Origin of the sequence: Actinoallomurus acaciae (assembly GCF_042429965.1) — a bacterium.
Lineage (GTDB): Bacteria > Actinomycetota > Actinomycetes > Streptosporangiales > Streptosporangiaceae > Actinoallomurus > Actinoallomurus acaciae.
In genome coordinates, this window is the sequence record NZ_JBHLZP010000050.1 from 1 (window position 1) to 41086 (window position 41086).

The 41086-nt window shown below is 70.8% G+C and carries 43 protein-coding genes and 2 pseudogenes; 26 read left to right on the top strand and 19 right to left on the bottom strand.

Annotated elements, in window-relative coordinates:
* Positions 1 to 676 (bottom strand): annotated as a pseudogene (locus ACFFNX_RS09670) (hypothetical protein); the annotation flags it as partial.
* A 369-nt stretch (positions 677 to 1045) separates the two neighbouring features.
* On the opposite strand from ACFFNX_RS09670, the gene uppS reads away from it, so the two are divergent.
* From uppS to ACFFNX_RS09685, 3 genes are all read left to right on the top strand, one after another.
* Positions 1046 to 1816, top strand: a complete 771-nt coding sequence (gene uppS / locus ACFFNX_RS09675) for a polyprenyl diphosphate synthase (RefSeq protein ID WP_378198234.1) — start codon at positions 1046 to 1048, stop codon at positions 1814 to 1816.
* A 34-nt stretch (positions 1817 to 1850) separates the two neighbouring features.
* Entirely contained in the window at positions 1851 to 2243 is a 393-nt protein-coding gene (locus ACFFNX_RS09680) for a hypothetical protein (RefSeq protein WP_378198235.1), read from the top strand.
* 325 nt (positions 2244 to 2568) lie between these two features.
* Positions 2569 to 3294, top strand: coding sequence for a dienelactone hydrolase family protein (locus ACFFNX_RS09685; protein ID WP_378198237.1), 726 nt, complete (start codon positions 2569 to 2571; stop codon positions 3292 to 3294).
* Between the two features lie 558 nt (positions 3295 to 3852).
* Here ACFFNX_RS09685 and ACFFNX_RS09690 read toward each other — a convergent pair.
* From ACFFNX_RS09690 to ACFFNX_RS09720, 7 genes are all read right to left on the bottom strand, one after another.
* Positions 3853 to 4056, bottom strand: a complete 204-nt coding sequence (locus tag ACFFNX_RS09690) for a DUF6596 domain-containing protein (protein WP_512699847.1) — start codon at positions 4054 to 4056, stop codon at positions 3853 to 3855.
* Between the two features lie 93 nt (positions 4057 to 4149).
* Positions 4150 to 4383 (bottom strand): sigma factor-like helix-turn-helix DNA-binding protein, encoded by a 234-nt coding sequence (locus tag ACFFNX_RS09695; RefSeq protein WP_378198239.1) that lies wholly within the window; start codon positions 4381 to 4383, stop codon positions 4150 to 4152.
* 71 nt (positions 4384 to 4454) lie between these two features.
* The gene (locus ACFFNX_RS09700) at positions 4455 to 5600 is read right to left on the bottom strand and encodes an RNA polymerase sigma factor (protein WP_378198241.1); all 1146 of its coding nucleotides are present in this window, start codon (positions 5598 to 5600) and stop codon (positions 4455 to 4457) included.
* A complete protein-coding gene (locus ACFFNX_RS09705) occupies positions 5597 to 6007 on the bottom strand; it encodes a YciI family protein (protein WP_378198318.1) in 411 nt (136 codons plus the stop codon). Before ACFFNX_RS09705 ends, ACFFNX_RS09700 begins: the two co-directional genes overlap by 4 nt.
* A gap of 105 nt (positions 6008 to 6112) precedes the next feature.
* Complete coding sequence (locus ACFFNX_RS09710; protein ID WP_378198243.1) at positions 6113 to 6844, bottom strand: dienelactone hydrolase family protein; 732 nt, start codon at positions 6842 to 6844, stop codon at positions 6113 to 6115.
* A 206-nt stretch (positions 6845 to 7050) separates the two neighbouring features.
* Positions 7051 to 7665, bottom strand: a complete 615-nt coding sequence (locus tag ACFFNX_RS09715; RefSeq protein ID WP_378198245.1) for a TetR/AcrR family transcriptional regulator — start codon at positions 7663 to 7665, stop codon at positions 7051 to 7053.
* Positions 7665 to 8513 (bottom strand): oxidoreductase, encoded by an 849-nt coding sequence (locus ACFFNX_RS09720; RefSeq protein WP_378198247.1) that lies wholly within the window; start codon positions 8511 to 8513, stop codon positions 7665 to 7667. The genes ACFFNX_RS09715 and ACFFNX_RS09720 overlap by 1 nt, the downstream gene beginning before the upstream one ends.
* A gap of 417 nt (positions 8514 to 8930) precedes the next feature.
* On the opposite strand from ACFFNX_RS09720, the gene ACFFNX_RS09725 reads away from it, so the two are divergent.
* The 4 genes from ACFFNX_RS09725 (at position 8931) to ACFFNX_RS09740 (ending at position 15487) form a co-directional block, all read left to right on the top strand.
* Positions 8931 to 13256 carry a WXG100-like domain-containing protein gene (locus ACFFNX_RS09725; RefSeq protein ID WP_378198249.1) on the top strand — a complete coding sequence of 1442 codons (4326 nt, stop codon included), beginning with the start codon at positions 8931 to 8933 and terminating at the stop codon, positions 13254 to 13256.
* Complete coding sequence (locus ACFFNX_RS09730; RefSeq protein WP_378198251.1) at positions 13253 to 13942, top strand: hypothetical protein; 690 nt, start codon at positions 13253 to 13255, stop codon at positions 13940 to 13942. The genes ACFFNX_RS09725 and ACFFNX_RS09730 overlap by 4 nt, the downstream gene beginning before the upstream one ends.
* A gap of 196 nt (positions 13943 to 14138) precedes the next feature.
* Positions 14139 to 14615 carry a MarR family winged helix-turn-helix transcriptional regulator gene (locus ACFFNX_RS09735; RefSeq protein WP_378198253.1) on the top strand — a complete coding sequence of 159 codons (477 nt, stop codon included), beginning with the start codon at positions 14139 to 14141 and terminating at the stop codon, positions 14613 to 14615.
* 116 nt (positions 14616 to 14731) lie between these two features.
* Positions 14732 to 15487 (top strand): SDR family NAD(P)-dependent oxidoreductase, encoded by a 756-nt coding sequence (locus ACFFNX_RS09740; RefSeq protein WP_378198255.1) that lies wholly within the window; start codon positions 14732 to 14734, stop codon positions 15485 to 15487.
* A gap of 36 nt (positions 15488 to 15523) precedes the next feature.
* Here the strand turns inward: ACFFNX_RS09740 and ACFFNX_RS09745 are convergent, their stop codons facing one another.
* Entirely contained in the window at positions 15524 to 16852 is a 1329-nt protein-coding gene (locus ACFFNX_RS09745; RefSeq protein WP_378198257.1) for an aminotransferase-like domain-containing protein, read from the bottom strand.
* Positions 16853 to 16959: 107 nt separating this feature from the next.
* Here ACFFNX_RS09745 and ACFFNX_RS09750 point away from each other — a divergent pair, with 107 nt between their 5' ends.
* The 3 genes from ACFFNX_RS09750 to ACFFNX_RS09760 all read left to right on the top strand — a co-directional run bounded on the left by ACFFNX_RS09750 (position 16960) and on the right by ACFFNX_RS09760 (position 19121).
* Positions 16960 to 17775 (top strand): alpha/beta fold hydrolase, encoded by an 816-nt coding sequence (locus tag ACFFNX_RS09750; RefSeq protein ID WP_378198260.1) that lies wholly within the window; start codon positions 16960 to 16962, stop codon positions 17773 to 17775.
* Between the two features lie 5 nt (positions 17776 to 17780).
* Positions 17781 to 18536 carry an SDR family oxidoreductase gene (locus ACFFNX_RS09755; RefSeq protein ID WP_378198262.1) on the top strand — a complete coding sequence of 252 codons (756 nt, stop codon included), beginning with the start codon at positions 17781 to 17783 and terminating at the stop codon, positions 18534 to 18536.
* A gap of 123 nt (positions 18537 to 18659) precedes the next feature.
* Entirely contained in the window at positions 18660 to 19121 is a 462-nt protein-coding gene (locus tag ACFFNX_RS09760) for a hypothetical protein (protein ID WP_378198264.1), read from the top strand.
* A gap of 7 nt (positions 19122 to 19128) precedes the next feature.
* On the opposite strand, the gene ACFFNX_RS09765 is transcribed toward ACFFNX_RS09760, so the two are convergent.
* Positions 19129 to 19554: a MarR family winged helix-turn-helix transcriptional regulator gene (locus ACFFNX_RS09765; protein ID WP_378198266.1), complete on the bottom strand. Its 426-nt coding sequence runs from the start codon at positions 19552 to 19554 to the stop codon at positions 19129 to 19131.
* Between the two features lie 106 nt (positions 19555 to 19660).
* On the opposite strand from ACFFNX_RS09765, the gene ACFFNX_RS09770 reads away from it, so the two are divergent.
* A complete protein-coding gene (locus ACFFNX_RS09770) occupies positions 19661 to 20536 on the top strand; it encodes an MBL fold metallo-hydrolase (protein WP_378198268.1) in 876 nt (291 codons plus the stop codon).
* A 12-nt stretch (positions 20537 to 20548) separates the two neighbouring features.
* Here the strand turns inward: ACFFNX_RS09770 and ACFFNX_RS09775 are convergent, their stop codons facing one another.
* Both ACFFNX_RS09775 and ACFFNX_RS09780 read right to left on the bottom strand, forming a co-directional pair.
* The gene (locus tag ACFFNX_RS09775; RefSeq protein ID WP_378198270.1) at positions 20549 to 21259 is read right to left on the bottom strand and encodes a DUF899 domain-containing protein; all 711 of its coding nucleotides are present in this window, start codon (positions 21257 to 21259) and stop codon (positions 20549 to 20551) included.
* A complete protein-coding gene (locus ACFFNX_RS09780) occupies positions 21256 to 22299 on the bottom strand; it encodes a sigma-70 family RNA polymerase sigma factor (protein WP_378198272.1) in 1044 nt (347 codons plus the stop codon). Before ACFFNX_RS09780 ends, ACFFNX_RS09775 begins: the two co-directional genes overlap by 4 nt.
* 256 nt (positions 22300 to 22555) lie before the next feature.
* Between ACFFNX_RS09780 and ACFFNX_RS09785 the strand changes: the two genes are divergently transcribed.
* From ACFFNX_RS09785 to cynS, 3 genes are read left to right on the top strand one after another with little or no spacing between them, the layout of a single operon-like run.
* A complete protein-coding gene (locus ACFFNX_RS09785; RefSeq protein ID WP_378198274.1) occupies positions 22556 to 23125 on the top strand; it encodes a TetR/AcrR family transcriptional regulator in 570 nt (189 codons plus the stop codon).
* A gap of 47 nt (positions 23126 to 23172) precedes the next feature.
* Positions 23173 to 24369 (top strand): GDSL-type esterase/lipase family protein, encoded by a 1197-nt coding sequence (locus ACFFNX_RS09790; RefSeq protein ID WP_378198276.1) that lies wholly within the window; start codon positions 23173 to 23175, stop codon positions 24367 to 24369.
* 60 nt (positions 24370 to 24429) lie between these two features.
* Positions 24430 to 24873, top strand: a complete 444-nt coding sequence (cynS, locus tag ACFFNX_RS09795; RefSeq protein WP_378198278.1) for a cyanase — start codon at positions 24430 to 24432, stop codon at positions 24871 to 24873.
* A gap of 100 nt (positions 24874 to 24973) precedes the next feature.
* Here cynS and ACFFNX_RS09800 read toward each other — a convergent pair whose 3' ends face one another.
* Positions 24974 to 25366: a VOC family protein gene (locus ACFFNX_RS09800; protein ID WP_378198280.1), complete on the bottom strand. Its 393-nt coding sequence runs from the start codon at positions 25364 to 25366 to the stop codon at positions 24974 to 24976.
* Between the two features lie 129 nt (positions 25367 to 25495).
* Here ACFFNX_RS09800 and ACFFNX_RS09805 point away from each other — a divergent pair, with 129 nt between their 5' ends.
* The 4 genes from ACFFNX_RS09805 to ACFFNX_RS09820 all read left to right on the top strand — a co-directional run bounded on the left by ACFFNX_RS09805 (position 25496) and on the right by ACFFNX_RS09820 (position 28802).
* A complete protein-coding gene (locus tag ACFFNX_RS09805; RefSeq protein WP_378198282.1) occupies positions 25496 to 26368 on the top strand; it encodes a sigma-70 family RNA polymerase sigma factor in 873 nt (290 codons plus the stop codon).
* The gene (locus ACFFNX_RS09810; RefSeq protein WP_378198284.1) at positions 26365 to 26859 is read left to right on the top strand and encodes a VOC family protein; all 495 of its coding nucleotides are present in this window, start codon (positions 26365 to 26367) and stop codon (positions 26857 to 26859) included. The genes ACFFNX_RS09805 and ACFFNX_RS09810 overlap by 4 nt, the downstream gene beginning before the upstream one ends.
* A 241-nt stretch (positions 26860 to 27100) precedes the next feature.
* Complete coding sequence (locus tag ACFFNX_RS09815; protein ID WP_378198286.1) at positions 27101 to 28093, top strand: tyrosine-type recombinase/integrase; 993 nt, start codon at positions 27101 to 27103, stop codon at positions 28091 to 28093.
* Between the two features lie 109 nt (positions 28094 to 28202).
* Entirely contained in the window at positions 28203 to 28802 is a 600-nt protein-coding gene (locus tag ACFFNX_RS09820) for a DUF3995 domain-containing protein (RefSeq protein WP_378198288.1), read from the top strand.
* Here ACFFNX_RS09820 and ACFFNX_RS09825 read toward each other — a convergent pair.
* Positions 28799 to 29260, bottom strand: coding sequence for a VOC family protein (locus tag ACFFNX_RS09825; RefSeq protein WP_378198290.1), 462 nt, complete (start codon positions 29258 to 29260; stop codon positions 28799 to 28801). The genes ACFFNX_RS09820 and ACFFNX_RS09825 overlap by 4 nt on opposite strands.
* Positions 29261 to 29352: 92 nt before the next feature.
* On the opposite strand from ACFFNX_RS09825, the gene ACFFNX_RS09830 reads away from it, so the two are divergent.
* Complete coding sequence (locus tag ACFFNX_RS09830) at positions 29353 to 30348, top strand: helix-turn-helix transcriptional regulator (protein ID WP_378198292.1); 996 nt, start codon at positions 29353 to 29355, stop codon at positions 30346 to 30348.
* Between the two features lie 78 nt (positions 30349 to 30426).
* Positions 30427 to 30588 (top strand): hypothetical protein, encoded by a 162-nt coding sequence (locus ACFFNX_RS09835; RefSeq protein WP_378198295.1) that lies wholly within the window; start codon positions 30427 to 30429, stop codon positions 30586 to 30588.
* Between the two features lie 158 nt (positions 30589 to 30746).
* On the opposite strand, the gene ACFFNX_RS09840 is transcribed toward ACFFNX_RS09835, so the two are convergent.
* Both ACFFNX_RS09840 and ACFFNX_RS09845 read right to left on the bottom strand, forming a co-directional pair.
* Complete coding sequence (locus ACFFNX_RS09840; protein WP_378198297.1) at positions 30747 to 31331, bottom strand: helix-turn-helix domain-containing protein; 585 nt, start codon at positions 31329 to 31331, stop codon at positions 30747 to 30749.
* 88 nt (positions 31332 to 31419) lie between these two features.
* Entirely contained in the window at positions 31420 to 31893 is a 474-nt protein-coding gene (locus tag ACFFNX_RS09845; protein WP_378198299.1) for a MarR family winged helix-turn-helix transcriptional regulator, read from the bottom strand.
* Between the two features lie 91 nt (positions 31894 to 31984).
* Here ACFFNX_RS09845 and ACFFNX_RS09850 point away from each other — a divergent pair, with 91 nt between their 5' ends.
* Entirely contained in the window at positions 31985 to 32956 is a 972-nt protein-coding gene (locus ACFFNX_RS09850) for a quinone oxidoreductase family protein (RefSeq protein ID WP_378198301.1), read from the top strand.
* Positions 32957 to 33112: 156 nt separating this feature from the next.
* A complete protein-coding gene (locus tag ACFFNX_RS09855) occupies positions 33113 to 33292 on the top strand; it encodes a hypothetical protein (RefSeq protein WP_378198303.1) in 180 nt (59 codons plus the stop codon).
* Between the two features lie 519 nt (positions 33293 to 33811).
* Here the strand turns inward: ACFFNX_RS09855 and ACFFNX_RS09860 are convergent.
* Positions 33812 to 36124, bottom strand: coding sequence for a phospholipase D-like domain-containing protein (locus ACFFNX_RS09860; protein WP_378198305.1), 2313 nt, complete (start codon positions 36122 to 36124; stop codon positions 33812 to 33814).
* Between the two features lie 240 nt (positions 36125 to 36364).
* On the opposite strand from ACFFNX_RS09860, the gene ACFFNX_RS09865 reads away from it, so the two are divergent.
* The 4 genes from ACFFNX_RS09865 to ACFFNX_RS09880 all read left to right on the top strand — a co-directional run bounded on the left by ACFFNX_RS09865 (position 36365) and on the right by ACFFNX_RS09880 (position 40063).
* Positions 36365 to 37654 (top strand): outer membrane protein assembly factor BamB family protein, encoded by a 1290-nt coding sequence (locus ACFFNX_RS09865; protein WP_378198308.1) that lies wholly within the window; start codon positions 36365 to 36367, stop codon positions 37652 to 37654.
* A gap of 491 nt (positions 37655 to 38145) precedes the next feature.
* On the top strand, positions 38146 to 38307 hold the full coding sequence (locus ACFFNX_RS09870) for a hypothetical protein (RefSeq protein WP_378198310.1): 162 nt from the start codon (positions 38146 to 38148) through the stop codon (positions 38305 to 38307).
* Positions 38308 to 38325: 18 nt separating this feature from the next.
* Entirely contained in the window at positions 38326 to 39399 is a 1074-nt protein-coding gene (locus ACFFNX_RS09875) for a DNA polymerase III subunit beta family protein (RefSeq protein WP_378198312.1), read from the top strand.
* Between the two features lie 13 nt (positions 39400 to 39412).
* On the top strand, positions 39413 to 40063 hold the full coding sequence (locus ACFFNX_RS09880) for a hypothetical protein (RefSeq protein ID WP_378198314.1): 651 nt from the start codon (positions 39413 to 39415) through the stop codon (positions 40061 to 40063).
* A 17-nt stretch (positions 40064 to 40080) separates the two neighbouring features.
* Here ACFFNX_RS09880 and ACFFNX_RS09885 read toward each other — a convergent pair whose 3' ends face one another.
* Positions 40081 to 40350, bottom strand: a complete 270-nt coding sequence (locus tag ACFFNX_RS09885; RefSeq protein WP_378198316.1) for a hypothetical protein — start codon at positions 40348 to 40350, stop codon at positions 40081 to 40083.
* 301 nt (positions 40351 to 40651) lie between these two features.
* Positions 40652 to 41086: pseudogene (locus tag ACFFNX_RS09890) on the bottom strand (MFS transporter); the annotation flags it as partial.

The window sequence follows — 41086 nt, forward strand, 5'->3', positions numbered from 1 at the left end:
ACTGCTCGGCCTGGCGCGCGAGCGTGGCGGCGCGTTCGGCATGCTCGCTGGCCTGCTGATGCGCGGCCACCGTCTCGGCGGCCCGCTGCCTGGTCTCGGCCACCTCGGCGCGCGCCTGAGCGGCCTCCGTCTCGGCGTCGGCGCGGGCCTTGCGGTCCCGTTCGCTGCGAGCCGTCGCGTCGGAAGCCCGTTCCTCGGCCTGCTCTGTCTGACGGCGTGCCGCCTCGGCCTCCTGCCGGGCCGCCTCGGCGTCGGCCTTCACCTCGGCGACCTGGACGCTGGTGACGTCGGTGATCGCCGCGAAGCCCTCGATCGCCCTGGCCAGGATCGCCTGGACCTCACCCATCACGGGAACGGCCTCGTCCGCGACGGCCGTCACCAGCCGCAGCGGATCACCGAGCGCCTCGGCGACCCGCGCGTCACGCATGGCCTGCGCCCGTTCCTTGCAGTCCTTGGGCGCCGGGCAGTAGAGGCGCCGACGGCCGCCCTTGTACCGGCCGTCGGCGCGACGGACCGGTTCGGGCAGCGGAGCCCGGCAGACCTGACACCGCCCGTGCGGAGCTTCGGTCCCTTCTTCCTCACCGGAGGCACCGGCGGTGAGCGCGGGGGAGGGGTCGCCGTCGCCCGCGCGACGGGCGACTGCGGGTTCCTCGGTGTTCGTTGCGGCATCAGCCATGATCGAAAACTAGCAGATTATGTTTCGTGTTACTCGAAACTCGTAAGATAAAACGCGAAACTCAATGTGGCTCCAGAGTAGGGAGTAGATGAGAATGACTCTTATCATTCACTTGCGCGGCGACGGGTCGTCCAAGGCTCAGCGACCCCGTGTCCTGGCTCAACCGATCCGATGTGAGCCCTGTGCGCACTCTGTCAAGATCATCTGGCGGGAGCCGTCGTGGCGCTGCCTCGTGTGGATGGGAGGCTGTTGTCCCGGACGCTGAGGGCGGAGTCCCCACGAGGCGGGACGAGTCTCTTGGGAGGACCCAGCCGCAGATTCGTCGCAGGAACGAAGCCGCCCGGCCAAGGGCGTCAACGGAAGGTGCACATGACCAATCCCCTTCACCAGCTCTACGCTCGCCGTCTACGCCGACAGGTCACGGCAGGGCCGCTGCCGCAGCACGTTGGGCTGATCATGGACGGCAACCGCCGCTGGGCCCGGCAGATGGGCATGGCCAATCCGAGCCTGGGCCACAAGTACGGCGCCGAACACGCCGAGAACGTCTTGACCTGGTGCGAGTCCGTCGGGATCAAACACGTCACCGTGTTCCTCTGCTCCACGGAGAATCTGCAACGCCGCGGTGATGCGGAGGTCACCTTCCTGATGCAGGTGATCGAGCAGATGGCGACGGACCGGCTTACGCGGCAGGACGCTCGCTGGCAGGTCCACGTCGCCGGGATGCTGGACGTGCTACCGGACACCACGGCCCGTGCCCTCAAGGAGGCGGTCGAGGCGACACGCACCTGCACGACCGGAGCACACGTCACGCTCGCAGTCGGATACGGAGGCCGGCAGGAGGTCATCGACGCGTTGCGCGAGCACCTTCACGAGCGTGCCGAGGCCGGTGATTCCCTGACCGAGGTGGCGTCGGTTCTGACGATGGACGACATCGCGCGGCATCTCTACACGGCAGGGCAGCCCGACCCGGATCTGGTGATCCGCACCAGCGGCGAACAGCGAATGTCGAACTTCCTGCTCTGGCAGAGCGCGTATTCGGAGCTGTACTTCTGCGAGGCCTACTGGCCCGCCTTCCGCGAGATCGACTTCCTTCGCGCCTTGCGCAGTTTCGCTGCCAGGCAACGGCGCTTCGGCGGCTGAACTGCGGGGATGCCAACCCGCGTCGCTGTGATCGATGAGTTCCCCGGCCTGGAAGTGGCCAAGCTCTGACCTGCTGGTCGGGCTGCCCCATGCCGCCACCGCATCCTGTGCAGCATGTACGAGCGCGGAGTGTTCCAGACGCTGCGGGACAAGCTCGGTTGTACGGGTCATCGGCGCGGAGAAGCGGCGCAACTCCGACGACGACCTGCCCAGGGACTTCGAGGCCAGCTGCGTCGAGAACTACGGCAAGTTCCGCAGGCCCTTGGATCCGAAGCGGTTCACCGCTGAGCTGGCCGAGGAGATGGATGCCGAACTGTCTGCGCTGAATGATGCCCTTGGGCAAGGGCTCGGCCTGGTTGAAGATCTCCGACCGCAAGAGCGGCGCGATTCAAAGGCGGCGATCCGGGCCCGGTGGGGGTCCCGCTGATGGACATGCTGACCGAGACGTACCTGCGTACCGCCTGTCTGAACGTCTTCACCCCAGCCGGCACCCAGAACCACCTGGCCCCCAGGAACTGTTCGGGCGGCTGCCACTGCTGATCTACGCCCATGCCACCGGAACCGGCATCCGCGCGGTCGCCGCCGGCGACCATCCCCACACCGAGGACGACCTGCGATACACCCGCCGCCGCTACCTGTCCATCGCCAGCCCCTGTCATCAATCACCATCGGATCTGGTTGGATCGACGCCGCTGTCTGCCGGCGGTGAACACCGGGTCGGCCGGGCTCGGTGATCACTATGGTCCAGTCTCATGGCGACGGTTACAACGCGTACGGTCGAATACCCGGCTGACGGCCTGACGATGATCGGGCACCTCGCGCTCCCCGCCGGTGTCGAGCGCCGGCCCGCAGTCCTGATCGGGCCCGAAGGTCTGGGGCTCAGTGACGTCGAGCGCCGCCGGGCCGATGCCCTGGCTGAGCTGGGATACGTGGCGCTGGCCTTCGACATCCACGGCGGGCGCTATTTGGGCGACCCGCAAGAGATGCTGGCCCGTTGCATGCCGCTGCTCGCCGACCCCGACCGGATGCGCGGCATCGGCCACGCGGCGCTCGACGTGTTGCGAGCCGAGCCGCGGGCCGACCCCGGCCGGATCGCCGCTATCGGTTACGGCACCGGGGGCGCAATCGCGCTGGAGCTCGGGCGCGACGGCGTCGACCTGCGTGCGATCGGGACAGTCAACGCAGTGACCACGGGCCGACCGGGCGAGGCGGCGCGCATTCGCTGCCCGGTGTGGGCTGGGGTCGGGTCCGAAGACCCGATCATGCCGCCCGCGCAACGGGACGCGTTCACCGCCGAGATGCAGGCTGCGGACGTCGACTGGCGCCTCGTGGTCTACGGCGGAGCCCTGCACGCCTTCCACCATCCACCGGTCGACCATGCCGTGGTTTCCGGCGTCGGCCACCATCCACGGCACGCGCAGCGGGCTTGGCGCGACATCGTCGACCTGCTCGCCGAGTGCCTGCCCATATCAGGGTGATCTGGTCTGCTCCTGTCGCTCACTCCTGCCCTCCGTCGTCGTCCTCGTCCAGCTCGGGCGCGTCCGGGTCGCACACTGGCGGTGAAGCTGTAGCGGCCGAGCCCGTTGAGGTTGTGGTGCTTGAGCGGGGAGCGCCTGGCGACGTCCTCGCTGCGGATCGCGTGGCCCTCGGCGCGGAGCTGGTCGACGCCGGCGTCGAGGTACCCGCCACCTCCTGGGGGCTCGGCGGCGTCTGATGCCTTCCCGCTGAAGACGTTGACGGTTGCGTGACTCCCGAAGTCGAACGGTATGCAGTCAGAGGGCCAGCGCTGCTTCCAGCGCACCCGGCCGGTGCCACCACGTCCAACCATCAGCCGTGCTGCTCCTCAACGCCAGACATTCGGTCGCTTTCTCGGTGCCCGAGCGTTTCACGGCCGTGCACGAGAGTCCTACGCGGCGGGGCTGGATCGGGCACTACCGGACGCGAGCCTCGGTCGCGTGGTTAGCCCGACCACCGGTGAAAGGTCGAGGCGGGCGAGTGCTCCGTACAGTTCCGCGAGCCGCGCCCGGCTCTCGGGGTCACCATCGGGCGTCTGGAGGTGCAACGCGGCGATCGCCGCCTGGAGCTGGTACCGGCCGGGGCGCCGGAACCGCACCGCACGCTGGAGCGTACGGAGCCCTTCGTGGATTCGGTCCCCACGCGGACCGGTCCTGGTGCTGCAACGCGACGTAGCGACCGTGCCCGTCGACGCGGGCGGCGCGACGGGCGTCGTGGAGCAGCATCAGCGCGCACACGAGGCGGCCGAAGGGCCTCGTCGCACAGCTCCGCCCGTACGAGGTGATCGCCCTCACCGGCGGAACAACCCTCGTTGAAGATCAGGTACACGACGCCGAGCAGGCGGTCGGGAGTTCCTGATCGGCGGGCACGCGGTACGGGATGTGGGCATCAGCGATCTTGCGCTTGGCGCGGACGATGCGTTTGCCCATCGTCGGTTCGGCGACCAGGAACGCGCGGGCGATCTCGCCGGTGGTCAGGCCGCCGAGCGTACGCAGCGTCAGCGCGACCCGGGCCGGCATGTCCAGCGCCGGATGGCAGCAGGTGAAGCTCAATCGCAGCCGGTCGTCGGCGATCTCGCTCGCCTCAGTACGACGCGGGATTTGGACATCTCGGCCGTACGCCCTCACGAACGCAGGAGCTGTCGTACCCGTGCGGCCTCCCGGGTGAGGTGGTTGAGCTCCGGCATGCTGGTGGCGGCGCGGGCGGCCTCGGCGTACAGCACGGCGGCCCGCTCGAGGTCGCCGGCCCGTTCGTGCAGGTATGCCGACACGGCGGCGTATCGGGGCAGGTCGGGGGCCACGTCGGCCAGCGCCGCCAGGCCGGCCCGTGGCCCGTCGGCCTCGCCGACCGCCACCGCGCGGTTGAGTCGCACCACCGGGCTGCCGGTGAGGAGCAGCAGTTCGTCGTACCACTCCACGATCTGCACCCAGTCCGTCTCGGCGGCGGTCCGGGCGTCCGCGTGCAGGGCGGCGATCGCGGCCTGCGCCTGGTATTCGCCCAGCCGGTCGCGGGCCAGCGCGGTCTGCAGGATCGCCACTCCCTCGGCGATCAGGCCGGTGTCCCAGCGCGATCGGTCCTGCTCGCCGAGCGGCACCAGGCGACCTCCCGGGCCGGTACGAGAGGCGCGGCGCGCATGGTGCAGCAGCATGAGCGCGAGCAGCCCTGCGACCTCGGGTTCGTCGGTCAGGGCGACGAGCTGGCGGGTGAGACGGATCGCCTCGGCCGCCAGGTCGACGTCTCCGCCGTACCCCTCATTGAAGACGAGGTAGAGCACGCGCAGCAGCGTCCCCAGATCGCCGGGCTGGTCGAGCGGCAGCCCCGCGATCCGCCGCTTGGCCCGGCTGATCCGCTGCGCCATGGTCGCCTCGGGGACGAGGTACGCCGTCGCGATCTGCCGCGTGGTCAGGCCGCCGACCGCGCGCAGCGTCAAGGCGACGGCCGAGGCCTGCGGCAGGGTGGGGTGCGCGCACAGGAAGTAGAGCCGCAGCGTGTCGTCCGTGGCCGGCGCCGGGCCGGTGGGGGGCTCGACCTCCACGGCGAGTTCCCGTCCCCGCCGCGACGCCTCGGCACGGGCGGCGTCGAGGAACTTGCGCCACGCGGCCGCGACGAGCCATCCCTTCGGATCGCGGGGTGGGTCGTCCGGCCAGATGGCCAGCGCCCGGATCAGGGCCTCCTGCACGGCGTCCTCGGCCGACGCGAAGTCGGCTCCGCGTCGGACGAGGACACCGATCACCGCGGGTACGAGCTCCCGCAGCAGCGAGTCGTTCACTCGGTCACCGTGGGCGGCTCGGTGAGAAACGGCCGGACCTCGAGCCACTCGTGGATCGGCTCGCCGCCGGGCCCGGGAGCGGCGGACAGCTCCCCGGCCACCTGGACCGCGCGCTCCCAGGACTCCACGTCGATGATGTACCAGCCGGCGATGAGGTCCTTGGTCTCGGCGAACGGACCATCGGTCACCGGTGGGCGCCCCTCGCCGTCGTACCGCACGAACGCGCCCTCGGGCGTCAGCGCCTGGACGTCGACGAACTCACCCGTCTCCTCCAGCCGGGCGGCGAACTCGCGCATGTACCGCATGTGCGCGTCGACCTCCTCCGGCGTCCACTGGTCCATCGACCCGTAGTCGACGGTGGGGGCCGGGCCACCTCGGTAGTGCTTCAGCAGCAGGTACTTCATGATGGTTCTCCTTCTTCGTCGCGCGGCCCCGTCGTGGCCGCTCGCGTCCCTGGGACGGAGCCGGCGCCCCGTTCTCGACACGGCGGCCGTCCGAACTGGCGGGGGCGGCTAGCGCAGATGCCGGGTGAAGAACCGGGCCGCGGCGTCCCCCTCGAACTGCGGGACGCCGGTGTGCCCGCCCATGTTGGCGTGCAGCGTCTTCTCCTTGGTGCCGAAGGCGTCGAACAGGTCCAGGGCCGCCTGCCGGTCGTTCGCCTCGTCGTCCCACTGCAGCAGCACGTGCAGCGGAATGGTGACCTGGCGGGCCTCGTCGAACAGCGTACGAGGCACGAAACTCCCGGCGAACAGAACGGCGGCCGCGATGCGCGGCTCGACGATCGCCAGCCGGACGCCGATGGCGATCAGTCCCCCCGAGTATCCGACGGGGCCGCCGACCTCGGGCAGCGAAAGGAGGGCGTCGAGGGCGGCCTGCCATTCCGGAACCGCCTTTTCGGCCAGCGGGAGGACGAGCCGGTCGACGATCTCCTCCTCGACCGGCTCGCCGGCCTCCAGCGCCCGGCGTAGGTCGGCGCGGGCCTGCTCGGCGATGGCCGAGCGGGGCCGGTCACCGCTCCCGGGGAGTTCGATGGTGGCCGCGGTGAAGCCGTCGGCCACCGAGTGCCGGGCCCGGGCCACCAGCCGGGGGCGCATCCTGTGCAGCCCGCCGGGGTGGCCGATGAGGATCAGCGGCGCCGGGGCGGATGCGGATGCGGGCGTCCACAGGATGCCGGGGATCTCGCCGAGGGTGAACTCGCGTTCGAGGACGCCGTCGTCGAAACGCTGCTCGGAGGTGAATCGCATGGTCGTGCCTTTCGGGAGTGCTCAGAACGGCGCTCCCGGACGACCTATCGTCCGACCGCGACCCCGGAGGGGAGCACCCATGTCGATACGTTCACGGGTACCACCTCCTCGTTCTCTGGCACGGCCTCCGGAAAGGTAGCAGTGGCCGCCGTGGTCCGCCAACGGGTTTTCGCGCAGCCTCGATGGTCACTCGCCCAAGGGCTCGTTCAGGTGGTCAGACCGGCGCTGGTCAGCCAGATGTGCTCGCAGGTGGCGGAGGCCTTCCGCAACGCCTCGCGGGACTCCTGCGAGGCGTGGTAAAAGGTTCGCTCGATCATCCAGCACAGGGCGCGCGCCATCGCCGAGGCGTGTTCCGGTTCGGTGCCGGACTGGACGCCGGCGCGTTCCAGGACGGCGGTGATGGCCGTGATGAACAGGTCGGCCGTACGGCTCCACAGCGCGCCGATCTCCGGCACGGTCAACGACAGGTCGATCGCCGTGCGCATGACCAGGCCGTGTTCGTTCCACAGCTCGACCGTGCGCCGCATGGCCGCCGCGATGGCCTGGCGCGGCTCGTCGGCCTCCGCGGTGGCCCGGGACCGCTCCCACAGGTGCTCGACGGTCCGGGCCACGAGCGCCGTGACGACTTCTTGCTTGGAGCCGAAGTAGAAGTACAGGGCGCCGCGTGTGATGCCGGCGCCCTGGGCGATGTCGCCGACGGTCATCGCGTCGTAGCCCTTCTGCGCCAGCAGGGCTTCACAGGTGTCGAGGATGGCCCGCTCCCGGACATCGCCCTTGCGCTCGGCGGCGCGCCGGCCCCGCGCGGGGTGGTGTCCGGGCATCAGAGCCGAGCGCCCTCGGCGAAGTCGGTCGCATGGGAGAGCGCCTCCCATGCGCGGATGTCCGCGTCCACGTCCGTACGCGCGGCGGTGACCAGTCGCAGCGCGTCCGACCCCAGGACGAGGTGGGCCGGCGGCCGCTCGACCGATGCGATCCGCACGACGGCGTCCCCGGCCTTGGCCGGATCGCCCAGCTGGTTCCCGCTCGCCTTCTGCCGCGCTTCCCGGATGGGGGTGAACAGCGCGTCGTAGTCGTCGATGGTCCGCGCGGCGCGTGTCATGGACCGTCCGGCCCAGTCGGTACGGAAGGAGCCGGGCTCGATCGCCGTCACATGGATCCCGAACTGCGCGACCTCCTTGCCCAGTGCCTCGAGGATGCCCTCCAGGGCGAACTTGCTGCCGCAGTAGGCGGACATGCCGGGCACGGCCATGAGCCCGCCCATGGAGGTGACGGCCATCAGGTGCCCGCGGCGCCGCCGGCGCATGGGGGGCAGCGCCGCCTGCAGGGTGGCCACCGTCCCGAACACGTTGACCTCGAACTGCCGCCGCACCTCGGCCAGCGGGGTCTCCTCGAAGGTGCCCTCCAGGCCGTAGCCGGCGTTGGCGATGACGACGTCCAGGGGGCCGACGCTCCGCTCCACCTCCGCGACCACATGCGAGACGGCGTCGTCGTCCGTCACGTCCAGGATGCGGCCGTGCGCGTCCCCGGGTTCGAGCCCTTCGAAGGTCCGCAGGTCCTCCTCGGAACGGACCGTACCGGCGACGGTGTGCCCGGCGGCCAGGGCGGCCTGGGCGAAGGCACGGCCGAGTCCCGTGCTGACGCCGGTGATGAGCCAGTTCTGTTTCCGCATTGCTCCTCCACAGGAGAGACGCGAGGGCCGGGTCGCACCCTCACCTCAAACTCTACACGACGTCGATTTTTATCGTCGCTATGCAGATTCTGAGGGTCGCGGATCAGGGCCATGTCGAGCAGGCCAGGCCGAAGGGGAGCGCCGCGGCTGTACGGTTTTCGGGCTCTGTCGCTCTTTCGGTGGTGATGGAGGGTGCCGAGGTGTCACGATGATCCTCGTGCCGTCTTAACGATCTTGTGAATACTGTGTTTTCGGGGCTGTCGGCCCTGGTCATCGAGGATGTCGCTGACGAGGGCGACCTCATCCGGGTGCGGGCCCGCAGCCGAGAGGTGCCCGTACCGTGCCCGGACCGGACAGACCCCGGCGCGGACGGAGGCTGGCGTGATGCTGGGATTCGGTGCCCTCGCCGAGGCGTGGGTGCGGGCGGGGCGCGGCATCGACGACGCCTCCTGGCGGCTGGCCGACGAGGTCGACCTGTTCTGCGATGTGGTCGTCGGGCAGCCGTTCGGCAGTGATGATCTGGGACGCGGGCTGTTCTCTGGAGGCCCCGGCTCGGCAGCGGCGGGATTCGTGCAGCGGCGGGACGGCCTGTTGAAGGACCTGCCCGCGGCGGTGAATCTGCTGCGGGGGATGGGGGCGGGGCTCCTCGACACGGGTGGGCGCTATTCCGATAACGAAGAAGCGATCATCGAGGCGTTGAGCGGCCGGAGCGATTCGGTGGCACCACCGCGTTCTTCCAGGGGTGCGGCGCGGGCCGTCGATGAGTATGTGCTGCCTCCGATAGCCGGGGACCGGCCCTCGGCCGCGCCTCCGCCTGATGTCGTACGTCAGGCGCTGTGGCTGTTCGAGCAGGTCGGATTGGGATTCTCCTGGCCCGACGGGAATCCGGCGGCGATAGAAAGGTTGTGTGACGGCGCGGCAGGGCTGGGCGTGGTCATCAATAAGGTGAACGAGCGGATCGCTCACCACTCAGGATGGGTGACGAGCAGCGGGTTCGGAGAGGCCACCGACGCGTTCGCGGGGGCGGCGCGGATGGTGCACGGGGCGGACGGCCTGCTGGCGGATCTGAGGCAGCGGTGTGACGACCTCGCTGCCTACGGCCGCCGATCCGCCGACGCCATCGTTACCGCTCGGTGGCATTTCGTGGCCTCGGCGGTCTTCGCGGTGACGCTGATGTACGCGGTCAGCACGCTCGGCCCGTTGCTGGAGACCGGCATGGCCATGGCGTTGTCTTGGATCCGGATCGAGGGCGAGGCGCTGGAGATCATCTTGCGTCTGCTGTTCGAGTCCGCAGTGGGCGGGGTCTACTCCGTCGGGTCGGGTGTGATCGACCTGCTCTTCCTCAGCGGCCACCGTGACTGGGGCGAGCTGGCCGACGCGTTCGGACAGGGCCTGATGCTGGGTGGGCTGATGGGGAGCGCCCGAGCGGGTTTGCCTGCGCTGCTGCGCCGCGGACCGGCCACCGCCCGCCTGGCCGCAGTGATGAAATCGCCGGGAGCGGCCGGCATATTCTCACGCTTCGCGGTCGGGTGGGGCGCCGGCACCGGGACTCTCATGGCCACCAACAAGGTCACCGGGCATGGCTGGGATCTGGAACACGCCTGGCAGACCGGGCTTGCCATGGCGTCCATCGGCTCAGGCGGCGAGGCCATCACCCGCATCCGTGAACTCCGGCGCGGCAACACCGGGCAGCCGTCCGGAGCCGGGAATGTTCACGGTCATGGTTCTACCGCCCTGACCGGCGGTGTCGAGGCCACGCCCGATCGGATCGCCCCTGGAGCCGAACGCCCGGGCACCCGGCCCGCCGAGCCGGGATCGGACGGGCGGGCCGGTCCCACCGTCCGAGAGCGGGTCGCGTCCAGCAGAGCAGAGGCAAGCGGGCGTGCGGGGGCGGACCCGGCGTTCGAGGGAAGAGCCAAGGCCTCGGCCGGCCCCTCCGATGACGTCGCCACCATCGATGGCGGGCGCGCCAGTGTCGGCACCGCGGCTCACGGCAACGCCGTCGACGACTCGGGCTCCGGCGGTTCGGGCGGTGTCCACACCTCACCCGCCGTACCGGTCGAGCAGGCGCGCCCGATCGATCCAGGCGCCGCTGATCAGGACGCGGCGCGACACGGTCTTCCCAACGCGAGCCTGCCGCGACCGGATGACACCGCACGGACGACGCCCGAACCGGAGCACACGCCGCCGCGAGTCGACCTGTCCGGCACGCCCTCGCCATCCGGCCGGCCTCATGGGGCGATCCTCGACACCGAGGCTCGCGACCCGGCAGGCTCGATACCGTTTCCCCGGCCGCACACGGGTCTCGAAGCTCCGCGTTCCCCCGTCCATCCCACGCCCGTTGACGATCCGTCGGGAACGTTTCTGGACCACGCGAGACCGCTGGACCCGCCGACCCACGCCGATCGGCACAACGCCTGGCCGGGCGATCCCGTCGGCCGGGTGGACACCCCGCGCGATCCTGTGGGCGTTCCGTTCGGGCGGGCCTTCCGCGATCCCGGGTATGAGGCCGAAGCGATCCACTTTGAAGAACGGCTCGGTGCTTATTACTTCAACCAACCCGACATTCTCGACATATCCCGTACAGCGGTGGAGAGACTGAGGAAGATGTTCCTGGATCTCGCGCCTCGCCTGGAGGGTGAGACTCCGGAGCAGTTCGAGAAGCGTGTTGAAGGGGCGTTCTTCCGCGACAATGCTCCCCAATCTGCGGGGCAAGTCGGCTCGCGGGTCTCCGTCGACGAACTACTCGAGTTCGGTAACGTACGTGAATTGACTGAGGCTTTTATGCAGGCGAGCTTCTCGAACCCTCGTTATTCGATCACCTTGCGAAAAGTCGTGCTCGACGTCATCGACAACGAACGCTGGGAACAGGCCGCGGCCGCAGGCCTCGATGTCGACCTGGTGAGAGCGATGGGGCGCCAGCTGAACGGCGTGAACCGTCTTGTGCTGCGAAAGATCGGCAAGGTGTGGTTCGATCCCAACGGAATCCGGTTCGCTCGCAATCCGTTCGGTGAGGGCAACCTGATCATCACGCTTTCCAAGCATGGCGTGCGAGACTTCCTCGACTGGCATGAGAGTAACGCCGGACGTCGTCGGCGCACTCCCGAAGAACAGAAGGACCTCGGTCTCGTCACGACGGCTCGCTATTACGCTGAACGCGGGACACCCCTGGGCGTACTTGAAAAGGCTTATGCCGAATCGGTCATCAAAGACGGGCCATTGGGGTCGGATACTCCGCTGCCGTGGGTGGAGGGTTTCAAGGTATGGGGATTTTCCGGCGGGCGATGGGCCGACCAGGCCACCGCCGGCGGATTTCCCGTGGTCAATGGAGTGTCGGCGACCACGTTCAGGCTGCTGGCCTCGGCGAAGCTCGTCGGTCTCGACCCGGAGGGAATGAAACTCTTCCGTGGCGCGGTGATGGCCAAACTCCTGCCCTCTCGACATCACTCGCTCTTCGAGACGGTCCGGGGGCTGCAGATCGCCGGTCTCTGGGAGGGCGAGGTCGGCGGACGCTTCACCGCCGTGGACCTCTACGGGAACCTGCCCGGCCTGGACCTGCACACGATGCGGACGCGGATCCTTCCGGACGGTCTGTACCCTCACGAGGTCCGGTATCTGCGGCACGCGACCGGTTCGGACGACCCCGGGGGCTTCGTCGAAACGCGCGACCACGCGGTCCGTGCGACCGCCGATCGGCTGTGGCGGCAGTTCCGTGACGGGAGCGTGCGCGATCCGGGGCTGTCCGGCTGGCTGCGCCGTAACGGGATCGACCCCGCGGACACGGCCGCGGTACGCGAGCTGGGCGAGAAGCTGCCCGAGCCGTACCTGATCGCGTTGACGGTCTACGCCCGGCACGGTCACGGTCTCATCGACGCCATGACGCGTACGCGCCCGTGGGCCGGCGGTGTGAGTGCGTCGGCCGCACGGGAGGGGATGACGCGGAAGGCCGAGGACCTGACCGCGGATCACCTGACCGCCGTCGCGGCGGGTCGCACGCCGCCGCTGCCACCCTCCCTGCGTCCGCTCCTCTACGCCGATCAGGAGCGACCCGGCTCCTCATCGCTGACGGCCGAGGCCAAGGACTGGGTCGACGCGGCGCGCCGGGTCGAGGAGGCGAAGCAGCGACGCCACGAGCACCGGGCCGGGGGCCGCACGGAAGACGCACGAGGAACCGAGACCGAGATCCGGCAGGCCCGCCGGTCGCAGCGTGCCGCGTGGCGGCGGATCCGTGCACAGATCGGCGAGATGGCGCCGTCGCTCTTCGACGAGATGTGCTGGCACGGCGACATGGTCCACGCCGCCATGACGCGGCTTCCGGCGATCGGCACTCCCGAACATCCAGTGATCGCCTACCGCGGCGACGCGAAGACGTCCGCGTACTCACCGATTCACGGATCGCTACTGTCCCCGTCCGTGACGACGCGGGAGTACGTGACCGTGAGCCGTCGGTTGGAGACCGCCCTACGGTCCATGGCGGGCAATCCGGCGGACGACCGGGTGCTCATCGTGTACCGCCTCACCGGCGGCCATGCGCGCGACACCTCGATCTTCTCCCCGTCCCCCGAGGACCAGGGCGCGGTCCTGCCGCCCCACGCGCGAACCCGGCGCGTGCACGACCCCGAGATGGTGAGGAGGATCCGTGAAGAGGTGAACCGGACGGCGAAGGACATGGTCGATCGTGGCGAGTTGGAGCAGATCCCCGACGGCTATGAGATCTTCCTGATGCAAGAGAAGACCGGATGAGTTCTGAACGGGTGAGGCCGGGCGACGACGCGTGGCAGGTCTTCGCGGCCCTGCATCGGCTGCTGCTACGCCTGGCCGGGCGATTTCCGGACGAGCTGATCACTCGTACCCGCACCATGCTGGCCAGGAGCGACCTGGTCCACCTCCCCGACACCGTGACCGGATCCGCCGCACGGCTCAGAGTCTCCCTGACCGCCGCCGACGTGGAACTGCTGCGGTACGTCCTGGCGCTGGCCGACGGCGCCGCAGGAGATCCGGCCGCGACGGATCAGCTGACGATCTCGACGAGCGTCCCCGCGACCGATCACCGGTTCACGCCGGTGCCTCCGGGAGCGCCCGCCGTGGCCCGCGTCTCGGCCGACCTCGCCGATGACCTGCTCGTCGACGCGATGAACGAACATCTCGGTGTCATGACGATCCGGCGCGCCTGGCGGTCGGCGCCACACGAGGAATCGGAGGACGCGCGACGCGTCTACTTCGTAGAGGTCGAGCCGCACGTCCGGGCATGGGAGCTGACGGGTGACGCGCAGCACGAACTGGTCTTGATCGATGAGGAGTCACCGCAGGTCGAGGTGTATTGGACCGGCGACGAGCTCCCGCCGTACCACCGAACGGCCCTTGCCGACGCCGCACTACTCTGGCCGCGATCCCCTCCGGCAGGGCAGGCGCCGCGGTCGCGAGCTTGACCAGGATGCCGTTCTTGCCGTGCGCCCTGCGGAAGTCGGACCCGGCGTTGGCGGCTCGATCCGCAGCTCCCGGCAGCGGGCCGACAACGCCGCCCGCAGCAGGAAGGCGGTGAGCCGCCGATCGGCAGCCGAACGTTCGTGGCACTGACGACGCCAGGACTGTTAGTGTCACTAACGCAAGAGGCGGAGGACCCTCATGAGCTCGACCCCCGAATCCACCCCGGCCCGGCTGCGTACCATCCCCAGCCGCCTGATCGCCGGGGTCGCGGCCGTCGCCGACCGGCTCGTCAGCGAGCGCCTGGCCGCCGAAGGCGCCCGCAAGTGGCACTTCGCCGTGCTGAGCACGCTCGCCGAGGTCGGCGCCGCCAGCCAGGCCGAGCTCAGCCGTCGCACCGGCATTTACCGCAGCGACATGGTCGCCGTTTTGAACGAGCTCGCCGACGCCGAATGCGTCCGCCGCGAACCCGACTCCGACGACCGCCGCCGCAACGTCATCACCCTCACCTCCACCGGCCGCCGTCGCCTGGAGCGCCTCGACGCGCTCGTCACCGACGCCCAGCGTGAACTCCTCGCCCCCCTCACCCCCGGCCAGCGGGCCGAGCTCACCCGCCTGCTCACCGTCCTGACCGACCACCACCACCGGCCGCACCCCCGCTCGCACGACGCGAAGTGATTCGGAGCACGAGGCGGCTTCGGCCTCGGATTCTCCCGCTCGCATGTCACAGGTGGCCGGGCTGTCTCGTCTCGGGTTCGAAGACGGGGGTAACGAGCCACAACTAGGAGCTGGTCATGAGCGGGCAGAAGGTCGCGCTGGTCACCGGGGCGAACAAGGGGATCGGCCGGGGGGCCGCCGAGCAACTCGCCGCGCGGGGCATGACGGTCCTGATCGGTGCCCGGGACGCGCGGCGTGGCGAGGAGGCCGCTGCGGCACTGCGCGCGGCGGGTGGCGACGTGCACGCGGTCACCCTGGACGTCACCGACCCGGCCACCGTCCGGGAGGTCGCGAGGCAGATCGAGGAGCGCTTCGGCCACCTCGACGTGCTGATCAACAACGCCGGTATCACCGGCTCCGGGCAGGTCTCGCCGCAGGACGCCCACGACCAGGTCCCCAGCACCGTCGACGTGGACATGGTCCGGGCGGTGTTCGAGACCAACGTCTTCGGTGTGATCACGGTGACCAACGCCCTGCTGCCGCTGCTGCGGCGGTCACCAGCGCCGCGCATCGTCAACGTCAGCAGTCACGCCGCCTCGCTGGGCCTCAACAGCCATCCGGACGGCCCGATGACGGCTCTGCCGCCGTCGGCGGCGTACTCGCCGTCCAAGTCCGCCCTGAACGCGCTGACCGTGCAGTACGCCAACGAGCTGCGCAAGGACGGCATCCTCGTCAACGCCGCCGCCCCCGGCTTCGTCGACACGGACAGCAACAACCACACCGGGTTCCTCACGGTCGCGCAGGGCGCCGCGGTCCTGGTGCGCCTGGCCACGCTCGGCGCGGACGGGCCGACCGCCGGGTACTTCGGCGCAGATGGCCCGGTGCCCTGGTGACGCCCGCGGCCACACCGTCGCCCTCGCCGCGGGCCCCTACTCGACCTCGGTGTCCTCGGGAACACTCCTGGCCAGCGCGGCGAGAGTCGCCAGCGCCGCGGCGAGAGTGTCGAGCGGCGGCGCCGACAGGGCGAGACGGACGGCGTTGGGCGCGTGGGACACCACGACGGTGAAGGCCGCGCCGGGGGTGACCGCGATGCCACGGCGGGCCGCGGCCGCGACGAAGGTGTCGGCCCGCCACGGGTCGGGCAGCCGCCACCAGCAGTGGAAGGCCTGCGGATCGGCCTCGACGGCGAACCCGGCGAGATGCTCGCGGACGAGCCGCTGGCGTGTCTCCGCGTCGCCACGTTTGATCTCTTGGAGGGTCGCGACCGTGCCGTCGGTGAGCCATCGCGTCGCGGCCTCGACCGCGAATCGCTGCGCGGTCCAGCCGCCCGAGCGCAGCGCCGAGGCGACCCGGTCGCCGATCGCCTCCGGTGCCACCGCGAACCCGACGGTCAGACCCGGGGCGACTCGCTTGGACAGACTGTCGGCGACGATGACGTGTTCCGGCGCGAACGCGGCCAGCGGCGGCGGGTCGTCGCGCAGGAACGCGTAGATGCCGTCCTCGACCGCGTAGATCCCGAGATCGCGGATGGCGGCGGCGATCTCGTCGCGCCGCCGCTCGGGCATCGTGACACCGAGCGGGTTGTGCAGCGTCGGCTGGAGGTAGACCGCACGGAGCGGCCCGGCCGATCGGATGGCCTGCGGGAGCACCCCGTGCTCGTCCATGGTGAGTGGCACCAGTGTGATGCCGAGGCGGGCGGCGATGCCCTTGACCAGCGGGTAGGTCAGCTCTTCGACGCCGACGCGGTCACCGGCCGGGACCAGGGCGGCGAGCGCGGCGGCGATCGCCTGCCGCCCGTTGCCCGCGAGCAGCAGCCGTCCGGGATCGGGGCTCCAGCCCGCACGGGACAGCATCGCGGCCGCCGCCTCGCGTACCGCCCGCGTGCCCGCCGCGCCCATGGGGGCGAGCGAATCCGCCAGCACGTCGGGACGCAGCATTCCGCCCAGGCTCGCGGCGAGGAGCGCGGGCTGCTCCGGAGGCAGGGAGAAGTTCAGCTCCAGGTCCACCCGTGCCCGGGCCGGCTCGGCGAGTGCCGGCTCGCTCGACGGCGCGGCGGCGCGGATGAACGTGCCGCGTCCCACCTCTCCGACCGCGAGGCCGCGGCGGACCAGCTCGCCGTACACCCGCGCCGCGGTGGAACCGGCGATGCCGTGCCTGCGGGCGAACTGCCGCTGCGGCGGTAGCCGGTCTCCGGGCCGGAGCCGGCCGGAGACGATCTGTGCCGCGAGCGCGTCCGCGATCCGCCGGTAGTCGTCCATCCCATCCCCGCCCCGACATTGCTACGAGTGCAATTCTTCTATTGCACCGAGATATTGCTCCCAATAGCATCGAGCCGTCAAGCCGGGCCGACCAGGAGATGCATGCGGTGGGCACTTTCATCAATGGGCGGATCACCATCGCCTACGACGACCACAACCCCGAGGGCACCGGGCCGCCACTGGTGCTCGTCCACGGCCACCCCTTCGACCGCTCGATGTGGGCACCCCAGGTCCAGCACGTCGGCCGCCATGGGCGCCGCGTGATCGTCTCGGACCTGCGCGGCTACGGCCGGAGCACAGTCGTGCCGGGCAGGACGCCGCTGCGGACCTTCGCCCGGGACATCGCCGGTCTTCTCGACCATCTCGGAGTCGAGCAGATCGTCCTCGGCGGCCTGTCCGTGGGCGGGCAGATCGTCATGGAGTTTCATCGCCTGTTCCCGGACCGGCTCCGCGGGCTGGTGCTGGCCGACACCGCCCCGCAGGCGGAGACCGACGAAGGCAGGCGGGCCCGCAACGCGATGGCCGACCGGCTGCTCCAGGAGGGGATGGGCGGCTACGCGGAGGAGGTGCTGGCCAAGATGGTGGCGCCCGCGAACATCCGGCGGTCGCCCGCCGTGGCCGAGCACGTGCTCGGGATGATGCGCGGAACGTCCCCGGACGGAGCGGCCGCCGCGCTACGCGGCCGCGCCGAGCGTCCCGACTACGTCGCGTCGCTCTCGCGCGTCCGCGTGCCCACGCTCATCGTCGTCGGCGACGGAGACGAGTTCACGCCGATCGGCGACGCCCGTCTCATGCACCAAATCATCCCGGACTCCACGCTCGTCATCGTCGAAGGCGCCGCGCACATGCCCAACCTCGAAGCGCCGGCCGAATTCAACGAGGCGCTGAGCGCGTTCCTCGACTCGATCCCCGGAGGGCAGTGAGCCCCATGGCCATGACCGCGTTCGTCACCGGCGCCAGCACCGGCTTCGGCGCCGCCATCACCCGCCGCCTCGCGGCCGACGGCGCCCGCGTCGTCGCCTCGGCGCGGAGAGCGGACCTGCTCGCCAAGACGGCGGCCGACCACCCGGGCACCGTCCACCCCCTCGAACTGGACGTACGGGACCGGGCCGCGGTCGAGCGCGCGGTCGCCACCCTGCCCGCCGAGTTCGCCGAGATCGACCTGCTGGTCAACAACGCCGGCCTCGCCAGGGGACTCGAACGCGCCCAAGACGCCGACCTGGACGACTGGGACCAGATGCTCGACACCAACTGCCGGGGCCTGCTGTACTGCACCCGGGCGATCCTGCCCGGCATGGTGGCCCGCGGCCGGGGACACGTGGTCAACGTGGGTTCGGTCGCCGGGACCTACCCCTATCCCGGCGGCAACGTCTACGGCGCGTCCAAGGCGTTCGTGCACCAGTTCAGCCAGAACCTGCGGAGCGACCTGCACGGCACGGGCGTCCGCGTCACCTGCGTCGAGCCCGGCATGTGCGGGGACACGGAGTTCTCGACCGTACGGTTCGGTGGCGACCGGGAGCGGGCCCGGGCCGTCTATTCCGGAATGCGGCCGCTCGGCCCCGCCGACATCGCCGAGACCGTGTCCTGGGCGGCGTCGCTCCCGGCGCACGTCAACATCAACGTCATCGAACTCATGCCGGTCGCCCAGAGCTTCGCGCCGTTCCAGGTGCACCGCACGCCCTGAGTTCGTTCGGGCCGGGCCGAGTGAGGACTTCGCCGGAAACCTCTTGTGGCGGCGGGAATCACTGCTCGACCAGCGGCCGAATCGTCCATTCGATTTCGCATTATGCGTCGCAAAGGCCTTCTGGTGGAGATCTTCGCGTGGGCGACCCGGCGGCGTCGCTTTGATTCTTGTGGCGACGGTACGGTTCCGGCCATGGTTGCCACCTCACGTGAAGACAGGGCCGAGGCGCTCGCCCGCGATATCCGCCAGTTGTTCCGGCTCGTCGGCATCCCCGAAGACAGCCACGCCGGCGGCTATCACATTTCCACATACGGCGGCCATGTGAAGGTGAGCTGGTGCGCCGAAACGGGATTCGACGGTGAGACCGGCTCTTTGGGGGTCGACCATCCTCATCACCCGATGGTCCACCTCGAACGCGCGGCGACCGGAGCCATGGAACGCGCGCTGGCGAATGTGCTGTACGCCGCGGGCTTCACGGTGGCGCTCGTGCCGGGAGTGCCGAACCGCGCCCACACGGACAAGGAGCGCGATCCGGAGATCGTCGTCCTGAGCGGTCCCGGCTTCAAGGCGTGGCAGAGCGGCTGAGACCTCGTCAGCGGATGAGGGCCCGGGCGAGGAGGTGCCGCAGGGCGTCCTGCTCGTCGCCGGACAAGGGGGCCAGCGGGGAGTCCTCGGAGAGCAGGTCGAGGAGGCGTTCGCGGAGGGCGGCGCCTTCGGGGGTCAGGATGAGCTGTTTGGCCCGGCGGTTGCCGGGGTGGGGATGGCGTTCGAGGTAGCCCTGCTCTTCGAGGCGGTCGGCGACGAACGTGGCGTTGGAGGGCTCGCAGCTCATCCGGTCGGCGAGTTCGCGCAGGGTCATGGGGCCGGTCAGCTCACGCAGCGCGATGCCCTGGGAGGCGGTCAGGCCGAGGGTGGCCGCACGGACCCGAAGGTGGGCTTCGATCTGCTTGGCCAGGCCGTTGACCAGCCCGCACAGCTGCCGGTCGGCCTGGGCTCGGGTCTCGGGCTCCGCGGTCACGGGCCGATTCTACTGCAACTCGCATAATTGCAATTAGAATGATTACAGTTGTAATGTTCCGGTCGTGCCGCCGCCCGGCGGCGTCCCCCGAGCACGAGGCAGGACCATGACGACCGCCTTCGACCGTACGCGGCTGAGCCGTGCGCCGCGCCCTCGTTCGCTCCGCCTGGGCGACCTGACGATCAGTTATGTTCCGGACGGACTGGTCCGGCTCAAGCCGCGCGGCTGGCTGCCCGCCGCCGACTGGACCGGCCACGGCGACCACCTCGACGACCACGGCTTCCTGGTCGCCGGCATCGGCGCGCTGCTCGTCGAGCGGGGCGACCGGGCGCTGCTCATCGACACCGGGTTCGGACCCGGGTCCCACCCCGACGACCCGGCCGACCCGCTGGTGGGACGGCTGTACGGCGGTGAGCTGCTGAACGGCCTGCGCCGGCTTGGCCGCGAGCCGCGCCGGGTCGAGGCCGTCGCCATCACCCACCTGCACACCGACCATCTGGGCTGGGCCTGGAGCAACGAGCCCGGCACCGGCGCGCCGCCCTTCGCGCACGCCCCCCACTTCGTCGCGGCGCCGGAGTGGGAGCGACGCGACCTGGCCGCCGGGGGCGGGGCGACCGGGGAACGCCTGGCCGCCTTCGCGCCCCGGGTCCGCGCGATCGGGGACGGCGAGGAGATCTTCCCCGGCGTACGGGCCGCGTTCGCGCCTGGGCACACCGTCGGCCACACCGCGTACACCGTCAGCGGGGGCGACCGGCGGCTCATCGCGTTCGGCGACGCGTTGCACTCACCGGTCCAGGTCGCCCACCCCGAATGGTCGTGCGGGCTGGACCACGATCCCGTCGGATCCGCCGCGCACCGCCGCCGCCTGGTCGAAGAGCTGAGCCGCCCCGGCACCATCGGCTATGGCGGCCACTTCGCGGACGTGGTCTTCGGGCGCGCCGAGCGCGGCCCCGGCGGGCTCACCTGGGTCCCGGTCGCCTGACGAACCGGCGGCTCATCTTGCGGTGCCGTACGTGTCGTGGTGCGGGAACTCGTTGACGTAGCGCCGCCGGCCGCGTGGGGTCAGATCGAGACAGTGGTAGGTGGTCATCAGGACCTCCGTGCCCCGCCCGTACGTCGAGTAGGTGTGGAAGACGGTGTCGTCCTGCCGGACGAAGACGCTCAGGCCCTGCCCGTCGCCGTGCAACCGGTACGTCACGCCCTCCCGTTCGAGGGTCGCCCTGTCCTTGTAGTTGTACTCGACCGGAGCGACGGATTCGTCGTTCGTCACGTGGAAGTCGTGGTTGAAGTCGCTGCCGGCGGAGGAGTACCACGGGACCGTCCAGCCCATCCGCGTCCGGAACGCCTCGAGCTTGGCGAACGGCGCGCGGGAGACGAGCACGAGCGTGGTGTCCTCGGCGTGCAGGTGCTCCAGGCGCCCCACGCTGTCGATCGTGAACGAGCAGCTCGGGCAGCCGTCCTCCCAGTCCGGGTGGAACATGAAGTGGTACAGGAGAAGCTGGCCGCGCCCCTCGAACAGGTCGGCCAGACGCACCTCGCCGGCCGGGCCTTCGAACACGTAGTCCTCGTCGATTCTGACCATCGGCAGTTCGGCGCGGTGCGCGGTCACCGCGTCCTGCGCCCGCATGGCGTCTTTCTCCTGGGCGAGGAGCTTCAGCCGGGCCGCCAGCCAGTCCTCGCGGGACACCACCTGCGGAAAAGTCATGGTTCTCTCCTTGGGGGAACATCGGGGTTCGGACCCGCCGGGGCGGGGTCGAGCGTCTGGGGGAGGTCGAAGAGTTCGAACAGGCCCGGGTCGCGGAACGCGACGATCCGGGTGATCCCCGCGTCGGTGGCCGAGAGGACCATTACGGCGTGTGCGTGGTGGACGCCGTCCGGGCGGCGTTCGTACATGGCGGCCGCGGGCTGCCCGTTGGCCGCGGTCGGCACCATCCGGAAGATGCCGGGCGCGGTGAGGACCCTGGACCCGAAGAACCGGCCGACGGTCTCGCGGCCGGCGAACCAGGTCGGGGTGGGCGGCATCTCCAGGACGGCGTCCTCGGTGAGCAGGTCCATGAGGGCGGTGATGTCGGCGTTCTCGAAGGCCGCGACCCAGCGGTCCAGAAGCTCCCTCCGGCGCGCGTCGGAGGCCTCGGTCGTGGCGTCCTCGGAGGGCGCCACGTGGCCGAGCTGGGCTCGAGCGCGTTGCAGGACGCTCTTGACCGCGGGGACGGAGACGCCGAGCAACTCGGCGACCTCCGCCGCACGCAGCGCCAGCACGTCGCGCAGGATGAGGACGGCGCGCTGGCGCGGGGGCAGGTACTGCAGGGCGGCGACCAGGGCGAGCCGCAGGCTCGTCCGCGCCGCGACGATCGTGGCGGGATCCTCGGAGCCGGCCCGGGCCGGCCGGTCGGGGAACGGCTGTAGCCAGGTCACCTCGGGTGGCGGCGCCAGCGGACCTCCGGGGTCGTCGGCGGGACCGCCGAGACCCGACGGCAGCGGTCGGCGCTTGTGGTGCTCGAGTGCGGTGAGGCAGACATTGGTCGCGATCCGGTAGAGCCAGGTGCGCAGTGACGCCCGGCCCTCGAACGCCCCGTACGAGCGCCACGCGCGCAGATAGGTCTCCTGGACGAGGTCTTCGGCGTCGTGCGCCGAACCGAGCATGCGGTAGCAGTAGGCCAGGAGCTCCGGCCGGTAGGGCTGGGTCAGCCGCGCGAAGGCGTCGCTGTCCGGCGGCACGGCCGGGTCATCGACGGTGTGACTCATCTGGGTCATCGTCCGGTCGCGGGCGTGGTGGCGAGCTCGACGATCTGTACCGGGTCGCCCGGCCGAGTCCCCGTCACCTCTGTCATGGTCGCTCCCTCTTGGTCGACTCCGAGTTCCGTCACACCTATCGACTCGGCGGCGCGCCGAAAGGAATCGGTCGAGCGGCACCCGGACCCCCGCCGCCGACAACCCTTAAGCATTTGCCTAAAAGGATTAGGTAGATGCATAATGCCTGTAGCTGGAGGGGAGGATCATCATGGTTCGAGCGGGACTGAGCGTGGAACGCCTGACCCGGGCGGGGGCGGAGCTGGCCGACGAGGTCGGCTTCGACCAGGTGACCGTCTCGGCGCTCGCCCGGCGGTTCGACGTCAAGGTCGCGAGCCTGTACTCACATCTGAAGAACTCCCAGGACCTCAAGACCAGGATCGCCCTGTTCGCCCTGGAGGAACTCGCCGACCGGGCCGCCGCCGCGCTGGCCGGGCGCGCCGGCAAGGACGCCCTGGCCGCCTTCGCGGACGTCTACCGCGACTACGCGCGTGAGCACCCCGGCCGCTACGCCGCCGCGCAGCTCCGGCTCGACCCCGAGACGGCGGCCTCCAGCGCGGGCGTCCGGCACGCGCAGATGACGCGGGCGATCCTGCGCGGTTACGACCTGACCGAGCCGGACCAGACACACGCGGTCCGGATGCTGGGCAGCGTCTTCCACGGCTACGTCAGCCTGGAGCTGGGCGGAGGCTTCAGCCACACCCCCGTCGACCCGCAGGAGTCCTGGGCCTGGATCGTGGACTCCCTCGACGCCCTGCTGCGGGGCTGGACCACACCCTGACCGTCAAAGGTGCCGCGACCGGCGCACCTCGACAATCCGGAAAGACGATGAACACCGAACACCCCTGGGTCACCACGCCCATCACCACTGACATCCTGCGCGGCGCCCTCGACGTGGAGCACACGGCGTACGGGCTGCTGCCGCACCGGCTGCCCGCGCAGGCTCGCCAGCAGATCCCCGACGACCAGCTGGCCATGGCCGAGGCCCAGCCGTCCGGCGTACGGCTGGCGTTCCGCACCCGGGCCACCACCGTCGAACTGGACACGCTGCCCACCAAGCGGGCCTATCGAGGACTCCCGGCCCCGGCGGACGGCGTGTACGACCTGCTGGTCGACGGCCGCCTCGCCGCCCAGGCCACGGTGACCGGCGGCCGGCTCCGTACGGTCGACATGGCCACCCAGTCCGTCGAGCTGCGCGAAGGGCCTCCCGGTACCGCCCGGTTCACCGGTCTGCCCGCGCATGAAAAGAACGTCGAGATCTGGCTTCCGCACACGGAGACCACCGAGCTGGCCGTCCTGCGCACCGACGCCCCGGTCGAGCCGGCCCCGGCCGGCGGGCGCCGGGTGTGGCTGCACCACGGCAGTTCGATCAGCCACGGCTCGAACGCCGCCGGGCCGACCACCATCTGGCCGGCCCTGGCCGCCGCCCAGGGAGAAGTGGAGCTGGTCAACCTGGGGTTCGGCGGCGGCGCGCTGCTCGACCCGTTCACCGCACGCGCCATGCGGGACACCCCCGCGGACCTGATCAGCATCAAGATCGGCATCAATGTCGTCAACGCCGACGTGATGCGCCGGCGCGCCTTCGTCCCCGCGGTCCACGGCTTCCTCGACACCATCCGCGAGGGGCATCCCAAGACGCCGCTGCTGGTGGTCTCCGCCATCCTGTGCCCGGTCCACGAGGACACCCCCGGCCCGCTCGCGCCCGACTTCGGCGACGGGACCGTACGGTTCAAGGCCACGGGCGACCCGGCCGACATCCCCGCCGGGCGCCTGACGCTCAACGTCATCCGCGCCGAGCTCGCCCGGATCGTCGAACAGCGCGCGGCCGACGATCCGGCTCTGCATCACCTCGACGGCCGGGACCTCTACGGCGAGGCGGACTACGCCGAGCTGCCGCTGCCCGACGAGCTCCACCCCGACCCGGCGGGACACCGCCGCATCGGCGAGAACTTCGCGCGGCTCGTGTTCGGCGCCGGTGGTCCGTTCGCCGCCTCGGCCGGCCCGCCGAGCCGACCTGCCGTGTAACACGGGCGGTATCTTCGCCGGTTACCCTGCCCGCCAGGTGACGAAGGCGGGAGAGGTGTCATGGTGACCAAGAAGGAGGCCGCGGAGGCGGTACGCGCGGCCAAGGCACGGCTGGGACTGACCTGGGCGCAGCTCGCCGAGGCGGTCGGGCGGCCGGTGGCGTGGACGACGTCGGCGCTGCTCGGTCAGCAGCCGATGAGCGCCGCCGAGGCCGACGCCGCGGTCGCGCTGCTGGATCTCGGCGACGACGTCAGGCAGGCGCTGCTGCTTCAGCCGACCCGCGGGGCGCTGGAGGGCGCCGTGCCGACGGATCCGACGATCTACCGGTTCTACGAGGTGCTCCAGGTCTACGGCCCGACGCTCAAGGAGCTGATCCATGAGGAGTTCGGCGACGGCATCATGAGCGCGATCAACTTCCGTTTCGGCGTCGAACGCGTCCCCGACCCGGCCGGCGACCGGGTCGTGGTGACGCTGGACGGGAAGTTCCTCCCGTACCAGTGGTGACCGGCCGCGTGGGCACGGCACCGGCGGCCCGCCGGCCGGCGTTGCTCAGGCCGCGCCCGGGCCCTCGCCCAGGGAGCGAGGGCCCGGGCCGGTCCCTGGGTCAGGAGGCGTAGGTGGTGACCTTCCACAGGTAGCCGTCCGGGTCGCTGAAGTACCCGAAGTACCCGCCCCACTGGGCGGGGGCCGCCTCCTTGACCACGCTGCCGCCGGCGGCCGCCGCGTTGCGGATCAGCTCATCCACCGTTTCCCTGGAGTCGGGGTTGAAGTGGAACGAGGCGCCGCGGAATCCGGATCCCTCCGCGGAGACGCCGGCGTCCTGTGCCGCCGCGTCCCATTCGTAGAGGGCCAGCTGCGGGGATCCCTCGCCCAGGCTCAGGGAGACGAAATTGCGGGTGTCCTTGTCGATCTTGCAGCCCAGGGCTTCGGCGTAGAACTTCTTGGCGCGGGTCAGGTCCTTGACGCCGAGCATGATGGCACTCACTCGCAGTGACATGGTTCTCTCCTGTGATGTCGGTGTGTTCGCCGCTTGAACCGGCAGGCCGGACGTCCGGGCCCGGATGTCACATCGGCGTGGGTTCGCCGGTCAATCGGTATGACAGGCCGAGACGGAGGAATGTGACCGATGGTCGAGCAGGATTGGCTGAGCGAGCGGTTCGCCGAGCACCAGGGCCGCTTGCAGGCGGTGGCCTACCGGATGCTCGGCTCGCCCAGCGAGGCAGAGGACGCGGTGCAGGAGGCGTGGCTGCGGGCGGGCCGCGCCGACACCGGCCAGGTGGAGAATCCGGCCGGGTGGCTGACCACGGTCGTCGCCCGGGTCTGCCTGAACATGCTCGAGAACCGCCGGACCCGGCGTGAGGAGTCGGCCGGGGCGCTGCCGCCCGAACCCACGGTGCCGCACGCGAGCATCCACCCGGCCGGCCAGGCCGACCCCGAGGACGAGGCGCTGCTGGCCGATTCGGTCGGTGTCGCGCTGACGGTGGTGCTGGACACGCTGACTCCCGCCGAACGGCTCGCGTTCGTCCTGCACGACGTCTTCGCCGTGCCGTTCGGCGAGATCGGCGCCATCATCGACCGCTCCCCGGCGGCGGCCCGGCAACTCGCCAGCCGGGCCCGGCGCCGGGTGCAGGGAGCGGCCGGGGAATCCGATGCCGCGCGATCCCCGAAGCGGGAGATCGTCGCCGCCTTCCTCGCCGCCTCCCGGAGCGGGGACTTCGCCGCCCTGCTCGACCTGCTCGATCCGGACGCCGTGGCCGGTGAGGCCCGCGGCGCCCACGCGGTGGCGGCCTTCTTCGCCGGACGAGCCCAGGCCGCCCGGCTCGCTCTGGTCGACGGCGTACCGGCGGCGGTCTGGTCGCACCGCGGCCGGCCGAAGGCCGTCTTCACGTTCACCATCGCCGACGGGAAGATCACCCGCATCGCCGTCGACGCGGTCCCGGACGGGCTCCGCGGCCTCGACGTCGTCTTTCTTCGCCCCAACGACAAGGAGCGGCGATGAGCCGCACTCCGCGACCGGTCCGCGCCGTGACCGGCATGAACCTCACGCTCTGGTCCTGCACTCTCGCCGTCCACGACCTGGGCGAGGCGCTCGGCTTCTACCGTGACGTGCTCGGCTTCGAGGTACGCGATGACGTCGAGTCCGGGAAGAGGCGGTGGGTGAGCGTCGGCCCGCCGACGCAGCCGGACGTACGGATCCTCCTCGAGCCGCCCGGCGCGGACCCGGGTGTCTCACCGGCCGACCGGCGGGCGATCGAGGACCTGACGGCCAAGGGCCTGCTGGGCCGTCTGGGCCGTCTCGTCTTCGTGACCGACGACTGCGACGCCGCCTTCGAGCGCATCGAGGGCGCGGGCGCCGAGGTGATGCAGGAACCGATCGACCAGCCCGGCGGCGTCCGCGACTGCGCCTTCCTCGACCCCTCCGGCAACATGCTGCGATTCGCCCAGCCGTGGCCAGGGAGTCCTGGCACTCGCGTGGCACCGGCCGGCTAAGGCCTGTCTCGGTTGGGTCGTGGGCTTTCCACAGCCGTGGGTGTGGTCTTTCTTTGGTGTGTGGGGTGGCTTGACAATGGAAGTGGGGTCGGCGCCCCCTGGGCGGGGAGTGTCCGGGAGGGCGGGGAGTGTCTCTGCCGGCGGGACTTCGAAACACGCCCAAGGGGGAGATCGGTCATGCGGTAGTTTCCAGTCGCACAAGTGACCCGTGTGACGTGGGGGGCGGCGGTCGGTGATGTCGGTGAGCGTCGAGCCCGTGTCGTCCCCTTCGCCGCCTGCGCTGCGCGGCACCGCGCCGGCGCGGACGCCCCACGAACTGGCGAGTCTGCTGCGGGCCGCCGGGATGCCCGAGGCGGGGCTGCGGTCGACCGCCGTGTGGCTGGTCTCGGGCCGGCGCGAGTCACCCCACACCCGCACCGCCTACATCCGCGACGTGAGCTGGTGGGTGCGGTGGTGCGCGGAGCGGGGGAGCACGCCCGCCGAGGCGTCGACCTCGATGGCGGATCTGTACATGGCGGCGCTGAAGGCCTCGGGGCTGGCACGGGCCACCATCGGCCGGCGGGTGGCGGCCGTCTCCTCCTGGTACACCTATCTGATCCGCGAGCGGTGCGCGGCCCTCAACCCCTTCGAGGGCGCCGAACGGCCGCGGCTGAACACCACCGACTCCGGCACCCGCGGCATGTCCCGCGAGCAGATCACCTCCATCCTGAGCCACTCGGCCGCGCACGAGTCCGCCCGGACCTACGCCCTGTTGTGGTTGATGTTCGCCACGGCGGGCCGGATCAGCTCGGTGCTGGACGCGCGGATCGAGGACCTCAGCCAGGATCGTCACCATCAGGTCCTGGACCTGAGGGTGAAGGGCGGGCAGACCAAGAGGTTCGCCATCCCCCCGGCCGCGCTCGCGGCGATACACGACTACCTCGCGGAACGCGGCGATCCGGGCAACGGGCTGATCTTCGTGTCCAGGAACGGCCGCCGGCTGGTGCAGTCGTACGTGTGGAAGCTGGTCAACCGGGTGGCCCGCGCCGCCGGAGTCTCGTACGGCATCTCGCCGCACTCGTTCCGGCACTCGGCCATCACCATCGCGCTCAGCGACGGCCGGCCGCTGCACGTCGTCCAGGACTTCGCCGGCCACGCCGATCCCCGTACGACGCGCCGCTACGACCGGGCCCGCGAGTCACTCGATCGCTCGCCCGCGTACGGGCTCGCCGCCTCCGTCGCTCCGGAGGCGTGATCTCCGCTGGGCCGCGTCGGCCCGGTCCGCTCTGCTCCCTCTTTCAGGGGAGCGTCATCACCCGGGTGGGGGACGTGCCAGGGCGGCGGCTCCCATGATGATCGATGACATGAAACCCCTGGGCGGCCTGCTCACCCCGTATGCCCGACCGCGGCGAGCCGGCCGGAATTCGCCGGACCGCCGCACGAGCGACGATGTCGCCCGCGCCGGTCGAAGGGCCGCCTATACGGCGTTCGCGTGGGTGATGGTCTTTCTGGCCTGGCACGTCGTCTGGTACGTCACCGGCCTCCAGTTCCCCTCCGCGTCGGATCGGCATGGGGCCGGGCGGGTCCTCGTCCAGGTGTTCTCCTTGATCATCGTTGTCATGGTCGTCGTCGGGGCCCTGCTGCCGCTGGCCCTGGCCCAGCCGTGGGGTCGGCGGGTTCCTCGATGGATGCTCCTCTCCGCCGCATGGACCGGAGCCGTGCTCCTCGCGGCACGCGGGGTCTCGGGCGTCGGAGACGATCTGGTCCGGGTCACCGGGATCCTGCCGAAGGGATTCACCGGGCTGACGACGGCCCAGACCCTGGGCACCTCGCACCCCTCGTTCTGGCATCTGTTCGCGAGCGGCGCCACCGACGTGCTCTTCACCGCCGGCGGCCTGGCGTTCGCTCTCGCCGCCATCACCTACCGCCGCGTCACCCCGCCGCTTCCGCGTGAGCCGGCCTAATCCAGGCAGAACTCGTTGCCCTCGGGGTCGGTCAGCACGATGAAGCCGGCGCTCATCGGGGGCTCCGGCTCGTGGCGACGTACGCGCGTCGCTCCCAGCGCGACGAGCCGGTCGCACTCGGCCTCCAGGGCGGCCATCCGCTCCGCTCCCCGCAGCCCGGGAGCCGCACGGACGTCGAGGTGGACGCGGTTCTTGGCGATCTTGTCCTCCGGCACCTGCTGGAAGAACAGCCGCGGGCCGTGCCCGTCCGGGTCCTCAACGGCCGACCGGGTGTTGCGCTGCTCCTCCGGCACGCCGGCCCGCGCGAGGAAGTCCTCCCACGCGGCCAGCGGGTCGGCGCCCTCGGGCAGGTCGACTCCGGGCGGGCCGGGGTGGACGTAACCCAGTACGTCGCGCCAGAACGACGACAGCGCCCGCGGGTCGTACGCGTCGAAGGTGACCTGGATGTGGCGGCTCATCGGCTGCTCCGTTCGGGACGGGTCTCGGACTCCGGGTCACCCTGCCACCTCTGGCGGACAGGATCGGTCCGCAATCTGGCAGGGTTGCCGGCATGGACGCGGCGCGCGGCGACGAGCGGGGCACGACGGAGCGGGTGCTCACCCTGCTCGGGCTGCTGCAGCAGCGGCCCACCTGGACCGGCCCCGAACTCGCCGACCGGCTCGGGGTCACGTCACGCACGGTACGGCGTGACGTCGAGCGGCTGCGCACGCTCGGCTACCAGGTCCACGCCGGCCAGGGCGTCGGCGGCGGCTACCGGCTCGGCCCGGGACAGGACCTGCCGCCGCTGCTCCTCGACGACGAGGAGGCGATCGCCACCGTCGTCTCGCTGCTCGCCGGCGCGGGTGGCGCGGTCGCCGGCGACGCCGCGCTCCGCGCGCTGACCAAGCTCGACCAGGTGCTGCCCGCCCGGTTGCGGCACGAGGTGCGTACGCTCTCCGGTTCGGTGGAGTCCTTCGGCGGAGGCCGCGCGCCGGTCACCCCCGAGGTGCTCATGACACTGGCCGGCGCCTGCCGCGACGAGGTCGAGGCCGGCTTCGACTATCCGTCCGGGGGCGAGATGCGTCGGCGGCGGGTCGAGCCGTACCGCCTGGTCGTCTCCGACCGGCGCTGGTACCTCCTCGCCTACGACCTCGACCGCGACGACTGGCGCAGCTTCCGCGTCGACCGGATGACCGAGGTCGCCGCGCGGACCTGGCGTTTCCGCCCGCGCTCCGCGCCCGACGCGGCGACGTACGTGCAGGAGGGCGTGGCGAGCCGGGTCTACCCGCACCGGGCGCGTTTCCTCGTACACGCGCCGGCCGACACGGTGCGCGCGCAGATTCCGGCGTCGGCGGCCGTCGTACGACGGCGGGGAGGCGAGTCCTGCGAGGTGCTCAGCGGCGCCGGCAGCCTCGACTTCGTGCTCATGCACGTGCTCCTGCTGGGCCACGACTTCGCGGTTCTCGACCCTCCGGAGCTGCGGAGACGCTGTCGCGTGCTGGCGGAGCGGCTGGTGTCGGCCGGTGCGGCGATCACACCGGCGCCGGAGACGAAGGAGGACGGCTGACCATGGGCGAGCTCCATCCGCCGATCGAGCCGTACGACAGGCGCAGCACCCCGCACGCCGGCGACCTCCGCCACCGACATGCGGCACGACACCACCGAGCATCTCATCGCCGACCTGGAGCGGCTCCGGCGGCATCTGGGCGTCGGCCGGTTCTTCCCCCGGGCAGTGGGAACGCTTCCTCGCCGGGTGCTCCGGGCACGCCCCGTGACGGGGACGTCGTCGCGGCCTGCGCACGGCTGATGGAACACCCCGACGCCGTGGTGCGCGAGCGGGCGACGGCCGGCTGGTGCGCCTGGGAGGACACGGTCCTGTCCGGCGAGACGAAGGGCGCCTTCCGCCCCTACGGCGACCGGCCTTCCTCGGCCCGGCTGGTGCGCATCTGCTCCCCGCGACGGAGGTCAGGTGGGCCGGTAGCGGGCCCTGACGTGGAAGCGTTCGCCCTGGGGGCCGAGGATGCTCAGGAACTCCACCGGCCGTGCGTCGGCGTTGCCGAACCAGTGGGGGAGATGGGTGTCGAACTCGGCGACCTCGCCGGCGGCGAGGACGAGGTCCTGGTCACCGAGTACGAGACGTAGCCGTCCGTTGAGGACGTACAGCCAGTGGTACCCCTCGTGTGAGCGGGGATCGGGCTCACGACCGGTCAGGCCGGCGGGGAGGATCTGCTTGAACGCCTGCAGCCCGCCGGGCTTGCGGGTGAGCGGGATGATGGTCATGCCGTTGCGGGTGACCGGCTGCGGATATATCCGCGGGTCGAGGGCGGAGGGGGCGCCGACGAGCTCGTCGAGCGGCATCTGGTAGGCCTTGGCCAGGGGCAGCAGCAGTTCCAGGCCCGGTTTGCGGTGCCCGGACTCCAACCGGGACAGGGTGCTGACCGCGATCCCGGTGGTCTGCGACAGGGCGGTCAGGGTGACTCCGCGGCGGTGTCGCAACTCGCGCAGCCGTGGTCCGACCGCGGCCAGCACGGTGTCCATCTCGTCGCTCATCCGTTCACTGTGCCCACGGTTTGCGCTTTTGGCAAAGAGCTTTGTCAGGCCCATGGATCGGTCCCTGTGTCCCGTCAAAGGCGACGCGCTATTCCTGGCAGCGGTTCGGGGTGTCGGCCGTGATCCGGGAAAGCAGTTCGTGCAGCCGATCACGCTCGGCGGATGAGAGGGGAGTCAGGAGTGTGTCGTTGGCCTGGGCGACCAGGCCGTCCAGGTCGGCGAGTGCGCGGCGGCCCGTCGCGGTGAGCTGGACGATGTTCCGGCGCCGGTTGTGCGGGTCGCGGGTGCGCACGGCATAGTGCTGCTGCTCGAGGTCGTTGAGCACGGGGACCAGGTTGCCCGCGTCGACCCCGATGATTCTGCCGAGTTCCTGCTGGGTGGGCGGTGCCAGCTCGGCCAGGGCGGCCATCGCCTGGTAGTGCGCCATGCGCAGGCCGGCCGACGCCAAGGCCTCGGCGACCAGGCGGTGCCCGCAGTGCGTGGCGTTCGACAGCTGCCAGGTGTGCAGCCGGGACAGCCTGACGGGCACGGCACGGGAGGGCGGAGACTCAGGCGCGGACATGGCCGAAGCCTACCCACCGTTGTAGCCACCAACGATTGACGTTACCGTTGTCTCGAACAACATTGTCAGGCATAACGATGGGGTCGATGTGATGAGGGTCGTTCGGTACAGGGAGTACGGCGGGCCGGAGGTCCTGGTGGCCGAGAGGAGCGAGGTGCCCGTCCCGGCCCCGGGTGAGGTGCTCATCCGGGCCGAGGTGATCGGTGTGAACTTCATCGAGACGCAACGGCGCCGCGGCCAGGCACCCATACCCTCGCCGCTGCCGGGGGCGCCGGCGGGTGACGTGGTGGGCATCGTCGAGGCGCTGGGAGACGGCGTCAGCGGGCTCGCAGCGGGCGATCGGGTCGCCGCAGCCGTCTTCCATGACGCGTACGCCGACTTCGTCACGGCCGAGGCCGGCTGGCTCGTCCCGCTGCCCGCCGGTCTGGACCCGCTGGCCGCGAGCGTGCTCGCCTCACCCGCCCAGACGGCGTGGACGGTGGTGCGCACGGCGCGGATCGAGGCCGGGGAGACCGTGCTGGTCCACGCGGCCGCCGGCACCATCGGGCACCTGGCCGTCCAACTCGCCAGGCTCGCCGGCGCCGGCACCATCGTGGCCACCGCGAGTTCGCCGGCCAAGCTGGACTTCGCCCGGGAGTACGGAGCGGACATCACGATCGACTACAGCCGGGCCACCTGGCCCGCCGAGGCGCGGGACTCGGTGGGTGAGGTGGATGTGATCCTCGACAGCGTCGGCGGCGAGACCACCCACCGAGGGATCGGGCTGCTGGCCCCCTTCGGCCGCCTGGTGTCGTTCGGGTCGGCCGGCGGCGGCCCGGAGATGCCGGTCGTCTCCACGATGGACCTGATGGGCATGAAGTACGTGACCGGATCCAGCCTCGCCGAATGGCGGCTCAGGCGGCCGGACCAGGTGCGGGCGGGCCTGGCCGAACTCATCGACCACCTCGACCACGGGCGGTTGCGGGTCGGGATTCACGCCGCGCTGCCCCTGGCCGAGGCGGCGCGGGCCCACCAGATCATCGAAGACCGGACCCAGCTCGGCCGGGTGGTGCTGCTACCGTGAGAGCGCTGGTCACGACCGGAGACGGCGGCACGCGCCTCGCGGACGTGAGCGCGCGGACCAGGCACTGATCGAGGCGCGGGCCATGGGCGTCAACGGCGGCGACGCCTGGCCGGCCGTCAACCTCCCACCGGGCTCGCGGCCGGGCTGGGAAGAGTCGTGCTGCGCGCGGCCGAGGACGGCGGTCCGCCCGCCGGAACCCGCGTTCTCGGCTTGGCCGACCGGACGGGCCGGGCTCGTAGCGCAGCGGTCGCGGTGGACCGGCTCGCACCGCTGCCGGCCGAGGTGGGTGACATGGAGGCGGCCGCGATGCCCGTGGCGGGGCTCACCGCGCTGTAGGCGCCGCTGGAGGCGGCCGGACCGCTGCTCGGCCGCGCTGTGGTCGTCACCGGCGCCGGGGGTGGGGTCGGACGCGCGCTGATCCAGCTCGCCGTGACCGCGGGAGCCAGGGTGATCGCGCTGGTCGGCTCGCCCGAACGGGCCGCGGGGCTGGAGGTGCTGAGCGCGGCCGCTGTCACGTCCTACCGGACGCCCCCTTCGGAGGCCGCCCACGTGATCCTGGACGGGCGTCGGCGGCACGGTGATCGCCTACGGCAGCTCCGCCAGGCAGGACCTCCTCCTGCCCTTCGACTGGGCGCATCGCCGCCCCGGCGCGTACGTCCGCTCGGTCGGGCTGTTCGACGGCTGACCCGGACCTGGCCGTCCTGGTCCACCTCGTTCAACGGCGAAGGCTCCGCTCGCGCGCCACGGCGACCGCACCGTTGGAACGGATCCGGGAACGCCGGCTGCACGGCAAAGCGGTGCTCGTACCGAGAGAAACGCCGCCGACCTGCCCGCCGCCGGTGGGCTGGATCCGGATCACGTCGACGTGATCACGGTGACTTCTACGCAGGATCGCTCATCCTGGGGTATCTCCTGACCGTTCGGGGCCAAGGCACTGCGGGTGCTGCTGGCCCAGCGGATGCCGTCGGGGTCGGTATCGACATGGGGCCCGCGGACCAGTTCCTGCGGGTGCTGTAGCGGCTGGTCGCTTTGTGTCGGCGCGGGAGCCGACGGCAGGTTCAATTCATTACGCGGGTGCGATCTGGCCTCGCTGGTCGCTGATGCGAGCGCCGCGTTGCCTGCGGGACGAACCTCGGCCCGGGGGGCGGTGTCGGGGGCTGGAGGCGCAGGGGCCTCGGAGCTCCGCTCAACCCTTAGCGCCCGTGTAATCCGGTGGGCCAGCCATTGGTCGACGTCACCAGACACCTCGTCGCGCCGCAGCCCGGTTGTCACCGAGTCGGTCGCGTCCGGCGTCTGTTGTTCCCAGTCGAAGATCGCGGCCTTTCTGGAGTACTTCCACTGCTGGTCGAGAAATTTTTCGTTGAGTTGTTGGGCCGCGACGGCGTCCTCAATGATGAAGCCATGGTCCTGGGTCGTGTCGGGATAGACGTTCCTGGAACCGATGTAGAACGCCTTGTCGTCGACGGAGACCAGCTTCGTGTGGAGACGGTAGCTGTGATCACCCGGCCACGTCGGCTGGTCCGAAACACGCAGCGTCGCCAGCTGCAGGTGCTGCTCCATCACACGCTGCGCGTCCGCATCGGAGGCGGTCCTCAACCTGACGCGGCCGAACAGCGCCTTGACGGCCACCTCGATGTCGCTGATGTTGGAGAAGTCCCCGACCTTGTTCGGATTGCTGATGACGATCCGCACCTTGACCGGAATTGCGGCCGTCAGCTTGGCAGCCAGGGCGTCGAGCAACCTGACATCGAACAAGGGGTGATACAGGGGGAATTTAGCGAAGCCGTTAATGTCTTGTTGAGACAGGACGATTTTCTTTTTGGCGGTGGCGATCAACGCCCGCAGAGCATTCGCGTCGGGGTTGACCGTCATGAAGTCACGGTCGGTGTTCGTCTCGTTGTTCGACTTCGATCCCCACCACCAGTAGTCGGTCGCGGCCTGGTCGATGTTGGCGGCATCTGGTGGCCGATAGTTCGATGTCGGGTCATTTTTCTGGATGCCGTATCCGAGGCTGCCGACAGAGATGACGTGGAGGTCGCCTACGGGTGTGGGTGTGACGTTCTTATAGAGACTCGGGATGCCCTCATCGAGTTTGTCGTTGTTGGTCGCAAGCCAGGCCCCGAAGCCCAGCCGTCGCCGGGTCGAGGCGTTATTGATCGTCCAGGTCCACAGTACGTCCAGGAACTTGCCGGCCGAGGCGGCGGCGGGGCCGCGCAGGGCCATGTCGAGGTCGGTCACCGGTGACGCGCCGCCGTAGCCCCTACCGCTGAAGGACCCGTCCTCGATGTAGAAGTTCTTTATCCAGTTGATGCCGCCGTGGATGGCGACCGTACCGTCCACCACGATGAACTTGGTGTGATTATAGGACGTACCCCCACGTGTCGTCATCGCGGCGACGTTGATGTCAACGGCGTGGGAGTCGGTACCGATCATTTGCTTCAGATAATCACGGAAGGCCCATGGTGAAACCGTGACATCCGCTTTCACCACACCGGTAAGTACTCGCACCTTCAGCCGCCGCCCGGTCACGATGGCGGCAGCGGCTGCGGTCTTGAGGCCGGCGCCGATGGCCTCAGCGAACTGGCCGTCGGGAAACTGCCCGGCGGGGGAAAATATTACATTCGGTACCCCGAAAGTGGTGATGTCGACGCTGCGTTCAGCCTTGGAGATGTTGTCCTGTAGCTTGGCCAGGAAAGGCTTGATTCCAGGCTTGTTCGGCCCCTGCTGACCGAGATCATCGGCGCTCCAGCCCCAGGAGTCGGGAACCTGCAATATCCACGAGGCGGGATCATCCTCTGACGCATCGAGGGCGTTACCGGAAGTCCGTTCCCATACGCTGCCCTCCAGGCCGGGAGATACTTCCCGCAATTCGGCCTCGATATTGTCCAGATACGGCGTTTCGGCCGGCTGTGTTGGCGTCGTATCCTCTGCGGGCCCCGGCGCAGCCCCCCTTCCACTCGATACCTCGGTGGGAGCGACCCGCCCCAGCCAAGCTTCATCGCGGAAGGGCGGCGACCACGGTTTCGGAGTTGTGGCGCCGGGCGCATCCGGTCGGGTGGCTTCGGCGACCAGCAGGCGTGTCGGGCGGGGCTCGGTGGCGGCCCGAAGGACCGCCGGCCCGCCTGGTGTCCCCGGTGGCCGGCCAGGCCGGGTTCCGAGCGTGATCATCCCGTCCGGCCATAGCGTCGACAGGCCGGCCTGAACACAAGCCCCCTCACGCCCGGCTGCACTGCGCTGCGATGTACACCAGCCCCTCCCTCCGGCCATCGCCTGCACGCCATCCATCAGTGACACACCCTCCCGCCGGTTTCCTGGCCGACCTCGTACAGCCCGTGACCGGAACCAACTTTTGGATGGAACCGGGTACAGCAACCCTCAAGTCTTACAGGTCGGCTGTATCCCTCAATGGTGAGACACGACGGTGCCGGAGCAGGCCCGCGCGAGGCGACGGTCGCCGTGGTGCTGGTGTCGGTCGGCGTGCGCCGCCTGCTCGACGATGGGATATCGGGGCCGTACGGGCGGTTTCCTGGGCCCGTGGCCGCGCAGGCGCCCGTACGTACGCCGCAGCGGGTGGCCCTGTCCCCGGAGGGGCCCGGCGGGATTCAGGTCTACGGCGGGGTCGCGATCGGCGGGTTCAGCCTCGGTGGCCCCCACGATGGTGTTCGGGCGGTCGGCATCGCCACCGGTAAGACGTACTGGGAGTACCACGGGCAGAAGCCCGCCGAGCCGATCGGGCTGGACCGTGCGACCGGCGACGTGTACGTCGACGGGAACCACGAACTCGCGAAGATCGATGTGCGTACGGGCCGGATCCTTTGGTCCAGGCCCACTCCGGGCTACTTTCCCGTCGAGCACGCCGTCGTGTCCGGCACCGGCACGCTGGTGGTGTTCAACGACCTGTCCTGGCCGGACCGCGATGCCGGAGGCGAGGTGACCGGGATCGATCCGGCGACCGGGCGGACCCGCTGGAGGAGCGCCTACGACTGCGACGCGAAGGACAGGACCACGGCCGTCGTCGGCGGGACACTCGCCATGGCCTGCGGGCCCACCGTCGGGAAGGTCCGCGGCATCGACCTGGCGACCGGAGAACAGCGGTGGTCCGAAAATCTCGCGCGGCTGTTCCCCCAGAAGCCGCACGGCGACGAAAGCGACGACTTCGTCGTTCTCGACGCGGGACAGAGCCGTGTGGCCATCACGACCCGGGACGGGTTCGACCTACTCGACGCCGCGACGGGCGAGATCCTGCGGCGCCGCGTCACGAAGGGGGAGCTGGCGACCGCGTTCAGCGGCGGCATGTGGCTCAGCACCTGCGCGCTCGGCAAGACCGAGGGCGTGTGCGCGAGTGACGTCGACACCGGCAAGCGGCTGTGGAGCAGCCCCTTCCCCGGCTCTCCGGCCGGATACTCGCCCGGCGAACCCGCCGAGCACGGGTACGCCGCCGTGGCCGACGGACGCGTCTACAGCCTCTCCGCGATCGACACTCCACGAAGGGAGGTCGCCCAGATCGTCGTGTCCGACCTCCGAACCGGCAAGCGTCTCACCTACTGGTCACACGACGGTCTGCTGCGCCCATACGACAGCTTCACCATCACCGATGGCGTGGTCGTCGTCCATGACGGGGGTCTCGACAGGGGGGACGTGGCCCTGTACGCCGACCGCCCCGACCTGCGGCGCACCCACCGGCTCTTCGCCCGGTGACCCGCCTCCGGCGGGCCTGCGATCGTCAGGACGGGCGAAGCCGGGCGGGAGGTTCGGGGGCGGGCGAGTTCATGAGGGTCTCCTTTCCTGGGAGCCGATGGGGTGCCTCAGGCGGCCGCGACGGCGCCCGGTCCCAGCCCGCCCACGTGGATGTCAGGCCGCGAGCAGTTCGACGTGGACACGGCCCTCGACCACGCGATGCGCGTGTTCTGGCAGCGCGGGTACGCGGATGCCTCTCTGGCACCTTCGGCGGTAAGGACGCGCTGCTCCGCCAGTGCCCAGACCGCTACGCGTCCATCGCTGGACCATCGAAGTGCGCGGCGAGCGCCCGCGCCGTAGGTCGAGGCGTTCCTGGATGTCGTCCTGGCGTGCATCGCCGACTCGTCGGTTCCCGCTGGGTGCCTCATCGCTCGGTCCGCGGCGCAGTGGCCGACGCTCAACGCGGAGAGCGGCGCCCGCGTGCGTGCCGTGCCGACATCCGGCAACGGCGGGTGCGCGAGGCGCTGGCGGCCGCCCCTCGCGTACGCGACGAGCTGGCTACGTTCGTCGTCGCCGTCAAGCAGTCGCTGGAAGTGCTCAACCGCGCCGGTACCGGGCCGGTGCCGTGCGATCGGACGGTTCCCCTGCCCCGTTTTGACCTTCAAGCCGGTTGAACCCCCACAATCTCGCTCATGGACGACTCCGACGGGCTGGTGAGCATCGGCGCCTTCGCGCACCGGGTGGGGCTGGCGCCGAGCGCGCTGCGGTTCTACGACGACTGCGGCGTGCTGCGACCGGCGTTCGTCGACGAGACGACCGGCTACCGCTACTACCACCCCGGCCAAGAACCTCGCGCCGTCCTCGTACGGCGGCTGCGCAAGGCCGGCCTGCCGCTGACCGAGGCCACGGTGGTGCTGGACGGCCCCCGGGCGCAGGCCCGCGCCGTGCTGGAGGAGCACCTGGAGCGGACGCGGGAGACGGCGGCGGCGACACGGTCGGAGATCGAGTCGATCCTCCGCGATCTGTCGCCGGGGGCGACGGCGTCCAGGGCGCGGGTGGGCGGCGCGGAACTGGCGAGCGCCGTACGCCAGGTCGCGCCGGCCGTGGCCGAACCGGCGGTCGCCCGGGAGTTCCCCGTCCTCGGCGGGGTGCTGGTCGAGCTCGACCCGCTGGAGATCCGCCTGGCCGCCACCGACCGTTACCGCCTGGCGGTGCGTACGCTGCGGCCGGATCTCATCGCGGGCGGACCGGCCCGGGTGGTCGTCGACGCCACGGCGATGAAGGAGGCCGCCGCCTGGGCCGTACGGCACGCGGAGGTGGAGGTGGAGCTCGACGGTTCTGCGGCGCGGGTCCGCGAGAGCGGCGGCGGGGTACGGACGCTGCCGGTGGTCGAGGGGGCGTTCCCCGACTACCGGATGCTCCTGGAGGACCGGCCCGCCGTACGGCACCGGCTGATCGCCGACCGCGCGGCGTTGCGGGACCGGCTCATCGAGGCCGGCGGGACCGTCACTCTGCACGCCGAGGACCACCACCTGCGCGTGGCGGGCGCGGCCACCGTGCCCGCGATCCGCACCGGGCCGCCGCTGTCCATCGCCTTCGACCCGGTCGTGCTGGTCGCGGCCCTGGACGCCGGTGTGGGACCCGACGTCCTGCTGGAGGTCTGCGACCCGCTGTCGCCCGTGGTCGTCCGCTCGGCCGACCAGGGCAGCTTCACCACTTTGGTCATGCCGGTCCTGGACCGGTCCGGCCACCACCGCGAGACGTGAGGAAGGACGAGCCATGGATCCGCGAAACCCCGTCGTCCGGCTGTGCGCCGAGGGCATGCGCGCCGAGACCGAGGGCCGTGACGCCGACGCACGCGAGCTGTTCGAGCAGGCGTGGCGTACCGCCGCCGACGACTACGAGGCGTGCGTCGCCGCGCACTACCTGGCCCGGCACCAGCCGACGCCGCGGGAGACGCTCCACTGGAACCGGGAGTGCCTGGACCGGGCGAACCGGGTCGGCGACGAGCGGGTCACCGGCTTTTACGCCTCCCTGCACCTGAACCTGGCCAGGGCCCACCGCGACCTGGCCGAGCCGGAGGAGGCACGGCGGCACTTCGCGCTCGCGGCCGCGCACGTGAACGACGCGCCCCAGGGCCCGTACGCCGACGGGCTCCGCTTCACGATCGCCGAGGGGCTGCGCGAGGACGGGGCGGGGGAACAGGCGGCCGATGGTGCGCTGGGGGACTTGCTGACCCGATGGTGCGCGCGGACGGACCTGCGGGCACTCGGGCTGGTCCTGCCCGCCTACCTGGGCGATCTGGGCACCGAGGAGGACCGGACCCGGCTGGCCACCGCCCTGCACACGCTGCATGCGACGCGGTGGCTGCCCGAGGAGGAACACGACGCCCTCGGCCGGGTCATCGGCTCGCTCACCACCGCGGCCTGACCCCTGCGGCGTTCAGTTCAGGTCGCCTGGCGCGCGGTGGCGCCCAGGGGAGCCGATCCCCCGTGGTGAACGACGAGAAGGCGCACCCGGCCGGATCGGTGAACACGACGTGCATGAGGTTGTGCGAGTGCGTCGGCGAACGCGTTCGAGGCGAGCATGGCGTAGACGATGGCCGGGTCGCCCGGCCATGCGGCCAGGCCCGGGCCGACACGGTCGGGCACGGCGGCGACCCGGGCGCGCAGGCTGAGCCCGGACAGGCGCAGGACGGCCGCCAAAGAGTCGATCACCTGCGCTCAGGGCCTTGTTCGAGACGGATGCAGTAGTCGACGCTGACGTCGGTCGGCAGCGCCACTTCCTCACGTCGCGGGCCGGGGACCGCCGGTGGCCCTCGTACAGACGCTGTCGCGACGGGGGATTCACGTGGCGGGCACCCGTTCCAACGTCGGCGCATCGCGGCGTCGACCACGGGACAGCGGGTACGGGCCGCCAGGCCTCGCCGTCGGGTCGCCCTCCACGTCGGCCGCGTCGCCATCGTCGGTGCCGTGGGGGCGGGGCTCGCCCACGAATCCGATCGCTGGGCGGAGGGGGTCAGTGTGCCTCGTCCGGTGTGTCGCCGGGGGTCGTATAGCGGGTGAGGGCCGGTACGGCGAGGTGGAGCAGGCCGGCGCCCACCAGGACGGCGATGCCGCCGCCGACCGCGCTGACGGCGGGGGAGGTGAGTGAGGCGAGGGCCCCGGCGCGGAAGTTGCCGACCTGCGGACCGGCGGCGCCGATGACGAAGTCGACGCCGGTGACCCGCCCGCGGAACCCGTCGGGCGTCGCGAGCTGCACAATCGTGGCGCGGACGATGACGCTGATCGTGTCGGCCGCGCCCGCGATGACCAGCAGCGGCAGGCCGAGCCACAGCGTGCGGGCGAGGCCGAACCCGGCGATGGCGACGCCCCAGACCGTCACGCTCGCCAGCAGGGCCCGGCCGGGGCGGAGGGTGTGCCCGACCGGGCCGGACAGCGCCGACCCGGCCAG

Excerpts from the sequence above, each read along its gene's own strand:
- uppS (WP_378198234.1), top strand. The coding sequence starts at position 1,046 with ATGACCAATCCCCTTCACCAGCTCTACGCTCGCCGTCTACGCCGACAG.
- ACFFNX_RS09820 (WP_378198288.1), top strand. The coding sequence starts at position 28,203 with ATGAAACCCCTGGGCGGCCTGCTCACCCCGTATGCCCGACCGCGGCGA.
- ACFFNX_RS09840 (WP_378198297.1), bottom strand. The coding sequence starts at position 31,331 with ATGAGCGACGAGATGGACACCGTGCTGGCCGCGGTCGGACCACGGCTG.
- ACFFNX_RS09810 (WP_378198284.1), top strand. The coding sequence starts at position 26,365 with ATGAGCCGCACTCCGCGACCGGTCCGCGCCGTGACCGGCATGAACCTC.
- ACFFNX_RS09685 (WP_378198237.1), top strand. The coding sequence starts at position 2,569 with ATGGCGACGGTTACAACGCGTACGGTCGAATACCCGGCTGACGGCCTG.
- ACFFNX_RS09710 (WP_378198243.1), bottom strand. The coding sequence starts at position 6,844 with ATGCGATTCACCTCCGAGCAGCGTTTCGACGACGGCGTCCTCGAACGC.
- ACFFNX_RS09740 (WP_378198255.1), top strand. The coding sequence starts at position 14,732 with ATGAGCGGGCAGAAGGTCGCGCTGGTCACCGGGGCGAACAAGGGGATC.
- ACFFNX_RS09805 (WP_378198282.1), top strand. The coding sequence starts at position 25,496 with ATGGTCGAGCAGGATTGGCTGAGCGAGCGGTTCGCCGAGCACCAGGGC.
- ACFFNX_RS09790 (WP_378198276.1), top strand. The coding sequence starts at position 23,173 with ATGAACACCGAACACCCCTGGGTCACCACGCCCATCACCACTGACATC.
- ACFFNX_RS09690 (WP_512699847.1), bottom strand. The coding sequence starts at position 4,056 with ATGCTGCTCCACGACGCCCGTCGCGCCGCCCGCGTCGACGGGCACGGT.
- ACFFNX_RS09780 (WP_378198272.1), bottom strand. The coding sequence starts at position 22,299 with ATGAGTCACACCGTCGATGACCCGGCCGTGCCGCCGGACAGCGACGCC.
- ACFFNX_RS09775 (WP_378198270.1), bottom strand. The coding sequence starts at position 21,259 with ATGACTTTTCCGCAGGTGGTGTCCCGCGAGGACTGGCTGGCGGCCCGG.
- ACFFNX_RS09875 (WP_378198312.1), top strand. The coding sequence starts at position 38,326 with ATGGACGACTCCGACGGGCTGGTGAGCATCGGCGCCTTCGCGCACCGG.
- ACFFNX_RS09860 (WP_378198305.1), bottom strand. The coding sequence starts at position 36,124 with ATGATCACGCTCGGAACCCGGCCTGGCCGGCCACCGGGGACACCAGGC.
- ACFFNX_RS09720 (WP_378198247.1), bottom strand. The coding sequence starts at position 8,513 with ATGCGGAAACAGAACTGGCTCATCACCGGCGTCAGCACGGGACTCGGC.
- ACFFNX_RS09830 (WP_378198292.1), top strand. The coding sequence starts at position 29,353 with ATGGACGCGGCGCGCGGCGACGAGCGGGGCACGACGGAGCGGGTGCTC.
- ACFFNX_RS09680 (WP_378198235.1), top strand. The coding sequence starts at position 1,851 with ATGAGTTCCCCGGCCTGGAAGTGGCCAAGCTCTGACCTGCTGGTCGGG.
- ACFFNX_RS09800 (WP_378198280.1), bottom strand. The coding sequence starts at position 25,366 with ATGTCACTGCGAGTGAGTGCCATCATGCTCGGCGTCAAGGACCTGACC.
- ACFFNX_RS09770 (WP_378198268.1), top strand. The coding sequence starts at position 19,661 with ATGACGACCGCCTTCGACCGTACGCGGCTGAGCCGTGCGCCGCGCCCT.
- ACFFNX_RS09785 (WP_378198274.1), top strand. The coding sequence starts at position 22,556 with ATGGTTCGAGCGGGACTGAGCGTGGAACGCCTGACCCGGGCGGGGGCG.
- ACFFNX_RS09845 (WP_378198299.1), bottom strand. The coding sequence starts at position 31,893 with ATGTCCGCGCCTGAGTCTCCGCCCTCCCGTGCCGTGCCCGTCAGGCTG.
- ACFFNX_RS09735 (WP_378198253.1), top strand. The coding sequence starts at position 14,139 with ATGAGCTCGACCCCCGAATCCACCCCGGCCCGGCTGCGTACCATCCCC.
- ACFFNX_RS09850 (WP_378198301.1), top strand. The coding sequence starts at position 31,985 with ATGAGGGTCGTTCGGTACAGGGAGTACGGCGGGCCGGAGGTCCTGGTG.
- ACFFNX_RS09715 (WP_378198245.1), bottom strand. The coding sequence starts at position 7,665 with ATGCCCGGACACCACCCCGCGCGGGGCCGGCGCGCCGCCGAGCGCAAG.
- ACFFNX_RS09730 (WP_378198251.1), top strand. The coding sequence starts at position 13,253 with ATGAGTTCTGAACGGGTGAGGCCGGGCGACGACGCGTGGCAGGTCTTC.
- ACFFNX_RS09745 (WP_378198257.1), bottom strand. The coding sequence starts at position 16,852 with ATGGACGACTACCGGCGGATCGCGGACGCGCTCGCGGCACAGATCGTC.
- ACFFNX_RS09755 (WP_378198262.1), top strand. The coding sequence starts at position 17,781 with ATGGCCATGACCGCGTTCGTCACCGGCGCCAGCACCGGCTTCGGCGCC.
- cynS (WP_378198278.1), top strand. The coding sequence starts at position 24,430 with ATGGTGACCAAGAAGGAGGCCGCGGAGGCGGTACGCGCGGCCAAGGCA.
- ACFFNX_RS09880 (WP_378198314.1), top strand. The coding sequence starts at position 39,413 with ATGGATCCGCGAAACCCCGTCGTCCGGCTGTGCGCCGAGGGCATGCGC.
- ACFFNX_RS09835 (WP_378198295.1), top strand. The coding sequence starts at position 30,427 with ATGCGGCACGACACCACCGAGCATCTCATCGCCGACCTGGAGCGGCTC.
- ACFFNX_RS09825 (WP_378198290.1), bottom strand. The coding sequence starts at position 29,260 with ATGAGCCGCCACATCCAGGTCACCTTCGACGCGTACGACCCGCGGGCG.